Genomic DNA, 53,382 nt, shown 5'->3' with positions numbered 1-53,382 from the left:
TGGTGTGTTGGGCGCTGACAGCGGTGGCAGTTTGGAACAAGATCACCAACGAGACGGTGAAATCACGCTGGTCGACGGCATCCTACCTGGGGTTGGGCGCGCTGGGGCTGCTGGCCTTGCCCGACCTGCGGGGCGTACCAGTGGCAACGTTGTGGTGCATTCTGGCCGGGTCCGGCTGCTATGTGATCGGAACCGCGTTCTACGCCCGCAAGACGCTGCCCTACCGCTATGCGATCTGGCATATCTGGGTGAACCTGGGCGGGATCGCCATGTTCGCGGGCGTCTGGCTGGCGCTGTCGCCTTTGTGGTAAGGCAGCCCTAGTCCAGCCCTTCCTCGTTCAACAGATGCCGGCCTTGCCGGTCTTCGACCTCGATCACCCAGAGATCGGGGTCAAAGCTGCGCTGACGGGCGATGGCCTCGTCCACCTCGGCTTCGGGACCTGTGGCGAGCTCGATCCATTTGCGTGCGCCGCTGAGCAGGTCGAAGCTGCGCTGAAAGGCGGTGGCATTGCCGTCGAGCGTGTTGAGCTTGACCAGAACCGCGCCGGCAGTGTCGTCGCCATGGGATACGACAAAGGCGGGGATCTCGTGCAGGCGCAGCCGGGCTAGGTAGGCGTGGACCCAGAACTCGGCAGTCAGGCGGGTCATGCGTTGCCGTCTTTGAAGTCCAGCCCCATTTCCGAGTAGCGCTCGGCCTCTTCCAGCCAGTTGGGCCGGACCTTCACCTGCAGGAAAAGGTGGACCTTGCGATCAAGGAATTCCTCCAACTCGGCCCGAGCGGCCTGGCTGACGGCCTTGATTGTCTCACCGCGCTTGCCCAGCACGATGCCCTTGTGGCCGTCGCGCATGACATAGATGACCTGGTCGATCTTGGCCGAACCATCCTTGCGCTCCTCCCAGTTCTCGGTCTCGACCGTCAACTGATAGGGCAGTTCCTGATGCAGGCGCAGGGTCAGCTTTTCGCGCGTGATCTCGGCCGCGATCATGCGCAGCGGCAGATCGGCGATCTGGTCTTCGGGATAAAGCCAGGGGCCTTCGGGTAGATGCTGTGCCAGCCAGGCACGCAAGTCCTCGACGCCGTGGCCCTTTTCGGCCGAGATCATGAAGGTTTCGGCAAAGGGGAAGCGGTCATTCAGGTCGCGGGTCAGAGACAGCAGCGCGGGGGCTTCGACCCGGTCGATCTTGTTGATCGCCAGCGCCACCTTGCGGCCCTGCGCGATCTCGGACAGGCCATCAAGGATGCGCTCGACGCCTTCGGTGATACCACGATGCGCTTCAACCATCAGCACGATGATGTCGGCATCGGCCGCGCCGCCCCAGGCCGCCGCGACCATCGCGCGGTCAAGCCGGCGGCGGGGTTTGAACAGGCCCGGCGTATCGACGAAGACCAGTTGCGCATCACCCTCCATGGCGACGCCGCGGATCCGGGCACGCGTTGTCTGCACCTTGTGCGTCACGATCGAGACCTTGGCCCCGACCATGCGGTTCAGAAGGGTGGATTTGCCTGCGTTGGGCTCTCCGATCAGGGCGATGAATCCGGCGCGTGTCGTCATTGTGTGGTGATCCTGTTTTCAGGTGCGCATCCCTATCGCAGAAAGGCACAGCGGGCCAGAGGCATTTGTCGCATTGCAGGACCGGTACGGGAATGGCAGGACAGGCGCACAGGCCAAGCCGATCCCAGCCAGGCCGCGACCCGCATCTTGAGGATCAGGCATGAAACGACGGGAGTTTCTTTTATCGGGCGGCGCCGCAATGGGGGCCGCGGGCTTGGGTGGACTTGCATTCGCGTCCAATAGCTCCGATCAGGCACTGGTGGTTCAAAGCGCCAGCTACATGTTTCGGGACCAGCCTACGCAAGGAATGGTCAGCCTGAGCCCCGACGCTCCTCCGCCCGTCCTTTTTGGACGTCAGGGTGAAGCGATGAGACTGACGGTCAAAAACACTTTGTCCGACTATACCTCGATGCACTGGCACGGGATGCGCATCCGCAATGATATGGATGGCGTGCCTTATCTGACCCAGATGCCGCTGGGACAGAACGGAAGCTTCACCTACGAGTTCACACCCCCAGACGCCGGAACCTACTGGTATCACCCGCATTGCATGACGATGGAGCAGATGGCGCACGGCCTGACCGGAGTGATGGTCATCGCCGAGCCTGAAGACGTCGGGTTCGACAGCGAGCAAGTGATCAACCTGCGGGACTTTCGCCTGGACGAGACGGGGGCATTTCTGCCCGCCTACACCCAGCGGGGCGCGGCCAGAGCCGGAACTTTCGGCAATGTGCAGACCGCGAACTGGCACCAGCACCCAATCTATGACCACTCCGCCGGCAGCCTCGTGCGACTGCGACTGCTCAATTCGGACACGACCCGGATCTACAAATTGCACCTGACAGGCGGAAACGCGCAGATCATCGCGTGGGACGGTCACCCGGTCCCCGCCGAACTGCCGATGCCGAGTGCAAGTGATCCCTTGCTGGTAGGCCCCGGTCAGCGTGTGGATTTTGCCGTTGCGATGCCAGACGGCGAAGGGGCACAGGTCGACCTTGTGGCCAAACTGCCCGGTCAGCCCTTGAGGACGATGGCCAGCCTGCGATCGGTCGGGCAATCCGCGCACCGGGACCTGAGAGAACTGAAGCCTTTGCCGAAGAACCCGGTCGCCCTGCCCGATCTCGGCAAAGCTCAGGTGCACGAATTCGTCTTCGGCTGGACGCCAGAAGGTGAACTGCCGGACAATGGGTTCTGCGGGTCTCTTGGATACAATTTCTGGTCGATCAACCGGGTTCCCTGGCCCGGAGATGCTGCTGCGGACGTCGGGCCACTGGCGACGCTGGAACTGGGCAAAAGCTATCTCTTGAGGCTGCGCAATGAATCTCCGAACCTGCATCCGATCCATCTACACGGGCTGGTCTTTGTGCCGTTGCGATCAAACCTGCGAGAATTGCCGCCGCTGGTGACGGACACCATGCTGCTGTTGAAAGACGAGGTCGTCGAAATCGGGCTGGTCGCAGACAATCCGGGCGACTGGGCCTTTCACTGCCATGTGATCGAACACCAGAAGACCGGGCTGACCGGGTTCTTGCGGGTCGTTTGAGCGGCAAGGTCTAGCCGTTGCAGACGTGGCTCGTGATAGGTGGACAGCCCTCGCGGACATTCCCGGACAGATCAAGAGCAGGTAACACCGCGATCGAAGAGATCAGCTTGTCACACGATCCAGCAGAGCCTGCGCGGCCGCCTGTTCCGCCTGACGTTTGGAGCCGGCGGTTGCCTGGGCCTCGGATCCGTCCTGCAGGCGGGCCGCGATGGTGAAAACAGGGGCGTGATCCGGGCCGCTGCGCGAAATCTCGACATAGGCGGGCGGTTTCTGCCCGCGCGCCTGCGCCCATTCCTGAAGCGATGTCTTGGCATCGCGCGCATCCGCTTCGACCGTGTGAATCCGGTCACCCCACAGCGACAGGATCACTTTCTGCGCCGCCTCAAAACCGGCATCGCGATAGACCGCGGCGATAACTGCCTCCATCGCGTCGCCCAAGAGCGCCTGCTTGCGGCGCCCGCCCGACAGCATCTCTGACCGGCCCAGCTTCAGAACCGCGCCGATATCGATTTGGCGGGCAACGTCGGCACAGGTTTCCTTGCGCACCAGCGCGTTGAATCGGGGGGCCAGTTGGCCTTCGGTGGCCTTCTGATCGGCCTCGAGCAATGCGGTGGCCATCACAAGCCCCAGCACACGGTCACCCAGAAACTCGAGCCGCTGGTTGTCCGGGCGTGTCGAAGACGAAACCGACCCGTGCGTCAGCGCCCGAACCAGTAGTTCGGGATTGGCGAACCTGTGTCCAAGGCGTTTTTCGAACGCCTTCATGTCGGTCGAAAGCTTCAATTGACCGCCTTGAAGAACCGGTCACCGCGCCAGGTCCAGAAAAACAGCATCGAACGCCCGGCGGACGAGAACATGATGCGGTCGGCTCGACCGATCAGGTTTTCATAAGGAACGTAGCCGACGCCGCCTGCGACCTGCGGCACGCGGCTGTCACTGGAATTGTCACGGTTGTCGCCCATGAAGAAGTAGTGCCCTTCCGGCACGGTGTAGACACCCGTGTTGTCAGTGCTCTGATTGCCGATATTCAGGATTTCATGCGACACGCCGCCCGGCAGCGTTTCGATCATCCGGGTCTTTTCGCAGGTGCCGCCGACACCGACCGGGCCATTTTCACAGCGCGGCCGAAGACGTTGAGGCCCTTGCGGCTCGGCGATTTCGGTAAAAGTGCCATCCGGGGTCTGCTTGGCTTCGGTACCATTGATGTAGACCACGCCATCCTTGATCTGGATCTTGTCTCCGGGCAGGCCGATCAGTCGCTTGATGTAGTCGCGCCCCGAAACCGGATGGCGGAACACGATGACGTCGCCCCGCTCGGGCTCGCCGCCCAGAAGTCGGGTATTGTCGCCCCCCATCCAGCCGCAGATGTCCTCGGCATCGACATCGAGGCCGACGCTGGGGATGATCAGACTGGGGCAGGACGCGTAGGAATAGCCATAGGCCATCTTGTTGACGAACAGGAAATCACCGATCAGCAGCGTGGGTTTCATCGACCCCGACGGAATCCAGAACGGCTGAAAGAACAGAGTGCGGAAAACGCCCGCGATCAGCAGGGCATAGACGATGGTCTTGATCGTCTCCCAGATGGCGTTTCCGGATTTGGCTTGCTCGGCCATACTGCTCTCCAGTCCTTGCTCGGCTCGGGGGGTTACATGCGGCGCGGTCGCGGGGGTGTCAAGGCCGCTGCGTCGGGATCACCAAGCGGGCGCGCCTCGATCACCACGAAGGCCTGCGCCCATGGATGATCGTCGGTCAAGGTGACGTGGATGATCGCCTCGTGCCCTTCGGGCGTCATTTCCTTCAGCCGTTCGGCGGCCCAGCCGGTCACATGCATCACGGGCTGACCTGTGCGCAGATTGGTAACTGCCATGTCCTTCCAGGCGATGCCCATACGCAGCCCCGTGCCCAGTGCCTTGGAGCACGCCTCTTTTGCGGCCCAGCGCTTGGCGTAGGTTCCGGCCGTATCCCGCCGGCGCTCGGCCTTGCGCTGCTCGGTCTCGGTGAAGACACGGTTGCGGAACCGGTCACCGAACCGATCGAGCGTGCCCTGAATGCGCTCGATATTCGCAAGATCCGTACCAATGCCGAGTATCATGAGTGCGTCTCTTTCTTTGCCCTTTCAAGAGCCTTGAACGCAGACCGGGCGCCCACCCACAGGAATAGTCGCGAAATGAGAAACGCCACGACAAAGGTGATCGTGAAACCGATCACCAAAAAGTTCACCGGGACACCGGCCAATCCCTCGGACATGCCTGGAACGACAAGAAAGAACAGCCCAGCCATGACCAGGTTAGCCAACATGCCGACGATGCCCATCCATAGTGCGGCGCTCCACATGTCGCCGCTGCCCGGCATGGTCTGGTGCGTCTGAACCTGTCGGTGTCCTTCGAAAGTCGCGGCGGCCAAAAAGGGGATGAACGGCAGGAAACTGCTGGACAAGTCAATTCCGAACACCGCCGAAACGCCAAACAAAACAGCCGGGACCGCGATCGATGTGATCACGAAGACGACAAGAAACCTGGGAGTGTTCAAGCGCATCGGAAGATCCAGAAGAAGGAGGCTTCAAGGCAGTGGCTCATTGGCGTGCCTCATCCATCAGGCGGCGCATTTCCTGAATGGCTGGGGTGAGGCCCCGGAAGATGGACTCGCCGATCAGGAAATGACCAATGTTCAACTCGCGCACTTCGGGAAAGGCGGCAACGGGCTGGACCGTGTCATAGGACAGGCCATGGCCGGCATGCACTTCAAGGCCCAGCGAATGGGCAAAGGTGGACATCTTGCGCAGAGCCTCCAGTTCGCGTTGCGCGTCGTCCACCCGACCCTCGGCATGGGCGTCGCAATAGGCACCAGTGTGCAGCTCGATCACTTCGGCGCCGATGCGGTGGGCGGCCTCGATCTGCTTGGGGTCTGCGGCGATGAAGATCGACACCCGGCAACCGACGTCACGAAGCGGCGCGATGAAATGCGCCAGACGGTTTTCCTCGCGCGCGACTTCCAGGCCACCTTCGGTGGTACGTTCCTCGCGCTTCTCGGGGACGATGCAGACGGCGTGCGGCTTGTGGCGCAGAGCGATCTTCTGCATCTCATCCGTAGCCGCCATTTCAAAGTTCAGCGGAACAGACAGAACCTCCATCAGCCCGTCGATATCGGCATCCGAGATATGCCGCCGGTCTTCGCGCAGGTGCGCGGTGATGCCGTCGGCCCCGGCCTCTTCGGCAAGCTTTGCGGCGCGAAGCGGGTCGGGATAGGCGCCGCCACGGGCGTTGCGCACGGTGGCAACATGGTCGATATTCACGCCCAGGCGCAGAGGGGTATCAGACATCCTTCGAATCCTTTTTGTTCGCGTCGCCCGAGCCTATCGGGTTTGGTCGGGGAACGGCAGAGCTTGCTTCGGCCAAGCGTTTGATTTCTTCGAACTTCGCCTTGATCTTTGCGCGGCGGCGCATCTGATAGGTTCGGATCACCGGCAGGCTGATATAGGTGCAGATCACGCCGGCCACGATGCCGGGAATGATGCCGCCAATCATGTAGGGAAAGAACACTTCGTCATAAAATTGCGACAGCCCGTGCCAGTCAGCGACCCGATCGGAGAACATCGCCAGGAAGTTATCCTTGAGGTCCCCCATCGCGCTGGCAAATTTGCCCATCAGCCCCTTGGTGTCGCCCTCTTCGTATTCGGTGCCCAGCAGGAAATGCCCAGTTTGCAGGCAGACCACGCCGATCGGAACGTAGGTCAGCGGGTTGCCGAAAAACGTGCCGCTCAACGCGGCAAGGATGTTGCCGTTCAGCATCCGGGCCAAGACCGCGGCAACCAGAAAATGAAGGCCGTAGAATGGGGTGAAGGACGCGAATACCCCGGCCCCTACCCCACGGGCAATGCGTTCGGGCGAGTCCGGAAGACGACGGACGCGGTGTTTGACATAGTGGAAGGCGCGGGTCCAACCGCCGCGAGGATAGACCAACTCGGACAGGACCTGGAGTACCGAGCGGCGATCACGGCGCTTGAAAACCACTCCTGATCACCCCTTCTCAGCCAGCTGCGACCGCAGCGCTTGTCATGTCCCGATACCGTTCGACCGCAGCCACGTCACTTTCCGCCTCGAGCATCAGCATCAGCGAATGCAGCTGTTCAAGATCCCGCACTTCGATACTGATAAGCAGACGATAGAAATCTGGCTTCCGGTCCACGAATTCCAGGTTCGAGATATTGGCCTTTTTCTCGCCGATCAATGTGCAAATACGTCCCAGCACGCCGGCGTCGTTGCCGATGGTCAGCTCCAACGTGGCGCCATAAGCGGCCGGGTGCGTGCCGGTATGCCAGTGAAGGTTCACCCACCGTTGCGGCTGATCCTCGAATTCGGCAAGGCGATCGCAATCGATGGAATGCACCACCACGCCCTTGCCCCGAGACGTGATGCCCACGATGCGTTCGCCCGGCAAAGGCTGGCAGCACGGCGCGCGTTCAAACCCCTGCCCCGGCTCAAGCCCGATCACGGCGCGACGCAAGGGGATTGCTTCGCCCTCGTCGCGGGTCAGGTCGGGATAGACCGCGGCCACTACATCATGGGCGGTCAGTTCGGCACTGCCGACGCGGGCCAGCAACTCATCGCTGTTCTTGATGCGCAGGTGTTTGGCGGCGGTTTCCAATGCCTTGTCGGTCGCCTTGCGGCCAACATGTTCGAACCCCGCGCGGACCAGTTCGCGTCCCAGTTTGATGAACCGTTCACGGTCAACCTCGCGCAGGGCGCGGCGGATGGCGGTGCGGGCCTTGCCGGTCACTGCAATCTCAAGCCAGGTCACCTGCGGGGTCTGGCCGTCGGCGGTGATGATGTCGACCGATTGGCCATTCTTGAGCCGCGTCCACAGCGGCACACGGATACCGTCCACCTTGGCTCCGACACAGGCATGGCCGATACGCGTATGGATCGCGTAGGCGAAATCGATCGGGGTCGCCCCGCGCGGCAGTTTCACCACGTCGCCCTTGGGGGTGAAGCAGAAGACCTGGTCCGAATACATCTCGAGCTTCACCGCCTCGAGGAAATCTTCGTGGTCTTCCTCGGTATCGAACTGCTCGGTCAGGTTGGCGATCCACTTGGCCGGATCGACCGCAAAGGGGTTTTCCGTCCGCACACCGTCACGATAGGACCAGTGCGCGGCCACACCTGTCTCGGCGACATCATGCATCTGACGGGTACGGATCTGCACCTCGACCCGCTTGCCGTCACGGCCCGAGACCGTCGTATGGATCGAGCGGTAACCGTTCGATTTCGGCTGGCTGATATAGTCCTTGAACCGCCCCGGCACCGCGCGCCAGCGCTGGTGTATGGCCCCAAGGGTGCGATAGCAGTCTTCTTCGGTCTGGGTAATGATGCGGAAGCCATAGATGTCGGACAGGCGCGAAAAGCCCTGATCCTTTTCCTGCATCTTGCGCCAGATCGAGTAGGGTTTCTTGGCGCGACCAAAGACTTCGGCCTCGATCCCCGCTTTCTCAAGCTCGTGCCGCATGTCGCCGGTGATCCGGTGAATCACGTCGCCGGTTTCGCGCTGCAGCGTGATGAAGCGGCGGATGATCGACTGGCGGCCTTCGGGATTGAGGACGCGGAACGCGAGGTCCTCAAGCTCTTCGCGCATCCACTGCATGCCCATCCGGCCGGCCAGCGGCGCGTAGATGTCCATCGTTTCGCGCGCTTTCTGCACCTGCTTTTCAGGGCGCATTGCCTTGATCGTGCGCATATTGTGCAGGCGGTCGGCCAGCTTGACCAGGATCACCCGCAGGTCCTTGGACATGGCCATGAACAGTTTGCGGAAGTTCTCGGCCTGCTTGGTTTCGCGACTGGAAAGCTGCAGGTTGGTCAGCTTGGTGACGCCGTCGACCAGCATCGCCACCTCGTCACCGAACAGTTCGGCGATCTTGGAATAGCTTGCCTTGGTGTCCTCGATCGTGTCGTGCAGCAGCGCGGTGATGATCGTGGCATCGTCCAGGCGCTGCTCGGTCAGAATGGCGGCAACTGCGACGGGATGCGAAAAATAGGGCTCGCCCGAGTGCCGGAACTGCCCTTCATGCATCTGCATTCCGAACTCATAGGCCCGGGCGATGCGATCGGCATTTGTCTTGGGGTTGTAGTTGCGGACCAGCGCAATCAGGTCTTCAACAGAAATCATCCGGTCCGCACCTTCGCTTGCAGGGCTTACCCCTGCCCCTGGGCCTCCATCAGGGCACGCAGGAGTTTCTCTTCGGACATGTCGTCATCTGCCGGCTTGTCCGACTCTGCACCCATCAACAGCGCCATCTGATCTTCTTCGGGCTCGTCGACCTCGATCTGTGTCTGGTTGGCCTCGATCAGACGTTCACGCAGCTCGTCCGCCGTCTGGGTTTCTTCGGCAATCTCGCGCAGAGCCACGACGGGGTTCTTGTCGTTGTCGCGGTCAACGGTGATCGATCCGCCAGTGGAAATCTCGCGCGCACGATGGGCGGCAAGCATCACCAGTTCGAACCGGTTCGGTACCTTGTCTACGCAGTCTTCGACCGTCACGCGGGCCATGAGGCGCTCTCCACAAATGAATCCGTGTCAGGAAGGGGTTTATCTAAGCGCGATTCTCTGCCTTGACAAGCGGGAAATGCCCAGCATTGGCGGCTCAGAGGGGGGTTACGGCGGCAACCTCGTCCGCAGGCAGCTGTCCGATCATTTCCCGGACGGTCAAATCCAGCACCGGATGGCGCCAATCGGGCGCGACGTCAGCCATTGGAACCAGCACGAATGCCCGGTCCTGCAGCCGCGGGTGCGGCACTATCAGTTGTTCGGGCGCGGATCGCACCTGCTGGTCCATCGGCAAATCCAACCAGCGGCGGTATCCGTCCAGGTCCGGCAGAACGCGGTCGTCCCAGCAGACAAGATCAAGATCAAGTGTGCGCATACCCCAACGCTGAACCCTGGCGCGGCCGAACTCGGCCTCGACCTCGTGCAGCAGGTCCAGAACACCGCGCGGATCCAGTTCCGTCTCGATCACAGCGGCTGCGTTCACGTAGTCCGGGCCGGCGCCCGCAGGGAAGCAGGTGGTCGAAAACAGCCGGCTTTTGGCCCGAATCACCAGCCCCTTGGCCTCCATGACCTCGAGAGCCTGCGCGAGTGTCACCTTGGGCCCGTTTCCTCTCAAGGTGAGATTTGCCCCCAACGCCACGACCACTTTTGACATGGATTTGACCACTTTTATCCCCGTATTCCGTTCAGAGAATACTTGCGATACAGGTCAAATAGCCTATTTTAAAGGCATCAATGCGCGAATTTATTTTTTTCACTCACAGACACCTCCGCGCGTTGAGCGATACCGGAAGGACAAATTAATGTTTTACAAGGACGAACGGCTTGCGCTGTTCATCGACGGCTCGAATCTGTACGCCGCCGCAAAAGCACTGGGGTTTGACATCGATTACAAGTTGCTTCGCCAGGAATTCATGCGTCGAGGCAAGCTTCTCAGAGCCTTCTACTACACAGCGCTGCTAGAAAACGACGAATACTCACCGATCCGTCCACTTGTCGATTGGCTGCATTACAATGGCTTCACCATGGTGACCAAGCCGGCCAAGGAATACACCGACAGCATGGGGCGCCGTAAGGTCAAGGGGAATATGGACATCGAACTGACCGTCGATGCCATGGAGCTTGCGCCGCGCGTGGATCATATCGTGCTGTTTTCGGGTGATGGGGATTTCCGCCCGCTGATTGCCAGCCTGCAACGTCAGGGCGTGCGCGTGTCGGTCGTCTCGACCATCCGCAGCCAGCCGCCGATGATTTCGGACGAGCTGCGTCGTCAGGCCGACAATTTCATCGAGCTTGACGACCTGCGCGACGTGATCGGACGCCCTCCGCGGGACGTGTCCGATGAACCGCGTACGGTAGCCGTCGCAGGAAAATAAGAACTCCGCCATCCACCACTCACACATGTGGAGCAATCGCGCGGTCAGGACTTCGTGTCCTGGCCGCGCTTCTTTAATCAAGAACCCGTGCTCAAACGGGTATTGGCTAACAGGACTTCATGTCAGCATGGTGACAAGGCTGTCCTGACTGGACCAACAGGTGGAAAAGCCTTACCTGTCCCTTTCAAGGAGACAGACGCATGACCAAGCCCCCCCTGACCCTGTATCTGGCCGCCCCGCGCGGGTTCTGCGCTGGCGTGGACCGCGCGATCAAGATCGTGGAAATGGCCCTGCAGAAATGGGGCGCCCCGGTCTATGTCCGGCATGAGATCGTGCACAACAAGTTCGTCGTGGACGGGCTGCGCGCCAAGGGTGCCGTCTTTGTAGAAGAACTGGACGAATGCCCCGATGACCGGCCGGTGATCTTTTCCGCCCACGGCGTGCCCAAATCGGTGCCCGCAGCCGCAGCCGCGCGCGAGATGATCTATGTCGACGCCACCTGCCCGCTGGTGTCCAAGGTCCATATCGAGGCCCAGCGCCACGCTGAGGCCGGGTTGCAGATGATCATGATCGGGCACAAGGGCCACCCCGAAACCGTCGGCACCATGGGCCAGCTGCCCGAGGGCGAAGTTCTGCTGGTGGAAACGGTTGACGACGTGGCCGGGGTACAGGTCCGCGACCCCGATAAACTGGCCTTCGTCACCCAGACCACCTTGTCGGTGGACGATACGCGCGACATCGTGGCCGCGCTGCAGGACCGGTTCCCGGCCATCGTCGGCCCACACAAGGAAGACATCTGCTATGCCACCACCAACCGCCAGGAAGCGGTGAAGACCGTCGCACCCAGGTCGGATGCGCTGCTGGTGGTGGGTGCGCCCAACTCCTCGAATTCGCGCCGCCTGGTCGAGGTGGCGTCCAAGGCGGGCTGCACCTATGCCCAGCTGGTGCAGCGCGCCACCGACATCGACTGGCGGGCGCTCGAGGGGATTTCCAGCATCGCCATCACCGCCGGTGCCTCGGCCCCCGAAGTTCTGGTGAACGAGGTGATCGACGCCTTCCGCGACCGCTTTGACGTGACCGTCGAAACCGTCGAAACCGCCGCCGAGAATGTCGAGTTCAAGGTGCCCCGCATTCTGCGCGTGCCCGCATGAGCGGCATCCCCCGCGCACCATTGGTTCTGGGCCTGGCCGGTCTGATCCCCTTCGTCTGGGGCGCGCTGACCTACCTAAGCGGAGACCTGAACGACTGGGGCAGCCGCGCGCTGGGTCCCCGGTTCGTGGGGCCCTATGTGCAGCTGTTTTATGGCGCTGTGATCCTCAGCTTCATGTCCGGCGTTCTTTGGGGTTTTGCCACGAAGACCTCGGGCAGCCGGGCGGCGCTGTGCTATGGGTTGTCGGTACTGCCGGCGCTGTGGGCGTTCTTCACCACCGGCGGCGGGCCGGTCGACGCGGGCACCAACCTGATGATCGGCTTTGCCGGGCTGCTGGTGCTGGACGCGCTGTTCTGGTCCTGGGGCCTGACCCCGCGCTGGTGGATGAAACTGCGGCTGCTGCTGAGCGCCGTCGTGCTGACTTGCCTGGCCGTCGGAGTAGTCCTGTGAGCGACAAACGAACCATCGACGCCTACACAACCCGTGTGGACGACTATCTGAAAGTGCCGCTGCCGCCCGAACAGATCGAGGCGCGCGCAGCATTTGCGCAGGCGGTCGGCGACGGGCTGGTGCTGGATCTGGGGTCGGGTCCGGGTTCGGACAGCGGTTTCTTTCTGCGCCAGGGGCTGCGGGTTCGGGCGCTGGACGCCACACCTGCCTTTGTCGAACACGCCCGCGCAAATGGCGTGGACGCGCATTTGGGCACGTTCGACGACGTGACCGAAACGGCCGAATACGATGGGGTCTATGCCAGCTTTTCCCTGCTGCACGCCCCGCGCGCCGAATTCCCGCGACACCTGGCCGCCATCCACCGGGCCCTGAAGCCGGGCGGCGTGTTCTTTCTGGGCCTCAAACTGGGCACCGGAGAGCATCGCGACGAACTGGACCGCTACTACACCTATTTCACGCGCCCCGAGATCGAGACCGCGTTGGTCGAGGCCGGGTTCGTCATTGACCGTGTCACCACCGGTATGGGAAAGGGGCTGGCCGGTTCTTATGACGGTTTCATTCTGGTGCTGGCCCATGCCTGATCTGTTTGCCTATACCGATGGTGCCTGTTCCGGCAATCCCGGCCCGGGGGGCTGGGGCGTGCTGCTGCGGGCGATGGATGGAGAAACCGTCCTGAAAGAGCGCGAGTTGAGCGGCGGCGAGGCCGAGACCACCAACAACCGGATGGAGCTTCTGGCCGCGATCAGCGCGCTCGAAACATTGGAGCGGCCCTCGAAGATCACAATCGTGACCGACAGCGCCTATGTGAAAAACGGGGTGACGGGCTGGATCCACGGGTGGAAGCGCAACGGCTGGAAGACCGCAAGCAAGAAGCCCGTCAAGAACGTGGACCTGTGGCAGCGGCTGGACGAAGCCCAACAGCTCCATGACGTGACCTGGGAATGGGTCAAGGGCCATGCCGGCCACCCCGAAAACGAACGCGCAGATGAGTTGGCACGCGCAGGCATGGCCCCTTTCAAGCCGAAAAAGGCCCGCACATGAGCGGTCTGGCCCTGCTGGACTATGCCTCGGTTCTGGTCTTTGCGCTGACCGGGGCGCTGGTGGCCAGCCGGGCGCAGCTGGATCTTGTGGGATTTGCCTTCATCGCCTGTCTGACGGCGGTGGGCGGTGGCACGGTGCGTGATCTGCTGCTGGATCGGCACCCGGTCTTCTGGGTGGGCCAACCTGACTATATCCTGATCGCGGTGGCGGCGGCGGTGGTCGTGTTTTTCACCGCGCATCTGGTCGAAAGCCGCTACAACTGGTTGGTCTGGCTGGACAGTTTCGCGCTGTCGATCGCCGCGGCCGCGGGAACTGGCGCGGCGCTGGCGCTGGGTCAGTCGGGCGTGATCGTGGTGTTGATGGGTGTGACCACCGGTTGCCTGGGCGGGCTGATGCGCGACGTGGTCTGCAACGAGGTGCCGCTGGTGCTGAAACAGGGCGAGCTCTATGTCTCATGCGCCTTCACCGGGGCGCTTGTGGCCGTGTTGGCCACCCGTCTGGGGCTGGAGACGCTGCTGGCGCTGGGCCTGTGCGCACTCTCCTGCTGGGCATTGCGGGCCGGATCGCTGCTGTTCGGCTGGCAGTTGCCGGTCTACAAGGCACGCCCGCCGCGGAGCTAGAGGCCGCGCCAGACCTCTTCCTCGGTCAGGTTCAGAGATGTGAAATCTTCGGCCCGCAACGATCTGTCAGCCTCCCACTCCATGAAGAACTCATCCAATTGCGGCGGAGCGATCATCGTGTCCGAAAGCATCGAATGCACTTGCCCCCGATGGTGAATCTGGTGCTGCAGCAAGTGCAGGATCGTGCGGTCGTACCGCTCGACTTGCACCAATTCCCCACGTGGAATCCTGACGCGTGCAGTTTCATCCAAAACCTTCTCATCGCGGCAAACATCCACGAAACGTCGGTCGATGGCGCGTTGGTGCGCCGAAAGCTCGGGCAAGTCGGGATAGGGAGTTTCCGGGTCGAAGGCGTCCAATCCCATTGGCCGGCCTTCCAGAGCGGTGACGTAGAAAAGATCAACCGTATAAATGTGATTGAGAGTCTCGATGATGGACGGGAAGAAACCAGTACGGTGCTTCGCCAGTTCTTCGGGGGGCAATTGCGCGCAAGCCTCCAGAATTCGGTGGTTGGCCCATGCGTTGTTATAAGCTTGTGGGAAAAAATAGTTTTTCATTGCCGATGCCTAGTTGATTGCCAAAGCACTGTCTAGCGTGGCCTGCGGCCTGCCGCATCAACGCCGGAAATAGGTCTTCCAGATCCAGATCAGCAGCAGCGCGCCCAGCACCGCGCCGACGAATCCGGGCATCCAGCCCATGACCGTCAGCAAGGCGCGCATGATCAGCCCGCCCACCACGGCCCCGGCGATACCGATCAGCAGGGTGGTGGGGATGTCCGCCTCGATCCGCATCAGGCGGGTGGCCAGAAATCCGGCCGCGGCGCCGATGACGATCAAGGCAAGGACGGGCATCTCATTTCCTCCAGTGCGTGGGCACGATGATCAAGGCCCCCACCGACGAGATCACCGCATCCAGCCCAGGCGGTCCAAAGCTGATGCCGAACATGATGCGGATGAAATAGAACAGGAACGCCCCGCCCACGCAGATGATGATGGATTGCAGATACCCGTTGTGGGTAAAGCCCGTCACCTCGGACAGATAGCCGACGATGCCGGCAATCACGACGGTACCCATCATCACCATGAACATCAGGACGTCTCCGAGCCGAGGCGGGTTCCGGCCGGGATCGGCCAGCCCCGCAGGAAGGTTTCCCTATCCTGCGCCGCCTTGCCCGCCCGTTGCAAGCGCAGCAGTTCGACTGCGCCGGTGCCGCAGGCCACGCGCAGCGCGTCGTCCAGCACCTCGCCCGGCATGCCCTGCCCGTCCGACAGGCGCGAGGCGAGCAGCTTGACGCGCTCGCCCTCAATCTGAGTCCAGGCGCCGGGAAAGGGCGACAGGCCGCGGATCTGGCGATCGACTTCGACAGCTGGGCGCGACCAGTCCACGCGGGCCTCGGCCTTGTCGATTTTTGCGGCATAGGTCACGCCGACCTCGGGCTGCGGTTCGGGAGTCAGCTCGGGCAGGCGGTCCAGAGCCTGCACGATCAGATCGGCGCCCATCGCCGACAGGCGGTCATGCAGCTGGGCGGTGGTTTCCTCGGGTCCGATCGGGGTGGCCTGACGCAGCAGGACGGGGCCGGTGTCCAGGCCGGCCTCCATCTGCATGATACAGACGCCGGTCTCGGCATCGCCCGCAATGATCGCCCGGTGGATCGGCGCGGCCCCGCGCCAGCGCGGTAGCAGGCTGGCGTGGATGTTCAGGCAGCCATGCCGGGGTGCGTCCAGAATCGGCTGCGGCAGGATCAGCCCATAGGCCACGACCACGGCCACATCGGCCTTCAGCGCAGCAAAGGCGGCCTGTTCCCCGGGCGATTTCAGCGAGGTGGGATGGCGCACCGGCAGGCCCAGCGCCTCGGCGCGGGCATGCACCGGCGTGGGCCGGTCCTTCTTGCCGCGACCGGCCGGGCGCGGGGGCTGGCAATAGACGGCGGCGATCTCGTGCCCGGCCTGCACCAGCGCATCCAGCACCGGCACCGAAAACTCGGGCGTTCCCATGAAGATGACGCGCATGCCGCCCTACCCCGCCTTTTTCGCCTTGCGCAGCAGCATGTCGCGTTTGACCTTGCTGAGACGGTCAAAATACATCCGGCCGTTCAGATGGTCGATCTGGTGCTGCACGCTGGTGGCTTCGATGCCGACGAAATCGCGCCGGTCGATCTCGCCTTTTTCATTGAGGAACCGGACCGTCACCGCACGCGGACGTTTGATCTTGGCCGACACGCCCGGCAGGTTCGGGCTGGCCTCGTCATGCTCGCGCAGTTCGATCGAGCTGTGCAGGATTTCGGGGTTGGCCAGGCGCACTGCGCGGCCACGCTCGGCCGAGCCGTCCACGACCGCCAGCCGCAGCATCACGCCGATCTGGGGCGCCGCCAGGCCGACGCCGGGCATCGCCTCCATCGTGTCGATCATGTCGTCCCAGATGGCGCGGATCTCGTCGGTAATTTCAGTCACTGGTTCGGCCTTGGTGCGCAGGCGCTTGTCGGGCCACGGCAGGCAGGGGCGGACGGTCATGCGCGGGCCAGCTCACGCTTGAGCTTGACCATCTTGCGCGTGATCATCTGCCGTTTCAGCGGCTTGAGATAGTCGATGAACAGCTTGCCGTTCAGGTGGTCGATCTCGTGCTGCACGCAGGTGGCCCAGAGCCCGTCGAAGGTTTCGCGCTGCGCCTTGCCGTTCTTGTCCATCCAGGCAACCTCGACCTCGGCCGGGCGGGTGACCTCGGCGAACTGATCGGGGATCGACAGGCAGCCTTCCTCGTAGACGCTGGTTTCGTCCGAGGCCGAGATGATCTCGGGGTTGAACATCACCAGCGGGCGGGGGGTGGCGCCTTCCTCTTTGACGCAATCCAGAACGATCAGCCGTTCCAGCACGCCGATCTGGGGCGCGGCCAGCCCGATGCCCGGCGCATCATACATGGTTTCCAGCATGTCGTCGGCCAGCGCGCGCAGCTCGTCCGACAGGTCGTCCACGGGCGCACAGACCTTTTTCAGGCGGGGATCGGGATGGATCAGGATGTTGCGTTTCATGGGGCTGATTTAGGTCATCGCGCGCGTGGCCGCAACGCCCCCCTTGCGCCGGGCGAATTTCCCGATAGCTTTCAGGCCAACGAATGGAGCAGACATGACTTTCAACGACCTCATCGACCGCCGGGGCACCTTCAGCTCGAAATGGGACAAGATGGAGCAGCTGTTCGGCGTCTCGCCCGAGGACGGGCTGGCCATGTGGACCGCCGATTCCGACTATGCCACCGCGCCCTGCGTGATCGAGGCGGTGCGCCGCGCGGCCGATCACGGGGTGTTCGGCTATTCCTGGCAGCACCCGGCCTATCTGCAGGCGGTGCGGTGGTGGATGCAGAACCGTCACGACTGGGCGATCGACACCGATTGGATCCTGACCTCGCAAGGTCTGGGCAACGCCATCGCGCTGAGCCTCGATGTCTGGACCGAGCCGGGGGACGGGGTGGTGATCTTCACGCCCGTCTATCACGAGTTTGCGCACAAGGTGAACAAGACCGGCCGCCGGGTGGTGGAATGCCCGCTGGTGCGGGCCGGCGACACCTATGAGATCGACCTGGACGACGCACAGTCGCGGCTGGACGGGTCGGAACGGATGTTGATCTGGTGTTCGCCACAGAACCCGTCGGGGCGGGTCTGGACACCGGACGAGCTGCGCGCGGTGGCGGCCTTTGCCGAACGCAACGGGCTGATCCTGATCTCGGACGAGATCCATCACGATCTGGTCTATCCCGGGCACAAATTCGTGCCGATGGACGTGGCCGCGCCGGATGCACGGCCCTGGACGGTGACGCTGACAGCGGCATCCAAGACCTTCAATATCGCAGGCCAGCGCACCGGGAACATGATCATTCCCGACGACACGCTGCGGGCGCAGATGCGTCACCGGCTGAACACGTTGGACTATGACCCCAGCGCACTTGGCGTGGCGATGATCACCGCGGCCTACACGCCCGAAGGTGCGCAATGGGTGGATGCCCAGATCGACCACCTGAGGGGCAACCGCGCGATATTCGATGCAGCGATCTCCGAAATCCCCGGTCTGTGGTCGATGCCCTTGCAGGCAACCTACCTGGCCTGGGTCGACTTCTCGGGCACCGGCATGGATCACGCCGAATTCGTGCGCCGTCTGCGCGATGATGCGCGGATCGCAACGTCATCCGGCCCAGGTTTTGGAACGGGAGGCGAGACCTTCGAACGGTTCAATCTCGCTACTCAGCGGGCGCGGGTCGAGGACGCGTGCGCCCGTTTGAAACTTGCTTTTTCCGACCTTCAATAAGGCCGCGTGAACGATCTGCCCTAGTCGTCTTTGCCGAGAAGGGCGATTGGGGCATCCGGCGCGCGATAGAAATCCAGTGGCGCCTTGTCCGCCGCGACGGTGCTGCGCTTGAACTCATATCGCATCTGGCCGCCGTCTTCCTCGTCAGCGACGATCAGGCATTGATACAGGTGGTTGGCGCCATCAAAAATATCGACCAGTCCACGCAGACGCGGTGTTGTCTCGGCCTCGACGGCGAAACCATCCTTCCACAATTTGAGGATTCTGTAGGTATTGTCGCCCATTTCCACCCGCAGGCGGCTGGACTTCTTGAGCGATGCGATTCGGGCCGCATCCAATTCGGCGCTAATTTCCTTGGAAACATAAGTACTCATCAAAATTCCCCCCAAGCTATGCTATCTATTGTGGGGGTATCTTCGTAAAAATCCAGTGAAGCCCGACCGTTGCCGTGGACCTGTGGGCGATTTGTTGCACAGACATCCCTGGCGGCACTGTGCGACTGCGCAGAGATGCTGCGCGCCGTCGGCGATGTGAACTGCGGCTCTGTCGCACTAAGCTTTGTCCGGACACGGAAACGGAGGATCCAAGATGGGCCTGTTGGTCGACGGCACCTGGCACGACACCTGGTACGACACAAAATCCACCGGCGGAGCGTTCAAACGTTCGGCTGCCCAGTTTCGAAACTGGATAACGACCGATGGCAGTGCAGGTCCCTCGGGCAAGGACGGTTTCAAGGCTGAAGCCGGGCGATATCACCTGTATGTCAGCCTGGCCTGCCCATGGGCGCATCGGACGTTGATCTTCCGCCAGCTCAAGGAACTTCAGGACCTGATCACCGTATCGGTGGTTCATCCGGACATGCTGGACCGCGGATGGACTTTTCAGACCGACGATCACGGCGCCACCGGCGATGCTTTGTATGGGCTGGACTATGCCTATCAGGTCTACACACGCGCCGACCCGAACTACTCGGGCCGGGTGACGGTGCCGATCCTGTGGGACAAGGTGCAAGAGACCATCGTGTCGAATGAAAGCTCGGAAATCATCCGCATGTTCAATTCGGCCTTCGACCAAATCACCGGCAACACCGACGACTACTGGCCTTCCGAGATGCGCGACGAGATCGAAGAGGTCAATGCGCGGGTCTATTCAAACGTGAACAACGGCGTCTACAAATCCGGCTTTGCCACCACGCAGGAGGCCTATGACGCGGCCGTGCACCCCCTGTTCGACACGCTGGATTGGCTGGAAGATCGGCTGTCCACCAACCGTTACCTGATGGGGGATCGCCTGACCGAGGCCGACTGGCGCCTGTTCACGACCCTGATCCGGTTCGACCCGGTCTATCACCTGCATTTCAAGTGCAACCGCAGGCGGCTGATCGACTATCCCAACCTGTGGGCCTACACGCGCGAACTGTATCAATGGCCGGGCGTGGCGGGCACGGTAAACATGCACCATATCGTGCGGCACTATCACTACAGTCACGACAGCATCAATCCGCACCGGATCATCCCGATCAACCCCACCCTGGACTATTGGGAGCCGCACGGACGCGATCAACGCCCCGCGGCGTAGTGTTCGACCATCGCCGCCAGATCTTCGGGCGGCGTTCCGCTCTGGACATAGGCGCAGGCGTTGGGGCTGTGCGCAAAGATCGATCCGTCGGAAAAGAACGTTGTGTTGGTGACGAAGATCACCCGGGCATCCGGGCGGCGATAGCTGGCGAAATCCGCGACCGCCAACGCGCTGCCTGAATCCAGAACCAGGTCCAAGATTATGATGTCGAAGGGCGTGCCGTAAAGTGCAAGGATCGCTGCCTCCTGGCTTTCGACCAGAGAAACCTCAGCCCCCTGCCGTTCCAGGTGCCGCTGCCAGACCCGACCCAGGTCGGGGTTACTCTCAACAATCAGAACTTTCATTTGCAACAACCTCGGCACTTGATAAGGTGAGTGGTGCCGACCCCCATAAGCTGTGATCACGTTATTTCGTTAACAAAGGGTTAACGGTCGCCCCAGCGCTCTTCAAGGAACCGGATTTGCTTGTAAAAACGGCGTAAATCCGCTTGAAGCGGGGTAATTTCGGCGTTTTGGACGATTCCGGCATGACTGACCGCACTGACGACTTGAACCCGCGCGGCAAGCGTGACCACGGCGGTGGGTTGGACGACGCCATTGCCCGCCACCGCGGCGCGCGAGCGGAATGGATCGACCTGTCGACCGGGATCAACCCGCACCCCTACCCGGTGGCGGACCTCACGTCCGAAGACTGGACCGCCCTGCCCGACCACGGGGCCTTTGCCCGGCTGAGCGATGCGGCCCGCCGGTTCTGGGGTGTGCCGGACGGCGCGGCGATTCTTCCCGCGCCGGGCGCTTCGGCCCTGATCGCGCGGATCCCGGCGCTGGCCCCCGTTGGTGCGGTCCAGATCACCACGCCCACCTACAACGAACATGCCGCCGCCTTTGCCGCGCAGGGCTGGACGGTGCAGCCCGGCGGCCCGACGCAGGCGCGGGTGATCGTGCATCCCAACAATCCCGACGGCCGGATCTGGCAGGCCGAGGACGCCGATGCGCCGCTGACCGTGATCGACGAAAGCTTTTGCGACGTGACGCCCCAAGCATCATTGATCCGCCTGTCCGAGCGCTCCGGCGTGATCGTTCTGAAAAGCTTTGGCAAGTTCTGGGGACTTGCAGGTCTGCGGCTGGGCTTTGCCATCGGGCATCCCGACCTGATCGCGCGACTGAACGATCTGACCGGCCCCTGGGCGGTGTCCGGGCCGGCCCTGCGCATCGGCGCGCAGGCCCTGAATGACACGGCCTGGGCCGAGGCCACACGCGCCCGACTGGCCCGTGATACGGAACGGCTGGATACGCTGATGACCGGCAAGGGCGCGCATTTGGTCGGCGGAACCACGCTGTTCCGCCTGTATAACGTGGACGATGCCGCCGCGTGGCAGGACCGGCTGGCACAGGCCCATATCTGGAGCCGCATCTTCCCCTATTCCGATCGGTTCCTGCGGCTGGGCCTGCCGCCCGAGCATGGCTGGTCGCGGCTCGAGGCGGCGCTGTGAGCACCGCGCTGACGCTGGCCCTGGCGATGCTGCTGGACGCCGCATTGGGCGAGCCCGATTGGCTGTGGTCGCGCCTGCGGCACCCGGCGGTGCTGATGGGCAACGCCATCGGCTGGCTGGACCGCCATCTGAACCACGGCACACATCGACGGGCCAAGGGCGTGTTCGTCGCCCTTCTACTGGTCTTGGGCGGCTGGGTGGTCGGTGCGGCGCTGGCGTGGCTTGGCTGGGCGGTCGAGGTCGTGGTCTGCGCGATCCTGTTGGCACAGAACTCTTTGGTGGCGCATGTCCGCGCCGTGGGCGTCGCGCTGCGGCAGTCCCTGCCCGAGGGACGCGCGGCGGTGGCGATGATCGTGTCGCGCGACACCTCGCAGATGACCGAGGCCCAGGTGGCGCGCTCGGCCATCGAGAGCGCCGCCGAGAACCTCAGCGACGGGGTGATCGCCCCGGCTTTCTGGTTCCTGCTGGGCGGCCTGCCGGGGCTGCTGGTCTACAAGGCGGTGAACACCGCCGACAGCATGATCGGGTACCTCAATGACACGTACCGAGACTTCGGCTGGGCCGCCGCCCGGCTGGACGATCTGCTGAACCTGATCCCGGCGCGGCTGACTTGCCTGATGATCGTGGCCCTGTCGGGACAGTGGCGCCAATTGCGGGCCATCTTCGCGGACGCGCAGCGCCACATTTCGCCCAATGCCGGCTGGCCCGAGGCCGCCATGGCCCGCGCGCTGGACGTGGCACTGGCCGGGCCGCGCAGCTATGACGGGCAGATGCGCGATCTGGCTTGGGTCAACGGCGAGGCCCGGCGCACGATCGGCGCAACGGAGGTTTTCCGCGCATGCGGGATCCTTTGGCAGGTTTGGGGGCTTGCGTTGGCCGGACTGACGGTGTGGGTTGTTCTGAACACGGTTTTCTGAGGATGGTTTTCGTCATGCGCTTTGTCTCGGGCCTTATGGCCGCTTGCCTGTTCGCCGCCCCGGCCCTTGCCCAATGCGGCGGCGGCTTCAACGCCTTCGTTCGCGGACTGAAGGCCGAAGCGGCACAGCAGGGGTTCGACACGGCCACGGTCGATGCGTTCTTCAACGGTGTGCAGCAGGACCCCAAGGTGCTGAAGGCCGACCGGGCGCAGGGCGTGTTCCAGAAACCGTTCATCGAGTTCTCGCGCCGCCTGATCTCGCAGGATCGGATCAGGCGCGGCCAGGCGATGGCACAGAAATACGACGCCGTGTTCGACCGGATCGAGGCCGAATACGGCGTGTCGCGCGGGGTCCTGTTGGCCTTCTGGGCGTTCGAGACGGATTACGGCGCGTTCCAGGGCGATTTCAACACCCGCAATGCGTTAGTGACGCTGGCCCATGATTGCCGCCGCCCCGAGCTGTTCCGGCCGCAGATCTTCGCCGCGATCGAGCTGTTCCGGAACGGCGATTTCGACCCGAACCGCACCACGGGCGCATGGGCGGGCGAGATCGGCATGGTGCAGATGCTGCCCCGCGACATTCTGGAAAACGGCGTGGACGGTGATGGCGACGGGCATGTGCGGCTGAAAACCTCGGCCCCCGATGCGCTGATGTCGGGTGGCAAGATGCTGTCTCATCTGGGCTGGCAGCCCGGTCAGCCCTGGCTGCAGGAGGTCACCGTGCCCGCACAGATGGACTGGTCGCTGAGCGGGCCGGGCAAACCGCGCCCGGTGTCAGACTGGCAGGCGATGGGCGTGCAGGCGCGCAGCGGGACATTGGCCAACATGCCGGCTTCGCTGATCCTGCCGCAGGGGCGCAAGGGGCCAGCCTTTCTGGCCTATCCGAATTTCGATGTCTATTTCGAGTGGAACCAAAGCTTTGTCTATGTCCTGACCGCTGCCTATTTCGGAACGCGTCTCGAAGGCGCACAAGTCTATTCTGCGGGCAACCCCGATCCAGGCCTGACCGGTGCCCAGATGAAACAGCTGCAGGCGAAACTGCAGGCGCGCGGCCACGACGTGGGCAAGATCGACGGCATCTTGGGGTCCGGAACGCGGGCCGCAGTGCAGGCTGAGCAAGCCCGGCTGGGCCTGCCCGCAGATGCCTGGCCGACGGTTGATTTGCTGAACCGGCTATGAAATCTCCATCAGACCAAAATCGACATCTGTCGTTTGCTCCCGATGCGGGCAATGGATACTGTTGGACAATTGGACCATCCGGTTGAGGCGAAACGTGACACTCAATCTCCGCAGACAGTTGATAGCCGACGTATTGCGCCCCTACGACACTGGCCACGAACTGATCAGGGTAGGCGCATTCGGCGATGGCGGTTACCTGGTTCCCAATGACTTCAATGGGATCCGCGCCTGCTTTTCCCCTGGCGTCTCCATTCAATCAACATTCGAATACGATCTGGCAAAAAGGTCGATCCCATCGTTCATGGCCGACGCTTCGGTTGACGCTCCGGCGGAACCGGTCCCTGGCGCGATCTTCCGCAAGAAATTTGTCGGCCCCGAGACGAAGGGTGATTTTATTTCTCTGCGCGATTGGATGGACGAGTTTGCCCCGCGGTCTGGTGACTTGATCCTGCAGATGGACATCGAGGGGGCAGAATATGCCGCGATTGCCGCTTTGCCTTCCGAATACTTGAAAAGGTTCCGGATCATCGTCATTGAACTGCACCGGATCCCCTCGATCCTTATGAAACCGAATTTTTTCGCCAGGGCAGAGCCATTTCTTCGCGCCATGGCCGCAGAATTTACCAACGCCCATCTACATACGAACAACGCCGCAGGTACCGTCTGTATCGATGACGTTGAATTTCCCAGAGTCGTCGAGGCAACTTTCATCCGCAATGATCGTGTGCGTTCGAAAAAGCCGATCACCACTCTTCCGCACGAATTGGATGTGCTGCATCAAAAGAATCGACCGGACATCGGTGTTCCGCACGAATGGCTGGGCGATCCGGACAGTTGAGCGCTTTCCAAGCCATCCGTTTCAATTCTTCATCTTAGTCGGGTCGCACCGGGTAACGTTCACCTTTTTCCGTGATCAGGATCAGCCGATCTCTGTTGCGCACGTACAGATCGCAGCGGTCGAACCCGTTGCGGTACTGCACACAGATGCTGCCATCAGCGGCGATTCTGTAGGTTCCGAAGGCCGTTCCGCCGCCATTGACCGCCGAATAGGTATAGGAATAGGCCCCACCGACCGAGTATTTCGACTGCCCGTCGTCATAGAAAGTCAGCGTTCGCCCGGCCAGCGCGTTCAGTTCAGCGGGGCTCAGGGGGATATCACCGGGGCGTACAGCCCATTCGGCAGCCCAGAGCGGCGAGGCGGCGCAGGCCGCGGCGATCAGCAACACGTGTTTCATGCAGCCAGCCTAGCCCGGCCCGGCCCGATCGCGGAATAACGTTGCAGTGAGCGGTCAGGCGACCATCTGCTCGGCCTTCTTCAGATCGACCGAGACCAGTTGGCTGACGCCCTGTTCCTGCATGGTCACGCCGAACAGACGGTCCATCCGCGCCATAGTCACCGCGTGGTGGGTGATGATCAGGAACCGCGTGTCGGTCTGGCGGCACATCTCGTCCAGCAGATCGCAGAACCGGGTCACGTTGGCATCGTCCAGCGGCGCATCAACCTCGTCCAGCACGCAGATCGGCGCGGGGTTGGCCAGGAACACGCCGAAGATCAGCGCGGTGGCAGTCAGGGTTTGTTCCCCGCCCGACAACAGGCTGAGGGTCGACAGCTTCTTGCCCGGCGGCTGGCACATGATCTCGAGCCCCGCATCCAGCGGGTCGTCGCTCTCGACCATCACCAGGTTGGCCTCGCCGCCACCGAACAGATGCTTGAACAGCATGGCGAAGTTCGCGTTGACCTGTTCGAATGCAGTCAGCAGGCGCTCGCGGCCCTCACGGTTGAGGCTGGCGATGCCGCTGCGCAGCGCCTTGATCGCCTCTTCCAGATCGGATTTCTCACTGTTGAGCGTGTCGAATTCCTCCTGAACCTCCTTGGCGTCCTCCTCGGCACGCAGGTTCACCGCACCCATCGCGTCGCGCTGGCGCTTGTGGCGGTTCACCTCAGCCTCAAGGGCATCGGCGGTGGGCATGTCATCGGGGTTCACGTCCAGCTGGTTCAACAACTGGTTCGGGGTCAGTTGCTGATCCTCGGCGATGCGCTCGGCGGCGGCGGCGACACTTTCCTTGGCCGCCTCGAACCGCGCCTCGGCCGCGGCGCGGGCTTCGCGCGCCTCCGAGGCCTTGCGCTCGGCCTCGCGCTCGGCCAGCACGGCCTCGCGTTGCAGCGCTTCGGCCTGGGCCAGCTTGTCGGCGGCCTCGGCGCGGCGGGCCTCGGCAGCCTCGATCATCTCGTTCAGCTCTTCGCGCGCCTCGGCGATCTCGGCGGGCGCGGCCATCGCCTCGGTCAGTTCTTCCTCGGAACTGGCTTTGCGCTCGGCCAGCTCGGCGATGCGCTTCTCGGCGGTTTCCAAACGGTGTTTCCAGCCGCTCAAGTCCTTGGCCACCTCCTGCGCGCGGCGGGTGCGGGCCTCGCCCTCGCGGCGCAACTCATCATGGGTCGAGCGGTGCGTCAGCATGGTGATCCGCGCGGCCTCGACCGTCTGCTTGATGTCCTCGACCCGGGCGCGGGCGGTGTCCAGATCGCCCAACTCGGCCAGCGCGGCCTCAGCCTCGCGCAGCTGGGCGCGGGCCGCCATCGCATCCTGCTTGTGGCGGTCGACCGCAAGCGTCAGGTTCTCCAGCTTGCCCTGCGCCAGGTTGCGGTCGGCCTCGGCCCGGCTGAGCGCGCGGGCGGCCTCGGCCATGCGTTGGTCGGCGGCGCGGCGGGCCTCGCGGGCGCGGCGGTCAGCCTCGGTCACCTCGGTCAATTGCCGCGACAGAGCCTCATGCGCGGCGCGGGCGCCGTCGGCCTGCGCCTCGACCTGCGCCAGCTGCTGTTTCAGCGCCTCAAGCTTGTTGAGCTGCTCGAGCCGCAGCGCCGCGGCGCTGGGTGCATCCTCTGCCCAGGCGCGGAACCCGTCCCAGCGCCACAGATCGCCGGAGCGCGACACCAGCCGCTGGCCGGGTTTCAGCAAGGGTTGCAGCCGCGCGCCCTGATCTGCGTCGATCAGGCCGATCTGCGCGATGCGACGGCTGAGGCGGTCCGGCCCCGAGACGTGCAGCGCCAGCGGCTCGGCCCCGTCCGGCAACGGCTGATCGGCATCATAGCCCGGCACCTGCACCCAGCCCGACGGGCCATCGCCTTCGACCAGCGGGGCCCGGAGGTCATCCGCCAGCGCGGCCCCCAGCGCCTTTTCAAAGCCCGGCTCGACCCGCAACAGGTCCAGCACCTGCCCGCCCTCGGCGGTGTCGCGCTCGACCAGCTTGGCCAGCGCGGTGGTCTCGGCCCGGATCGCGCCCAACTCGCCCTCAGCCTCGGAGCGTTGGGCGCGGGCCTCGGCCTCGCGCGCCTGCGTTTCACCGCGCAGCTCGTCGGCGGCGGCCAGCGCTTCTTCGGCGGCTTCGGCGGCCTCGCGCGCTTCGTCCTCGGCGGCTTGCGCGGCCTCGAACGCTTCGTCGGCGCGGGTCAGCGCGGCGCGGGCCTCTGCGACGGCCGCACGGGCCTTTTCCTCCTCGGCCTCGGACCTTGCGAGCGTCTTGCGGCTGTCCTCGACCAGGCGCTGCGCCGATTGATGACGCGCGACCAGACGGGCGGTGTCCTCGGTCTCCTGCGCCAGCAGATCCTCGCGCTCCTGCAGAACCGCGGCGGCTTCGCGGGCGATTTCGGCAGCTTCGGCCAGCTTGTCGTCATGGCCCTCGGCGGCCTTGGCCAGTTCGCGGGCTTCCCATTCCAGCCGCTCGATCATCTCACCAGCGTCGCGGTTCAAACCGGTTTCCCGCTCGATGTCGCGGCCCAGCTGCTGGATGCGGGCGGTCAGGGTTTCGATGGTCTGGCGCGCGCGGGTTTCCTGATCGGACAGCTGATCGCGCTGCACCTGCTGGCGCTGCAGCACGGCGGCGGCAATGGCCTCCTCCTCGCGCAGCGGCGGCAGGGTCTCTTCGATCTCGGCGCGTTTCGCGCTGGCGGCGCGGGCCTCGGCCTCGGCGCGCGCGGCTTCGGTGGTGCGGTCGCGCAGACGCTCTTCGGCCTGCCGGCGGGCCATGTCGGCCTCTTTCCAGCGGCGATACAGCAACATGCCTTCGGCCTGGCGCAATTGCTCGCCGATCTCACGATACCGCGCGGCCTGACGGGCTTGCCGCGCCAGCTGCGCCAACTGGGTGCCCAACTGTTCCAGCACGTCATCCACACGGGTCAGGTTGGCCTCGGTGCCCTTGAGCTTCAGTTCGGCCTCATGCCGCCGCTGGTACAGACCCGAGATGCCGGCGGCCTCTTCCAGAATGCGGCGGCGGGCGCGCGGTTTGGCGTTGATCAGCTCGGCGATCCGGTTCTGCCCCACCAGCGCGGGTGAATGCGCGCCGGTCGAGGCATCGGCGAACAGCATCTGCACGTCGCGGGCGCGCACGTCCTTGCCGTTGGCCTTGTAGGCGCTGCCCACGTCGCGGGTGATGCGGCGCACGATCTCGATCTGATCGCTGTCATTGAACCCGGCCGGGGCCAGACGTTCCGAGTTGTCCATGGTCAGGACGACCTCGGCGAAGTTGCGCGCCGGACGGGTGGCGGCACCGGCAAAGATCACGTCCTCCATCGCACCGCCGCGCATCGATTTGGGGCGGTTTTCACCCATCACCCAACGCAGCGCCTCGAGCAGGTTGGACTTGCCGCAGCCGTTGGGCCCCACCACACCGGTCAACCCGTCCGCGATGATCAGATCGGTCGGATCGACGAAGCTTTTGAAGCCGGTGAGTTTGAGTTTGGTAAAGCGCAAAGGCCGATTTCCATGATTCCCGTTCCCTGAAAGTCTGGACAAGGGAATGCCCGCGAGTCAACGAAGTTGCGCAGGATATGGGATATTGGGCCGAGTTATCCACAATATCTTGCTGATTTGGGCGGAATTGCGCGGAGTCAATAAGGCGAACACTCGAACACCTGATACCCGGTGTCCGACCCGCTGTCATAGGTTCCGAAGTCAATGCATTCATAGTTGGTCGGCGTGACCGCAGCCAGCAACAGCCGGTCCGACGCCCTGCGGTCGCAGGCGAGGATGCCCACGGTCACCGCCGCATCGCCCAACACGTCGGCGACCGGACAGCCCGAGACCTGCGCCATGGCCAATGCGGCCCGATCCCGGATCGGCCCCAGCCGCGGGGCATATTGGCTGTTGACGCGGACCGCCTCGGCCAGGTCACCGCGCAGGCGCACGTCGAAGACGCTGCCATTCACGGCCACGCGGGTTGCGGGCAGGTCGCGGAAATGGGGCGTGCCGGCCGAGCAGCCGGCCAGCAACAGCAAGGCGAGGAACCGGATCATGCCGCAGCTTTGCGGCACAATGGTTAACGAAAGCTTTCCCGCGCTCAGCCGCCCAGGACCGCGCCCAACCGGGCAATACCCTCGGCAATCGTAGCCTCGTCCGAGTTGGAGAAACTCAGCCGGATCGTGTTGGCGCCGCTGCCATCGGGGTGAAAGGCCTGACCGGGCACAAAGGCGACCTTGACCGTCTCAAGCGCGCGGGCCAGCAGTTGCGCGCCATCCGAGCCGGACGGCAGGGTCAGCCAGATGAACATGCCCCCCTCGGGCCGGGTCCAGTGCACACCTTCGGGCATGTGCCGGTCCAACGCCGCCAGCATCGCGTCGCGGCGCGCACGGTAGGCTGCGCGCACCTTCGGGATGTGGCTGTCGAAACAGGTTTGGGCCACTTGGTGCACGGCCATCTGGTTGATGGTGGCCGAATGCAGGTCGGCGGCCTGTTTCATCAGCACAAGCTGCGCGATGACGGGCCGCGCCGCCACGACCCACCCCACCCGCAGCCCGGGCGACAGGGTCTTGGAAAAACTGCCGCAATAGATCGTCCGGCAGGCTTGCAGATCGCCCTTCCGCGCCAGTTCCAGCGCGAGGATCGGCGGTATCGCCTGCCCGTCATAGCGCAGGGCCTGATAGGCGCCATCCTCGATCAGGGCGCAGTCCAACTCTTCGGCCAGATCCAGAAGGGCCTCGCGCCCTTGCCGATCGACGGTCTCGCCGGTCGGGTTGGCAAAGTCGGGGGACAGATAGGCGTATTTGACCGCCCCCGGCCCCGCGGCGGCCCGGTATTGCGCCGCGCCCGCATTGCCGCCTGCGCGCAACTGGTCAAAGCGTGGTTCATAGGCGTTGAAGGCCGCCAAAGCCCCCAGATAGGTCGGCCATCCGACCAGCGCCGTGTCGCCCGGTGACAGAAACAGCTTGCCCAGATAGTCCAGCGCCTGCTGCGAGCCCGAGGTGATCAGAACGTCGTCGGGGCCGCAGTCGATGCCGATCTGGCGCATGTGGCCTGCGATCCATTCCCGCAGCGGCATGTACCCTTCGGACACGGAATACTGCAGCGCCTGCGCCCGGCTGTCGGCGCCAAGCGCCTGTTGGAATGCCTGAGAAAACGCCTCGGCCGGAAAAAGCGCCGGGTCGGGGATACCGCCGGCAAAGGAAATGATGCCGGGTTGATCCAGCAGTTTCAGCAGCTCTCGGATTTCGGATGCCTTCATTCGCGCGGCGCGCGTTGCAAATAACTGGTGCATGGGCCGAGCCTCCTCCGCTGGGTCGGACTGACGCTATGACCTCCGCGCTTAAAGTCAATAATGCTGACCTAGTGTTTCAGCCAATGTGATCGCGGCCCGTTCTTGCGCGGGCCGGGCATGTGTGGTCATATGATTTGACCAATTTTCAGCGATGATCCGATGCCCTTTCAGAAAGTCCAGACCGAGAAACTGTCCCTGGCCGTCGTCAAACAGATCGAGTTGCTGATCCTGCGCGGGATCCTGCGCCCCGGTGAGCGCCTACCGTCCGAGCGCGAGTTGGCCGATCGGCTGGGCGTGTCGCGCCCGTCGCTGCGCGAGGCGATCTCGCAACTGCAGGAGCAGGGCCTGTTGACCGCCAAGGCCGGGTCAGGCATCTATGTGGCCGAGGTTCTGGGCTCGGCCTTTTCGCCAGCGCTGATCCGTCTGTTCAGCAGCCATGACGAGGCCGTGTTCGATTACCTGTCGTTCCGGCGCGACATGGAAGGTCTGGCGGCCGAACGCGCCGCGCGGCTGGGCTCGGACAGCGACCTGAAGGTGATCCAGGCGATCTTCGACAAGATGGAGGCCGCCCATGCCCGCAACGCGGCCGATGACGAGGCCCATCTGGACGCGCAGTTCCACATGGCGATCATCGAGGCCAGCCACAACGTGGTGATGCTGCACATGATGCGGTCGATGTTCGACCTGCTGCGGCAGGGCGTGTTCTACAACCGTCAGATCATGTTCCAACAACGCGCGACCCGCGAAGCCATTCTGGATCAGCACCGTGCGATCAACATGGCATTGCAGGCGCGTGCCCCCATAGAGTCCCGACACGCAATCCAGCAGCACCTAGACTTTGTGGAGAAATCCTTCTCAGAACGCATCACATACGAAAAACATGAGTCAATTGCGCGACTGCGTCTCGGGCACGTTGTGGAACAGTAGCGATCAAAGCGCCGCAGGTGCCGATAGAATCTCTTTATCTTCAGCGGTCAAACGTCTTCTCAAAATTGCACGATAGTGCGCTCGGAACTGACGACATGTTCTTGACCAAGTCAATTGGCGGACTCGCTCACGTCCTTTGGCGATCAGTTCGTTTCTAAGTTCACTATCAGACCAAACTGTAAGTAAAGCATCACTCATCTGCTCTGTGTTGAGAGGGTCAAACAGAACAGCGGCAGAGCCTACCTGTTCCGGCAAAGACGTAACGGACGAACATACCACAGGCGCGCCTGCAGAAAATGCTTCCCAAATCGGGAAACTAGCAGCTTCGTGCAATGACGGCACCGCGACGCATCTGGCGAGCCGATAAAGACTTTGCAATTCGATAGGAGTGACAAAACCGACAAATCGGACGTTCTTTTCCATGCCAAGTTCATCGACCTTGGCAGCTATAGCTGGATAGTAGTTGTTTTTCTGACCGCTGAAAACGAGATTCATGTCAGGCGCTCCACTATGTTTGGCACGTGCAGCGGCCTCAATCAAACGGATGTGGTTTTTGTGGCGCCAAGTTTGAGCAGGATAAAATGCAAAACTCGATGGCAGATCAAACTTCTCCACCGCCCGCGCGAGATCCGACGAAGAAGGCTCGTGGTAGCCAAGATTTGGTGGCGCGAAAGGAACAACCGCGACCTTTTCCCCAGGAAGCCCATAAGCTTCAACTACATCCTTCTTCACCCATGATGAAACGGTCGAAACCAGTTGTGCTTTCTCGCAGAAATATCTGTACACAGTGTCCCGCCAAGCGATCTCTTCCGACTTAAAGAACTCTGGAAAGTGTCGGTGCTGCAGATCATGCGGATGATAAATGAACGGAATTTCAGTGGCGAAGGCTTCCTGCAATGTGAAGTGCACGATGTCGATGTTCGCCGCTTCAATACGCCCGTTGCTGCCCGAAACTCCGTCTGGCGCCTGCATCTGACTAGCAAGGGTTTTAGCCACTCGCTTGTCGTGAGTTTTCTGCAGGAAGTACCGAACCCGCCCTGCGCTACGTTGAAACACATTCCTTTGTTTACTCGGTTTCATCGGGTGGGACGGAAGCAAATGGCAATTCCTTCCCAGATAAGGTTCTAGCCAATCAGCCGAGTTGGGATTCGTGAAGAAAAAGTACTGTTCATCTCCATCAGTTAACTGTGAAAATCCCTGAGCAAGCCCTATGATCAGCATCTCCACGCCACCGGCCCAACCGCCGCCGGCTCTCGCATCTATGCACACGCGCACTACAGAGACCTCCAGGCAATGGTGTCAGGTGAATTCGGAAACTTCTTGGGGAACTGGTATCCATGACGCCGGTACAATGCTATGGCGGCTTTGTTGCGAACATCCACTTTGAGTTCCACCCGTGAAGCACCCGCGTCACGCGCCGCCTGATGTAGGTAGTCCATCAATCCGTCTGACCATCCGTGGCCACGTGCTGAAGGACCTGTAGCAATTCCTAACCGGGGCACCTCAAACCCGTCATTCCATCCTCGCAACATCCCGTAGGCCTTTATGTCGGAATACTGGAAGCCAGCCGCAAAAATATCCTTTCCCGGATTGCGGCAGATGCCTTGGGCTGTTTTTGCATCGAAGAGATGTGGGTGAAAAAAACAACGATCCTGTTCGGTCAGCGAGCGAAAGAACGAAAGCAATGCCTCTACGTCATCTGATGCCAGATTTCTGAACACGCGCGACTCAGTTCTCATTTGGCAATGTTCAGTATGTGACGGCAAACAGTTTCGACGTGATCGTCACTCATTGTTGTATAGGTTGGGAGGTTCAAACCTGTCTCGGCCAAACGTTCGGTCACGACTAGCGGTTCTTTACCAGCATGCCCCTCACGGTAAGGTGGAAGTTTGTGAAGCGGATAGAAAAACGGTCGCGTGTCCACGCCGTTTTCAAGCAGCATCTCAGCAAGTTCATCTCTTGAGCAGCCAAATTCCAACGGATCGATCGTAATGCTGAAAAGCCACGGCGTCCGCTTTGCCCAGTCCGCAACCGGCTGAAAACCGACGCCGCGACACCCGGAGAGAGTCTCTTCGTACAAGTCAAAAATTTCCTGACGGCGTTTCAAAATATCCTGATATCGCTCGATCTGTGCGCACAGCATTGCAGCCGCGACATTTGTCAGTCGGAAATTGTAACCCACAATCGGGAAGTAATACCGGCGGTCCGGGTCAACACCCTGACCTCGCAAGGTGCGCGCGCGCAGGACAAGATTGTCATCGTTGAGAGTAATTGCGCCACCTTCGCCGCAAGTGAAAACCTTATTGCCAAAGAAGGAAAAGGTGGCAATCGACGACATCGAACCAACACGGCGCCCTTTGTATTCGGCCATGTGCGCCTCGGCGGCGTCTTCCACAACCCATAGCCCATGAACTCCGGCTATGTGATTGATCTGATCCATATCGGCTGGATGTCCATAGAGATGGACAGCTATAATCCCTTTGGTTCTTGCCGTGATAGCGTCTTCCAGGCGGGACGGATCAAGACACCATGTATCCGGATCGACGTCCACAAATACCGGCACCGCCCCCATATACCTGACTGCGTTGGCAGTCGCTATGTAGGTCAAAGACGGAACCAGTACTTCGTCTCCCGGGCGCACATCCAACGCCAACAGCGCAAGGTGCAACGCAACGGTTCCATTGCAGACCGCCAAACTATGTTTGACTTGGCAAAGAGACGCAAACTCACTTTCGAAGCGATCCAGAAAAGCGCCGCTGGACGAGATCCACGTGCTATCCAAGGCCTCTTGGACATATTCCTTTTCCAGTCCGCTCAGGTCTGGAATGGCTACAGGTATCACTGTTGTACAATCCTATCTTGAAAAAACTCGGCGCAAGAGGCCGAGCTTAGGCTTTCTCTGACCCAAAACCCCAAATTCGTCCTGAAACCGTCTGACATGCGCTTGGTAGACCTCGGGCATCTCTTCCAGTTTGAGATCTAGATCGTCAATAGCCATCGCCCGCACAAATTCCGTTTTCCAGAACTCAGAGTTCCCACAATGGGTACCGCTACCATCATGACCGATGTTTTGCACAAGACTTCTTCCAGGAAGCAAGTGCAATTTTTGGTTCAGGAAGCACCAAACATAAAATCTAATTGCCCAAGAGTTGTTCTTGCTGGCAACCTGATCTTCAAGCATCTTGTGAAATCCTGAATTCGCTTCAAACTCAAGGTCTTTGAGACGGCCCGACGCCTCGAGCTCGCTCAACAACGCCTGCCCGTCCCATTGCACGCAGTTCCATACTCGTCGCCAAGTTGCCCAACCCCAACTACTCCCCTTTCTCAAGAAATAGGCCTCAGGCATGTTTGATATTGGTTCAGAGTACCCACTGATACTGGCGACCTGATCACTGCATTTTAACGTAGCAAGGGATCGGTTCATAAATTCGAGGAAAGGCGGCGAGACAACTATATCATCTTCTAGGACAATCACCTGTTCATGTTCATCTAGCATCATAGTAACGCCATCAATAACTGATTTGGCGAGGCCTTGGTTTGTGCTCTGCTTGATCAACTTGACCGAGCGAAAACCTTTCGCTTCGGCCACAATATCCACAACTTCGCCCGTCAAACGCGCCTCTTCCGGAACCCTCGGACCATCAACAAACACGGTCAAATCACTGCTTTCAGCCAGCGGAGAATCTCGAAGTGCCGCAAGCGTTTGTCGGGTGTGGTCCGGCCTATTGAACGCAAACAAACAGATTGGGGCCAGTTTATCCGGCGCAATTTCAAGAAGCTTCATTGAAGGGTACCATCGGAAAAATTGAAAGTTGCGCCAACTCTATCGGCGACCCTACTTGTAAACAACTCCCACTATTACCCACAAATTAGAAAACGGCCCGCGCGATTTGGCGGGCCGTCTGGATTGACATTTTCAAGACGTGGCAGCGACAAAATCAGTGCAGTTTTAAGCCTACGTCAGCAATGGCGTCGTCAATCAGCTTGTTGGCTTGCGCCGCAGTCATCTGCTTGGCAAGCACGGACTTGGCCGCCGCAACGGCCGCAGTAACAGCCTGGTCGCGCACTTCCTTCACCGCCGATGCCTCGGCCGATGCGATTTGATCCTGTGCGGCAGCCAGACGACGCGCGATGGATTTCTCCAGATCCGCCTTTGCCTGTTCGGCAGCCAGAACCGAATCTTCCTTCGCCGCGGCCACGATGGCTTCGGCCTGAGTCTGCACTTCGCGCTGCTTGCGCTCGTATGAGGCCAGCAGGCTGCGCGCTTCTTCATGCAGGGCACGGGCTTCGTCCAGCTCAGCCTTGATGCCTTCGGCGCGGTTGTCCAACGCCCCGCCGATCATCGACGGAACCTTGAAATAGAACAGGACCGCGATAAAGACGATGAAGCCCAGCGTCACAACGAAGTCGGTGTTCGCCAGCGAGAAGAACGGCCCGCTTGCGGCCAGCGCCGGGCTGGCGAAGCTTGCGGTCAGGATAAGAGCAAGTGTATTCCGCATTTCACTTATCCTTTCATCTGGGCGCTAACGGCACTGCTGATGGTTTTGACATCCGCCTCGCCGCCCAGCGCAGTCACCAGTTCGGCCGCCGTATCGTTGGCAACCTGTTGAATGCTTTCCAGCGCTCCGGCACGGATTTCGGCAATTGCCTTCTCCGATTCTGCCGCCTTGGCCGCGATTTCCGCATCTGCCTTGGCAATCGCGTCATCCAGATCCGCCTGGATTTCGGCGCGCGCTTCGGCTGCGATCCGCTGAGCCTCGGCACGGGCATCGGCCAGCGCCTTGTTGTAGGCCTCTTCGGCCTCGACCGCCTTGGCCTTCAGGTCTTCGGCCGCAGCCAGGTCATTTGTAATGGTCCCCTGACGCTCGGCCAGGATCGCCGCGATGCGCGGCAGGGCCACGCGGGACAGGACCAGAAAGATGACGACCAGCGTAATGACCAGCCAGAAGATCTGGTTGGGGAACCAATCGAAGCAGAGCTGCGGCATCCCGATGGCCGAGCCATGGGAATCGACGCATTTGCCGACTGCTTCTGCAGCTATGGGTTCTGTCGCCATGATGTCCTCCGTCGGAACGTTGTCTTTACAACAGGTGGGCCGCTATGGCTTGGGCCCACCTGCGCGTAAGGATCAGGTTCCGCAGATTATACGGCGAACATCAGCAGCAGCGAGACCAGGAATGCGAAGATCCCCAGGGCTTCTGCGAATGCGATACCGATGAACAGGGTTGCGGTCTGCGAAGCAGCCGCCGAAGGGTTGCGCAGAGCGCCGGCCAGGAAGTTGCCGGCCACGTTGCCCACCCCGATTGCGGCCGCGCCGGAACCGATTGCTGCCAGGCCTGCGCCGATGTGTGCGAGATCGCCTTCCATGATGTTTCTCCTTACGAATTGGAAGTTTCGATTTTGGGTTATCGTTCCTGTGCTCAGGGTCGTCCCTGATCAGTGATGCGGATGCAGAGCGTCCTTCAGATAAACACAGGTCAGAATGGTGAATACGTAGGCCTGAATGAAGGCCACCAGGACCTCGAGGCCGTACATTGCGGTGATCGCCAGAACGGACACGGGCGAGATCACGGCGACCGCGGCGAAGCCGGCGAAAACCTTGATCACGGCGTGGCCGGCCATGACGTTACCTGCAAGACGAATGGAGTGGCTGACCGGGCGCACGAAGTACGAGATCAGCTCGATGATCGCCAGGATCGGGCGCAGCGCCAGCGGCGCGCTGGACACCCAGAACAGGCTGAGGAACCCGGCGCCGTTCTTGACAAAGCCCAGAACGGTCACGGTCAGGAACACGGCCAGCGCCAGCGGAATGGTGACCGCGAAATGCGATGTCGTAGTGAACGAGGTCGGGATCAGGCCGAGGAAGTTCGCTGTGACGATGAACATGAACAGGGTCATGACATACGGGAAGTATTTGACGCCTTCCTTGCCACAGATGTCTTCCAGCATCTTGTAGATGAATCCGTATGCCAGCTCGGCGATCGACTGCATACGGGTCGGAACGATGGCGCGCTTCGAGGTGCTGAGCACCAGCAGGCCGATGATGGCCAGAACCGCGAAGAACAGCCACAGGGTCACGTTGGTGGGCGTGTACCAAGCCACCTCACCGCCGAAAAGCGGCTTGACGATGAACTGGTCCATCGGATGGAAAACCAGGCTGCTGCCTTCTGCTGCGGTGGTCTCGGTCGCCACGTTCAGTCCCTCTCGTCCTTCTCGGCCTGTGTCGAGGCCGCTTGTTTCTCTTGAGCTTCTTGCGCGCTGCGGAGCATGACCTTCACGCCCGCGACAAGGCCCAGCAATGTGAACAGCACCAGGAAGATCGGGATCGTCCCGAACAGGCTGTCCAGCCCGTACCCGATGCCAAATCCGATCCCCAGACCGGAAACCATCTCGATGACCATCCGCCAGGCCAGCTCGCCCCCGGATATGTCAGCGTCCGCACGAGGTTTCGGCGCTTTGGCCTTTTTTGCCGCGTCGATCTTGGCCTCAAGCTGCGTCAGGCGCTGCTTTGGGTCGTCATCGGTCACGGGCGTTTCCCTCGCACAGTCTTGGCGCAGTTGCTATGCGGCCTCGCGCGCAGAGTCAACGCTGTTGATGGCTCCAATTGGCGCAGCTTAAACCTTTGTTTTCTAATGTATATTAAGGGAGCACGTTGTCTGCCGATCGGGTCGCTGGCAATCCATTCCGCTAGAAGCACCGGATTCCGCATATTCAACCAAATGGTTGACCAAACTTTCCGGCTGTGGTTCAGCGGGATCATGTCCGATGACCTCGATACCGTCTTTGCGGCCCTGGCCGACCCCACGCGGCGCGCCATTCTGGCGATGCTGCTCGAGGATGACATGGCCGTCACCGACGTGGCCGAGCCGTTCGAGATGTCACTGGCGGCGATCTCAAAACACTTGACGATCCTGACCCGGGCCGGGCTGATCAGCCAGGAAAAGCGCGGCCGGGTGAAATGGTGCAAGCTGGAACCCGACGCGTTGCGCGCGGCCTCGGTCTGGATGCAAGGGTTCGGGCAGTTCGAACCCGTGAATCTGGACGCGTTCGAGCGGTTCCTGGAAAACCAGCTTTCCGCGGGGGACGAGGTCTAGCGCACTACGAAGACCGACATGCTGGCATGTTTGGCCAGATATCCGGCATGACTGGACAGTATAAAGTCGGTAATCCGCGGCGCATGGGTGCCCACCACGATCAGGTCGGCACCGATCTCTTCAGCGGTGCGGGCCAGGTCACCATCCACTTCGACCGCCACATCCACCGAATGAATGTTGCGGAAATCAACTTGCGCTCCACTGGCTTGGGACAACTCGTCCGCCAGATCGGACAGATGGTCCTTGATCGCGGATTCGGTTTGCGTGGGGTCGCCGGGCTGATTGCTTGTCACGCTGACGATGGTTATCCGCGCCCCCTGCCACCGGGCGACTTGTGCCGCAACCTCGGCCGCCTTGCGCACTTCGGGTGGCAGATGCAGATCGACGGGAAACATTATGTGTTTGAACATCAGTCCCTCCTTTCACGCCGACAGCTTAGCGGGTTTGACACAACCGGCCCTTGATGTGGCTCAACCCAAGAGGATCAGCCTTGCTGGCTGTACTCGACCCCTGTGACCACGCCGCTGGGATCCGCGCGGCACAGCCAGGGTGCCTGAGCGCCGGCCACTGCGACCTGCGTGACGGTTCCCGCCGGTTCGGCAGTTGTAGACAGAGCCTGGACATCCGCGGGGCTCCGGTTTGCCTCAGCAGCCACCAATGCCTCGCAGCTGGCTTGAAGGGTTGAATTGTCGGCGGTGTCCTGCGTACATCCAAAAACCAACATTAGCGTGGCCGAGGCAATCAATCTGTGCATGTTCCGGTCCTTTCGGAGTTTGCCTCACCCTGCCACGAACGGGCGCTTTGGCAAAGGTCAGTCCGGCGCGGTTTGTTGCCGAGCCATCCCTAGGTCATCCCCTTTCAGCAGCAGCACGAGGGCAAGGATCGTCAGCCCTATTCCCACCAGGACCAACGGGCCCGGCGCCGGCTGGCCCAGCGCGATCTGCCAGATGATCACCCAGCTGGGCGTCAGGTAGGTATAGGCCATGACCTTGGCCGATGGCAGCAGCAGCGTGGCGTACTGCAACAGAACGAAGGTCGCCGCGCTAGCGCAGATGGCGACGTAGAACAGGCCGATCCAGACGATCGCCGGCAGGTTGGCCCAGTCGGTCGCGCGGATGTCGGACCAGCCGAACACCGTCAGCACAGCGCACCCGGCCACCAGCGTGCCGAAGGTGAACACGACCGGCGGCTCGCCCCGGTTCAGCTTTCGCACCATGGGCGTATAGATCGCATGGGCCACACAGCCCCAGAAATAGATGATCTCGCCCCGCCCGATCTCAAAGGCGCGAAAGGCCAGCCAATCGGCGCGGAACACCACCCACAGCGCGCCAACCGCGCCCACGCTCAGCGCGAGGGCCATGTGCGGGGTGGTGATCTGGCGCAGCAACACCCACCCCGCCACCGCCGACAGGATCGGCGTCAAGGTGAACACCGCCGCCGCGCTGACTGGCGGCGCGGTTTTCAGCCCGTAGAACATCAGCACGAAATAGGCCGAGAACAGCCCGCCCAGCGCCAGATAGCGCCACGGCGCGCGCGCCGCGCTGCGCGGCAAACCGGTCGTCATCAGCGCCGCGATGCCGATCACCACGCCGGCAATCGCAAACCGCGCGGCGTTCAACGCCGCCGGCGCGATCTCGTTGGCAATCATCGAACCCAGCGAGAAACTGCCCGCCACCAGCGCCGAGAACACCAGCATGGCCAAGTGGCCACGCGCCTGCGGGTTCATGGCAGCCAGTCCTTGGCCTGCTCCTTGAGGAATTTGAGAAAGGTCTGCACCTTGTTGGTGCGGTGCAGATCCACATGGGTTACCAGCCACAGATTGCCGGCCCATTCCGGCAGCGGCTCCATCACTTCCTGCAGCTGCGGATGGCGGGCGGCCTCCCACCGGGCCATGAAGCCGATCCCCGCCCCGGCCAGTACCGCCTCGGCCACGGTGAAGTTGTTGGAACAACGGAAGGTGATCGCCTCGGCCGGAACATTGGCGCGCAGCCAGCGTGAAAAGGGCGCGCGGCTGTTTTCATCATCCGCCCCGACGAAGGCGTGGTTGGGGAAATCCTCGACGCCCGCGGGCAGGCCGCGCCGCGCGATGTAGTCCTGACTGGCATAAAGCCCCACCTCTTGCGTCATGAAGGGCTGCACCACGTTGTCCGGCTGGTCGGGGGCCGCACCGGCGCGGATCGCCACATGCGCCTCGCCATATTCCAGGCGGAACAGGCGGTCGCCGGTCAGATAGCGCACGATCAGGTCGGGATGGTCCTGCTGGAACGCGGTCAGGGTGGGTACCACCAGCGGCGCCAGCGAGGCCAGCGAGGTCACCACCAACTCGCCCGAGACATCGTCTCCACGCCCCTTCAGCCGCCCGACCAGCTGGTTGAACTGATCCTCGGTGGCCTGGGCCACGCGCAGCAGATCCTCGCCCGCCTCGGTCGGGGTGTAGCCGCGCGCGTGGCGCTGGAACAGCTTGACCTTCAGCCGGGCCTCGATCGCGTCGATATGGCGGATCACCGTGGCGTGGTGCACCCCCAGAACCTCGGCCGCGCCGCTGACCGTACCCATTCGCGCAACCTGATAGGCGGTGCGGACCTCGTCCCAATTGTCCATGACAAAACCAATTCTGTGCAATTTCCAACAATGCCTGTTGATTTATCCTAGTTTCGTTCGCTCACGCAATACTCATATTGGGCTCAGACGCAAAATCCGAACCCTGAGAAGGATCCACGCCATGACAAAGACCATCCTGCATATCGACGCCTCGGCCCGCCGCACCGGCTCGGCCACCCGCGACCTGTCGGCCCGCATCGTCCAACACCTGGGCGCCAGCCGCATCATCCGCCGCGACCTGGCCACACCCCTGCCCCTGCTGACCGAGGACTGGATCACCGCCAACTTCACCCCCGCCGATCAACGCGACGCCACCCAGCGCGACCTGCTGGCCCTGTCGGACGAGTTGGTCAAGGAACTGCAGCAGGCCGACACGGTGGTGATTGGGTTGCCGATCTACAATTTCTCGGTCCCGGCCGCCTTCAAGGCCTGGATCGACCTGGTCGCTCGTGCAGGCCTGACGTTCTCTTATACCGAGAATGGCCCCAAGGGCCTGCTGGAGGGCAAGCGCGCCATCCTCGCCATCGCTTCGGGCGGTACCGCGGTGGGGTCCGAGATCGACTTTGCAACCGGATACGCCCGCCATGTTCTGGGCTTCATCGGCATCCATGACGTGGATGTGGTGGCCGCTGACCGCATGGCGCTGGACCCGGAAGCAACTCTGAGCAACGCCCAGAAAGCCGTCGCCGAACTGGCCGCCTGATCCGGCCACTGGCCATCCCCGGTCAAACCGTCCAATCTGTCCCCGAGCGGGATCGGCAGATTGGACGGTTGTCATGAAGAAGATCGGAATTCTGGGCGGGGTCGGCTGGGCGTCGACAATAGACTACTACCGCGCCATCGCCGAGGGCGCCGGGCGCCATTTTGCAGACCGTGGGCACGGATCACCGCTGCCTGTTCCTCCGATGACCATCGAGTCCGTCACCCAGGCCAAAACCCGCGCGCTGCGCGGAACCGCCGGCGACGAAGCAAGCTGGTCCGCGTTCGATGCCGTTTTCCGCGATGCACTGCTGACGCTTGAGCAGGCGGGATGTGATTTCGGCATCATTGCCTCGAACACACCTCACGCCCGTTTGCATGCGATCCGGCAGGGCGTGACCATGCCGATCCTGAGTATCTTTGATGCAACTGCCGTGGCCACCAAAACGACTGGTGCCAAAAGCGCGCTGGTGCTGGGAACCTCGGTCACGATGCAAGCGCGCCACTATGCGGAACGGCTGGCGGCTGAAGACATCACAGCCAATGACCGACTTCCCGAGGACCAGATCGCGGAAATGCAGGCCATGATCGACACCGAGTTCTACGGCGGTGCCTCGGCCAATGCCCGCGGCCGTCTGCTGGCATTCTGCAATCGGCACGCCGCCCCCGGAACCGCGATCCTGCTGGCCTGCACGGAATTGCCGCTGGCCTTTCCCCAGCATCTTGATGACCCGGTTTTCGAGGCCGACGGGCACCTGTTCGTCAATCCCTCGGCCGCCCATGTCGCCGCCGCGTTGAAAGAGGCGCTGAGCGAATGATCACGGCAGCCAGGTGACCTCGCACCCGATCCGGTCGAAGAAGGCCATCAGGTCGTCGCGCGCCATCGCCACCGTCCGGTCGTTGACCAATGGATGCATATAGATCACGTCCGCGCGCTGCGCCGCGTCGTCCATGAAGAACCGTACACCGTTGCCAACGCCGTTGATCATCGCCAGCGGGCTGACCGCGCCGGGACGGATGCCGAGGTTCTGCATCAGCCGATCCGCCGACCCGAAGGACAGGTTGCCCACCCCCAGTTCGGCGCCCAGCGCCTTGAGGTCGATCTCGCGGTTCTGTTCCAGCGTCACCAGGTAGTTCCGCTTTTTCTTGTCGCGCAGATACAGGTTCTTGAGCCGCAACGCGTTTTCGCCCGGCACCATGAACTGATCCTCAACCGCCTTCGACTCTTCGACCGTCCGCAGCGGGACGTGGCTGTGCAGGCGATAGGGCAGCCCCCAATCGTCCAGCTGCGCCAGCAGTGCATCGGAACTAAGCGGCAATGTGTCCTGAAAGGCGGATGAGGCGTCCATGGTCTTCTCCCGAATATCGCGGCAGTCATGGCCGACGGGGCAAGACGATGCAACCCGGCAAGCGCGGATGGTTGACTCGGGTGGCCAATGGGCCTAAACGCCAACGCAACATCCGGAAGCGCCTGTTCTTCCGGTCCCTTGAGTCGTTCAGGGATCGCCCCCCACCAGCGAGTTTCGCCCGTGGGGGCGTTTGTGCATTGACCCGTCTGCCCCTATCTATGGGGCGCCAACCGAGAACCGGCGAAGGAGGCCGAAGGCATGTTTGAAAATCTATCCGAACGCCTCTCTGGCGTCTTCGACCGGCTGACCAAACAGGGCGCCCTGTCCGAGGAAGACGTCAAAACCGCCCTGCGCGAGGTTCGCGTGGCGTTGCTAGAGGCTGACGTATCGCTGCCGGTGGCGCGTGCGTTCGTCAAGAAGGTGCAGGAACAGGCGACCGGCCAGGCGGTGACCAAGTCGATCACGCCGGGCCAGCAGGTCGTCAAGATCGTGCATGACGCGCTGGTCGATACCCTGCGCGGCGAGGAAGACCCCGGCAAGCTCAAGATCGACAATCCGCCCGCGCCGATCCTGATGGTCGGCCTGCAGGGCTCAGGCAAGACCACAACCACCGGCAAGTTGGCGAAACGCCTGAAAGAAAAAGAGGGCAAGAAGGTCCTGATGGCCTCGCTGGACATCTACCGCCCGGCGGCAATGGACCAGCTGGCGGTGCTGGGCACCCAGATCGGAGTCGACACTCTGCCGATCGTACCGGGGCAGAAACCGGTGGACATCGCCAAGCGCGCCAAACAGCAGGCCACGCTGGGCGGCTATGACGTCTACATGCTGGATACCGCCGGCCGTCTGCATATCGACGAAGTGCTGATGGACGAGGTCGAGCAGGTCCGCAACGTGGTCGACCCGCGCGAAACCCTACTGGTGGTTGACGGCCTGACCGGCCAGGTCGCCGTCGAGGTGGCCGAGGAGTTCGACGCCAAGGTCGGCATCTCGGGCGTAGTCTTGACCCGGATGGACGGTGACGGCCGCGGCGGCGCGGCGCTGTCGATGCGCGCAGTGACCGGCAAGCCGATCCGTTTCGTCGGTCTGGGCGAAAAGATGGATGCGCTGGAAACCTTCGAGCCCGACCGCATCGCGGGCCGGATTCTGGGCATGGGCGACATTGTGGCCCTGGTCGAAAAGGCCCAGGAGACCATGGAGCTCGAGCAGACCGAGCGCATGATGAAGCGCATGATGAAGGGTCAGTTCAACATGAACGACCTGAAGATGCAGCTGGAACAGATGATCCAGATGGGCGGCATGCAGGGCATGATGGGCATGATGCCGGGCATGGGCAAGATGGCCAAGCAGATGGATCAGGCCGGGCTGGACGACCGGATCCTGCGCCAGCAGATCGCCATGATCCAGTCGATGACCAAGAAAGAACGCGCCAACCCCGCGTTGCTGCAGGCCAGCCGCAAGAAACGCATCGCGGCCGGGTCGGGCATGGAAGTCAGCGACATCAACAAGCTGCTCAAGATGCACCGGCAGATGTCGGACATGATGAAGAAGATGGGCAAGATGGGCAAAGGCAAGATGCTGAAACAGGCCATGAAAGGCATGTTCGGCAAAGGCGGCCCCTCGCCCGAAGAAATGGCCGCGGGCATGGACCCCAAGGCGCTGGAAGCCGCGGCCAAGGCGATGGGCGGCAAGATGCCCGGCGGCATGACCGGCATGGGCGGCGGCATGGCCCTGCCCCCCGGCCTGAGCGGATTCGGAAAGAAGAAGTAAGTGACCGCGCCCGTCGCATATCCCTGGGAGGCTCCGGCCACCGGCCCCGCTGCCGCGCTGTCGGCGCGGCTGGCTGCGGACTTGCCGCGGCTGGAGACCGCGCGGCTGGTGCTGCGCGCGCCGCGGATCGGGGATTTCGACACCTATGCCGACATCCTGATGTCGGACCGTGCCAAACACATGGACGGCCCGTTTAACCGGCAGGCGGCCTGGCTGGATTTCTCGCAATACGTCGCGGGCTGGCTGCTGCGCGGCGCGGGAATGTGGGCCATCGAGGACCGCACGGGCGGTCAGGTTCTGGGTTTCGTGTCGATTGGCATGGAATTCGGCGACCGCGAACACGAGCTGGGCTATCTGCTGACCGAAGCCGCCGAAAGGCGTGGCATTGCAACCGAGGCGGCCGAAGCCGCCCGCGACTTTGCGCTGGGGTCGCAGGCTCTGCCGTCACTGGTCAGCTATGTGGACCCCGACAACGCAGCCTCGGCCCGCGTGGCCGAGCGCCTGGGCGCCCAGCGCGACCTGCAGGCCGAGGCCGGGTTCGACGAGTCGGTTCTGGTCTATCGTCATCTGCCCGGCGACGGCGATGGCGGGATGGAGGCCTACGCATGACGACCTTCACCATCCCGACCCTTGAGGCTGAGCGCCTGATCCTTCGGGCACCGCATCCGGACGACCTGCCGGCCATGACGGCCTTCTACGCGACCGAGCGCAGCCACATGGTGGGCGGCCCCAGGGATGCGGCGGGCTGCTGGAACGGACTGGCCAACCGTCTGGGCCATTGGGCGCTGCGCGGCTATGGCCTGTGGCACCTGACCGAAAAGGCCAGCGGTACTTTCGTGGGCTGGACCGGCATGATCTATGTGCCGGGCTGGGACGAACCCGAGCTGGGCTGGACCCTCATGGAGCAGGTCGAGGGCAAGGGCCTGGGCTTCGAGGCCGCGCAGGCCGCCCGCGACCATGCGGCGCGCCATCAGGGGCTGAACGGCGTCATCAGCTATATCGCCCACGCCAATGACCGCTCGCGCGCTCTGGCACAGCGTCTCGGCGCGACCTACGAGCGCGAGGGCGAAGTGCTGGGCAAGTCCGCGCAGATCTGGCGGCACCCGAAACTCGACACGTCAACGACCGATCTGACCACCGAAAGGACCGGCCAATGAACAATCCCGTGACGCGGGCCGCGGCCTTGCTGAAAGACCACCGCGAAAGCATCGACCGGCTGGACGCGATTCTGGTCTATACGCTGGCCGAGCGGTTCAAGCACACGCAGGCCGTTGGCAAGCTCAAGGCCGAACACGAACTTCCCCCGTCCGATCCCTCGCGCGAGGCCGCGCAGATCGCACGGCTTGAAGACCTGGCGAAAGAGGCGGATCTGGACCCCGATTTTGCCAAGGCTTTCCTGAATTTCATCATTCAGGAAGTCATCCGACACCACAAGAAACACCAGAAGTGAACCCGAGGTTCGACAAACACCAGAAATAGCCGGAGCAATCCGGCCAACGCCATCCAAAGGAGATACCACAATGGCAATGAAAATTCGTCTGGCCCGTGGCGGCTCGAAAAAGCGCCCCTTCTACCGCATCGTTGCAGCGGACAGCCGCATGCCGCGTGACGGCCGCTTCATCGAGAAGCTGGGCACCTACAACCCGCTGCTGCCGAAAGACAGCGAAGAGCGCGTGAAGATGAACATGGAGCGCATCCAGTACTGGCTGGACCAGGGCGCGCAGCCGACCGACCGGATTGCCCGCATGCTGGAAGCCGCCGGCGCCAAAGAGAAAGCCGAGCGCAACAACCCTCAGAAGGGCACCCCGGGCAAGAAAGCCCAGGAGCGCGCCGAAGAGAAAGCCGCCAAGGCTGCTGAAGCCGCAGAGGCTGCTGCCGCTCCGGCCGAAGAAGAAGCTGCTGCTGCAGAAGAGTAAACAGGCGGGCGCGTGCAGGATCAGGCTTTCACCGAAGATTTCCGTACGCAGTTCGATCTGTTGATGCGGCTCCGGCGCGATGTACGCCGGTTCCGCACCGACGCGGTGGACGAGGCAGTGCTGACGCACTGCCTCGACGCGTTTCAGCTGGCCCCTTCGGTGGGGCTGAGCGAACCGTGGCGCGTGATCCGCGTCGAAAGCCCTGAGGCCCGGACCGCGGCGCTGGAGAACTTCAAGGCGGCCAATGACGCGGCGCTGGCGGGTTACTCCGGTGACCGAGCGCAGTTGTACAGCCAGCTGAAACTGTCGGGCATGCAAGAGGCGCCGGTTCAGCTGGCGGTGTTCTGCGATGACGCCACCGACAAGGGCCAGGGGCTGGGCGCAGGCACCATGCCCGAGATGCGCCGTTATTCGGTGGTCTCGGCCGTCACTTTGTTCTGGCTGGCGCTGCGCGCGCATGGCCTGGGGCTGGGCTGGGTCTCGATCCTCGATCCCGACCGGCTGGCCCGCGACCTGTCGGTGCCCGAGGGCTGGCGGCTGATCGGCTATTTCTGCGTGGGCTGGCCCGAGGAAAGCTCGGACACGCCAGAACTGGAAACCCATGGCTGGGAGTGCCGCTGCGGCAGCCTGCCGTTGGAAACGCGGTAGGGTGGCATGTTTGGATTGATACGCCTTCCCATCCTGCTGCTGATCGCCTTTATTGTGGGCGTGTTCTTTGAACGCAGCAATCAACGCGAAGCCTGTGGCGAAATCGGTGTCTGGGAAAGTGGAATATGCGTGACAACGGAAATGCCCAATGACTGATCTGATCTGTGTCGGCAGCATCGCCGGGTCCTTCGGCGTACGCGGCGAGGTCCGCCTGAAAAGCTATTGCGCGGTACCAGAGGATATCGAGACCTACTCCCCCCTGACCGACGAGAGTGGCGCCCAGCGCTATCCGCTGATCATCACACGCGCGATCAAGAACGGATTTGCCGCGCGTCTGGGCGGGGTCGAAACCAAGGAACAGGCGGACGCCCTGAAGGGGCTGCGCCTTTATGCCCGGCGCGAGCAGTTGCCATCGCTGCCGGATGACGAATTCTATCACGCCGACCTTTTGGGGCTTGAGGTCTATGACACCGGGGGAACCCTGCTGGGGCGGGTCAAATCGGTGCAGAACCACGGCGCCGACGACCTGCTCGAACTGCACGGGCCCGGGCTGAAATCCACTGTATTTCTGCCATTCACCAAAGCGGCCGTACCCACGATTGACCTTGAGGCCGGGCGTATCGTCGCCGACCCTCCCGAGGGCCTGCTGTGACGCGGCGCATCCTGCTGCATCTGGGCCTTCACAAAACCGGCACGACCGCCGCGCAATCCTTTCTGTTCGAGAACCGAGCGCTGATCTGGCCGCGCCACGCATTGGTTCTGCCCTATGTTACCCGCAAATCCGGGTTATCGGAAGCCGCCACGCGCCATTCGCTGTATGGGACATTCGGTACGCTGTCCGAATTCGGCAATCGCTGGCGCGAACTTCTGGCGACGCTGGATTTCGGGGAAAGGCGCGGGCTGATCCTGAGCGAGGAGAACTTCTCGGGGCTTCGCCCCAGCCGCAATCTGGTTATGGGATACGCCGAAGCCCCTGATCTGGCCGCCTGCCTGGTCGATACGCTGCGCAACCGGCTGGTCGGGTCGGAACTGGACATCACCGTATATCTCTCGCTGCGCCAGCGCGGCAGTTGGATCCGCAGTCTCTGGGCCCATGATCTTCAGCGCACGCGGCTGGTGCAGGATTTCGACACGTTCCGCGAAAGGCTCGAAGAGCTCCCTTCGCTGCAGCAGACTGCGGACGCCGTTCGTGATCGGCTACCCTCGGTTCGAGTGCGGACCGAATGGCTGGAAGACCTGCGTGAGCATAGCTTTGGCCCCGGCACACCTTTTGCCGAATTCCTGGACCTGCCGCCCGAGAAGGCCACCCTGCTGGTCAAGCCCACTCGGTCAAACCCGGCATTGCCGCAAGAAGCGCTGTCCGAAATGCTCGAGTTGAACCGATCGGGGCTGGACGAGGCGGCGCTGGTCCGACAGAAAGCCCGCATCGTCGAACGCGCTCAAATCAGTCTGACCACGAACACATGACGGACAAACCTGCAAAGTCATATGGCCGCAAGGCTATTCGCCCCACGCTGAAACCGCGTGAGCTGCTGACGCCCACGCCGGACCTGCATGGCGTGTGGAAGGCCAAGGTGATCACGCTGTTCCCATCTGCCTTTCCCGGCGTCTTGGGCGAAAGCCTGATCGGCAAGGCGCTGCAGGAGGGGCTGTGGCAACTGGAAACGGTCGATCTGCGGCAGTTCGGTGTCGGCAAGCATCGCAATGTCGACGACACGCCCGCAGGCGGCGGTGCCGGCATGGTGTTGCGGCCGGATGTACTGGGGGCCGCCATTGATCACACTATGGATGGGGTACAGGGCAACTGGCCGCTGATTTACCTCAGCCCGCGCGGGCGCCGGATGGATCAGCGCATGATGCAGAACTTGGCCCGTTGCGATGGCATGACCCTGTTGTGTGGCCGCTTTGAAGGCGTTGATGAACGGGTTTTGGAGCACTACGGCATCCAGGAAGTCTCGCTGGGCGATTTCGTCATGACCGGAGGCGAGATTGCCGCGCAGGCGCTGATCGACGCCACTGTGCGACTGCTGCCCGGGGTTCTGGGAAATCAGGCCTCGACCGAGGAAGAGAGCTTTTCGTCCGGCTTGCTGGAACACCCGCAATACACTCGGCCGGCCGAGTGGAACGGGCGCGAGATCCCTCCGATCCTGATGTCCGGACATCATGGGCGCATCGCCGAATGGCGTCACCAGATGGCGGAAGAGATTACCCGCACGCGCCGCCCGGACCTGTGGGATGCCTACCTGAAGGCGCGCGGGGAAACCGACGACTAGGGTGCGCCCGCCTTCCATCGCGCCCAGATATCAGGCGAGCCGTTGAAGGCGTTGATGTCCACCCGCCCCTGCACGCCGGGAACCAACCCGGTGCCCGTGTACTGCCAGAACCGCCAGACTGCCTTGGGATAGACATTGCGCGGATGCCCTGCGACCGAGCGCAGCCAGAACTCGGTCTTTGGCAGACGTCCGATACCTGTGTCCTCGTAGAAATCGACCGTGGTGTAGACGATCGGCCGACGGCCGTAATGTCGCTCCAATATGTCGAGGAACCTTTCCGCCTCGGCCCGCACCGTTTTGCCATCGGGGCGCAGGGTGCAGGTCTTGGAATGGGGGGTCCATTCCATGTCCAGCACATGCGGCAGGTCGGCCCCTCGGGGAACGTTGCGAATGAACCAACGGGCCTGTTCGGCCGCGGGGCGGCAGAAGTAGTAATAGTGATATGCACCCCACGGAACCCCCGCGGCCCGGGCGCCCTGACTGTGATCCTGGAACATCGGATCGGCCACGTCGCCCCCTTCGGTCGCCTTTATGAACACGAAACTTACCCCCGAGGCCTTGGCCTGACGCCAGTCGATCGGTCCCTGCCAACGCGAGACGTCGAGCCCATGCACGGGATAGTGCTCGGGCCGCCGCCGCTCCCAGTCATGCGGGTCGGCATCCGCAAAGGCTGGGTACAGAACCGAAGGTCCGGAAAGTCCCGCGACCACCGGTTGGTCTAAGATTTGGGGCGCCGGCGCACGACGCCCGCAAGACATCAGTGCCAGCGCAAGAACCACGCAGAAAATCGCTTTGCTCATCGTGTTGCTCTGCCTCTAAACCTGCCCTCAAATTATGACCCAGAATGCCCGATCCCCGGCACAAGGCAACGCCGCGGTACGTGTGACGGCGGATTCCCACCAAATCCACCGCGATTTGGCCTGAAAACCGGCGATTTGGGCTTGATATGCTCGTCCGACTTCCCTAAACGGGCGCAATCCGGTGCCGCCTTTGGGGCGACTCCGGTGTTTTGGGTTGATCGCAGGAACGCACCTGCCCTTCTTCGGATCAGGGAAGCTGTGGAATAACCCGGACCAAAAGGAACATTCGACCTGACCTCTGGCGGGCTGCAGATCGCGGGACCCGGAGAAGACCAAGAGCTCTCAGATCGTGCCCAACTTCGTGGACCAACCACGAGCAGATAGGAGTAACTGCGATGGACCTGATCGCACAGCTTGAGGCGGAACAGATTGCCGCCCTCGGGAAAGACATCCCCGACTTCAAAGCCGGTGACACCATCCGTGTCGGCTACAAGGTGACCGAAGGCTCGCGCACCCGTGTGCAGAACTACGAAGGTGTCTGCATCGCGCGTAAAAACGGCGACGGCATCGCCGGATCGTTCACCGTTCGCAAGATTTCGTTTGGCGAAGGCGTGGAGCGTGTGTTCCCGCTGTATTCGACCAACATCGAGAGCATCACCGTTGTCCGTCGTGGCCGCGTCCGTCGCGCCAAACTGTACTATCTGCGTACCCGTCGCGGTAAATCCGCCCGTATCGCAGAAGTCACCAACTACAAGCCCAAGGCTGGCGCCGAGGCGTAAGGAGCGGAAAGATGAAAAAAGACATCCATCCCGACTACCACATGATCGACGTCAAACTGACCGACGGCACCGTGATCCAGATGAAATCGACCTGGGGCGCCGAAGGCGATCAGCTGGCCCTGGAAATCGACCCCTCCTCGCATCCTGCGTGGACCGGTGGCTCGTCGCGCCTGATGGACGCCGGCGGTCGCGTGTCGAAGTTCAAGAAGAAGTACGAAGGCCTGGGTTTCTGAACCAGCGCCTTTGCGGAAATTCCAAGGCCGTCCCCGAGGGGGCGGCCTTTTTCGTTGGCCGCTTCTATTGCGCGTCCGGCACGTCTAGGTCAAAGACGATGATCCCGTCGGCACCATTCTGACACAGATCACACAGCTGACCGCCCAACCGGCGGTGTGTCGGGTGTTCGGCGTAAGCCTTCACGGTGGGTCGATCCGCAAAGCGGATCACGAACCCATCGCGATAATCCTGCGACTTTCCTTCGAAATCGAGATTGGGGCCGCTTTCAAAGGCCAAGGCCCCGTCCAGATCAGCGCATAGCTCGGCCAAGCCGGTCAGAACGGCGCGGCGCGCGTCCTGCGGTGCATCTGATCGGAAAGTGAAGAACACGCAGTGCAATATCATGATGTCGGTTCCTGGTTGGGCAAAGTCAGATCCAGTAGGCCAAGGCGAGCGGCAGCACCAGGATCGTCGTCAGGGTTGAGACCATGATGTACCCGGCCACTTCCGGGCCATATTCCGGAACATGCTGGTCGATGAACAGGTATGTCGCAACCGAGGACGGCATCAGGCAGCACAGGATCAACGCTCCGCGTTCGACCCCGGTAAAGCCGAACAGCCAGACAAGCGTGGTGGCGATCCCGGCTGCCAGAACGAGATGCAGACCTGTCAGAACGACTGCCCGGCCAAGGCTGCCCGTCCGAAGCGTGGCCAGCGTGTGACCAAGTGTCAGCAACATCAGCGGGATCGACAGCCCGCCCAGGATGTCAAAGGATTTGGCGATCGGTTGCGGCAGGGCAGAACCCGTAGCCATCAGCGTCAACGCGATGGCAACCGCATAGATGATCGGAGATGTTGCAAGCTTGCGGGCCGAGAACTCTCCGGCCGGGATCCACATGCCTACCGTGAAAATGCTCACCAACACCACGACGACAAAAGCCATCGTATAGGCCATGCCCGCATCGCCCAGTGCCAGCAAAGTGACCGGCAATCCGATATTGCCCACATTGCCATGCATCAGCGGTGTCAGAAACGCCCGCACCGGCCAACGCAACAGCCGCAACGCCAAAAATCCGAGCACGCCGAATGCCGCAATGGCGAGGGCAGCAGCCGCCATCATGTCCAGAAACGTGGCAATCTGGATCTTGGTGGCGGACAGATGAGAGATGATCAGTGTCGGATATCCCACCTTCGAGACAATCCCGCCAATCACCTTGTTGTCGAACGGTGCGCGCGCGACCGCCAGCCCGTACCCCACACCGGCACAGATCAGCACCGGCAGAACGATGTTCAATACATTCAGGAATACGTGCTCCAAGCTAGGTCCTTGCGTCCAAGTCAGTTTGCAGACTGTGGCGGCGGACGCCCCGTTTGGCAACAACCAAGCGTCAAGCTGCGGGTATCGCGAAAAAAACCAATATAGACACTGATATTGTCCCGCAGACCCCACAGGACCGCTTTTCTTCGCGGATCACACAACATATAGTGGGTTCAAACAACGTGTAGGCAAACACGGCGCGACTTGGGAATACAGGTATGGCACATATCATCGTTGTGGGGAACGAAAAGGGCGGCGCAGGCAAGTCGACGGTTTCCATGCATGTTGCAACCGCGCTTGCGCGTTTGGGCAACAAGGTCAGCACCCTGGATCTGGACCTGCGGCAGCGCAGCCTGGGCCGCTATTTCGAGAACCGCCGCAATTTCCTTTCCACAGAAAAGCTGGAACTGCCCAGCCCGCGTCACCATGACCTGCCCGAGATCGACGCAAGCAAGCTCAAACCCGGCGAGAACATCTATGACCACCGTCTGTCCGCCGCCGTGGCCGAGTTGGAGAGCGACAGCGATTTCATCCTGATCGACTGCCCCGGCTCGCACACAAGGCTAAGCCAGGTGGCTCATTCGCTGGCCGACACGCTGATCACGCCGCTGAACGACAGTTTCATCGATTTCGACCTGCTGGCCCGGATCGACTCGAAGGGCGAAAAGATTCTCGGCCCCTCGGTCTATTCCGAGATGGTCTGGAACGCGCGGCAATTGCGGGCGCAGGCCGGGCTGAAACCGA

Annotated in this window: 71 protein-coding genes (2 of these 71 cut by a window edge); 31 read left to right on the top strand and 40 right to left on the bottom strand. The window is 62.2% G+C overall.

Annotated features, from left to right (window positions below; all coding sequences use genetic code 11):
• Positions 1–311: the end of a PAQR family membrane homeostasis protein TrhA gene (gene trhA, locus GOW72_RS18145; protein WP_170367962.1), read on the top strand. It extends 337 nt beyond the left edge of the window; the window shows 311 of its 648 coding nt (coding positions 338–648); the start codon falls outside the window, past its left edge; the stop codon is at positions 309–311.
• A 7-nt stretch (positions 312–318) separates the two neighbouring features.
• Here trhA and GOW72_RS18140 read toward each other — a convergent pair whose 3' ends face one another.
• Together GOW72_RS18140 and era are read right to left on the bottom strand one after the other, a co-directional pair.
• Positions 319–648: a DUF1491 family protein gene (locus tag GOW72_RS18140; protein WP_170367960.1), complete on the bottom strand. Its 330-nt coding sequence runs from the start codon at positions 646–648 to the stop codon at positions 319–321.
• A complete protein-coding gene (gene era, locus GOW72_RS18135) occupies positions 645–1,553 on the bottom strand; it encodes a GTPase Era (RefSeq protein WP_170342652.1) in 909 nt (302 codons plus the stop codon). Before era ends, GOW72_RS18140 begins: the two co-directional genes overlap by 4 nt.
• Positions 1,554–1,713: 160 nt before the next feature.
• Between era and GOW72_RS18130 the strand changes: the two genes are divergently transcribed.
• Positions 1,714–3,096 (top strand): multicopper oxidase family protein, encoded by a 1,383-nt coding sequence (locus tag GOW72_RS18130; RefSeq protein ID WP_170367958.1) that lies wholly within the window; start codon positions 1,714–1,716, stop codon positions 3,094–3,096.
• A gap of 102 nt (positions 3,097–3,198) precedes the next feature.
• On the opposite strand, the gene rnc is transcribed toward GOW72_RS18130, so the two are convergent.
• From rnc to folK, 9 genes are all read right to left on the bottom strand, one after another.
• Complete coding sequence (gene rnc / locus GOW72_RS18125) at positions 3,199–3,879, bottom strand: ribonuclease III (RefSeq protein WP_170343425.1); 681 nt, start codon at positions 3,877–3,879, stop codon at positions 3,199–3,201.
• Positions 3,876–4,712, bottom strand: coding sequence for a signal peptidase I (gene lepB / locus GOW72_RS18120; RefSeq protein WP_170342658.1), 837 nt, complete (start codon positions 4,710–4,712; stop codon positions 3,876–3,878). The genes rnc and lepB overlap by 4 nt, the downstream gene beginning before the upstream one ends.
• Positions 4,713–4,744: 32 nt before the next feature.
• A complete protein-coding gene (gene acpS / locus GOW72_RS18115; protein ID WP_093965271.1) occupies positions 4,745–5,191 on the bottom strand; it encodes a holo-ACP synthase in 447 nt (148 codons plus the stop codon).
• Positions 5,188–5,634, bottom strand: coding sequence for an ABZJ_00895 family protein (locus GOW72_RS18110; protein WP_170367956.1), 447 nt, complete (start codon positions 5,632–5,634; stop codon positions 5,188–5,190). The genes acpS and GOW72_RS18110 overlap by 4 nt, the downstream gene beginning before the upstream one ends.
• Before the next feature lie 37 nt (positions 5,635–5,671).
• The gene (locus GOW72_RS18105; protein WP_170367954.1) at positions 5,672–6,418 is read right to left on the bottom strand and encodes a pyridoxine 5'-phosphate synthase; all 747 of its coding nucleotides are present in this window, start codon (positions 6,416–6,418) and stop codon (positions 5,672–5,674) included.
• The gene (locus GOW72_RS18100) at positions 6,411–7,109 is read right to left on the bottom strand and encodes a DUF2062 domain-containing protein (protein WP_170367952.1); all 699 of its coding nucleotides are present in this window, start codon (positions 7,107–7,109) and stop codon (positions 6,411–6,413) included. Before GOW72_RS18100 ends, GOW72_RS18105 begins: the two co-directional genes overlap by 8 nt.
• Before the next feature lie 16 nt (positions 7,110–7,125).
• On the bottom strand, positions 7,126–9,258 hold the full coding sequence (locus GOW72_RS18095; RefSeq protein ID WP_170343420.1) for a RelA/SpoT family protein: 2,133 nt from the start codon (positions 9,256–9,258) through the stop codon (positions 7,126–7,128).
• Positions 9,259–9,284: 26 nt separating this feature from the next.
• Positions 9,285–9,638 (bottom strand): DNA-directed RNA polymerase subunit omega, encoded by a 354-nt coding sequence (gene rpoZ / locus GOW72_RS18090; RefSeq protein WP_170343419.1) that lies wholly within the window; start codon positions 9,636–9,638, stop codon positions 9,285–9,287.
• Between the two features lie 94 nt (positions 9,639–9,732).
• Positions 9,733–10,302 (bottom strand): 2-amino-4-hydroxy-6-hydroxymethyldihydropteridine diphosphokinase, encoded by a 570-nt coding sequence (gene folK / locus GOW72_RS18085; protein ID WP_425328554.1) that lies wholly within the window; start codon positions 10,300–10,302, stop codon positions 9,733–9,735.
• Between the two features lie 136 nt (positions 10,303–10,438).
• Between folK and GOW72_RS18080 the strand changes: the two genes are divergently transcribed.
• The 6 genes from GOW72_RS18080 (at position 10,439) to GOW72_RS18055 (ending at position 14,272) form a co-directional block, all read left to right on the top strand.
• Positions 10,439–11,011 (top strand): LabA-like NYN domain-containing protein, encoded by a 573-nt coding sequence (locus tag GOW72_RS18080; RefSeq protein ID WP_093965260.1) that lies wholly within the window; start codon positions 10,439–10,441, stop codon positions 11,009–11,011.
• Positions 11,012–11,211: 200 nt separating this feature from the next.
• Positions 11,212–12,162 carry a 4-hydroxy-3-methylbut-2-enyl diphosphate reductase gene (gene ispH / locus GOW72_RS18075; RefSeq protein WP_170367949.1) on the top strand — a complete coding sequence of 317 codons (951 nt, stop codon included), beginning with the start codon at positions 11,212–11,214 and terminating at the stop codon, positions 12,160–12,162.
• The gene (locus GOW72_RS18070; RefSeq protein ID WP_170361528.1) at positions 12,159–12,611 is read left to right on the top strand and encodes a DUF3429 domain-containing protein; all 453 of its coding nucleotides are present in this window, start codon (positions 12,159–12,161) and stop codon (positions 12,609–12,611) included. Before ispH ends, GOW72_RS18070 begins: the two co-directional genes overlap by 4 nt.
• Positions 12,608–13,192, top strand: coding sequence for a methyltransferase domain-containing protein (locus GOW72_RS18065; RefSeq protein ID WP_170367947.1), 585 nt, complete (start codon positions 12,608–12,610; stop codon positions 13,190–13,192). Before GOW72_RS18070 ends, GOW72_RS18065 begins: the two co-directional genes overlap by 4 nt.
• Positions 13,185–13,652, top strand: a complete 468-nt coding sequence (gene rnhA, locus GOW72_RS18060; RefSeq protein WP_170367945.1) for a ribonuclease HI — start codon at positions 13,185–13,187, stop codon at positions 13,650–13,652. Before GOW72_RS18065 ends, rnhA begins: the two co-directional genes overlap by 8 nt.
• Positions 13,649–14,272, top strand: a complete 624-nt coding sequence (locus GOW72_RS18055; RefSeq protein ID WP_170343413.1) for a trimeric intracellular cation channel family protein — start codon at positions 13,649–13,651, stop codon at positions 14,270–14,272. The genes rnhA and GOW72_RS18055 overlap by 4 nt, the downstream gene beginning before the upstream one ends.
• Here the strand turns inward: GOW72_RS18055 and GOW72_RS18050 are convergent.
• From GOW72_RS18050 to def (GOW72_RS18025), 6 genes are read right to left on the bottom strand one after another with little or no spacing between them, the layout of a single operon-like run.
• On the bottom strand, positions 14,269–14,829 hold the full coding sequence (locus GOW72_RS18050) for a DinB family protein (RefSeq protein ID WP_170361520.1): 561 nt from the start codon (positions 14,827–14,829) through the stop codon (positions 14,269–14,271). The two genes, GOW72_RS18055 and GOW72_RS18050, sit on opposite strands and share 4 nt — an antisense overlap.
• Before the next feature lie 57 nt (positions 14,830–14,886).
• On the bottom strand, positions 14,887–15,123 hold the full coding sequence (locus GOW72_RS18045) for a GlsB/YeaQ/YmgE family stress response membrane protein (RefSeq protein ID WP_149776373.1): 237 nt from the start codon (positions 15,121–15,123) through the stop codon (positions 14,887–14,889).
• 1 nt (position 15,124) lies between these two features.
• Positions 15,125–15,361 carry a hypothetical protein gene (locus tag GOW72_RS18040; protein WP_005981317.1) on the bottom strand — a complete coding sequence of 79 codons (237 nt, stop codon included), beginning with the start codon at positions 15,359–15,361 and terminating at the stop codon, positions 15,125–15,127.
• Positions 15,361–16,281, bottom strand: a complete 921-nt coding sequence (gene fmt, locus GOW72_RS18035) for a methionyl-tRNA formyltransferase (protein WP_170367943.1) — start codon at positions 16,279–16,281, stop codon at positions 15,361–15,363. The genes GOW72_RS18040 and fmt overlap by 1 nt, the downstream gene beginning before the upstream one ends.
• Before the next feature lie 6 nt (positions 16,282–16,287).
• Positions 16,288–16,782 (bottom strand): peptide deformylase, encoded by a 495-nt coding sequence (gene def / locus GOW72_RS18030; protein ID WP_005981313.1) that lies wholly within the window; start codon positions 16,780–16,782, stop codon positions 16,288–16,290.
• Positions 16,779–17,297: a peptide deformylase gene (def, locus tag GOW72_RS18025; RefSeq protein ID WP_170361514.1), complete on the bottom strand. Its 519-nt coding sequence runs from the start codon at positions 17,295–17,297 to the stop codon at positions 16,779–16,781. The genes def (GOW72_RS18030) and def (GOW72_RS18025) overlap by 4 nt, the downstream gene beginning before the upstream one ends.
• 94 nt (positions 17,298–17,391) lie before the next feature.
• Here def (GOW72_RS18025) and GOW72_RS18020 point away from each other — a divergent pair, with 94 nt between their 5' ends.
• Positions 17,392–18,564 carry a MalY/PatB family protein gene (locus GOW72_RS18020; RefSeq protein WP_170367941.1) on the top strand — a complete coding sequence of 391 codons (1,173 nt, stop codon included), beginning with the start codon at positions 17,392–17,394 and terminating at the stop codon, positions 18,562–18,564.
• Positions 18,565–18,584: 20 nt separating this feature from the next.
• Here the strand turns inward: GOW72_RS18020 and GOW72_RS18015 are convergent, their stop codons facing one another.
• Positions 18,585–18,938, bottom strand: a complete 354-nt coding sequence (locus GOW72_RS18015) for a hypothetical protein (protein WP_093965240.1) — start codon at positions 18,936–18,938, stop codon at positions 18,585–18,587.
• A 214-nt stretch (positions 18,939–19,152) separates the two neighbouring features.
• Here GOW72_RS18015 and GOW72_RS18010 point away from each other — a divergent pair, with 214 nt between their 5' ends.
• Positions 19,153–20,142: a glutathione S-transferase family protein gene (locus tag GOW72_RS18010; protein ID WP_170367939.1), complete on the top strand. Its 990-nt coding sequence runs from the start codon at positions 19,153–19,155 to the stop codon at positions 20,140–20,142.
• Here the strand turns inward: GOW72_RS18010 and GOW72_RS18005 are convergent.
• Positions 20,124–20,486 carry a response regulator transcription factor gene (locus GOW72_RS18005; protein WP_170342693.1) on the bottom strand — a complete coding sequence of 121 codons (363 nt, stop codon included), beginning with the start codon at positions 20,484–20,486 and terminating at the stop codon, positions 20,124–20,126. The two genes, GOW72_RS18010 and GOW72_RS18005, sit on opposite strands and share 19 nt — an antisense overlap.
• Before the next feature lie 182 nt (positions 20,487–20,668).
• Between GOW72_RS18005 and cobD the strand changes: the two genes are divergently transcribed.
• From cobD to GOW72_RS17985, 4 genes are all read left to right on the top strand, one after another.
• Positions 20,669–21,634 carry a threonine-phosphate decarboxylase CobD gene (gene cobD, locus GOW72_RS18000; RefSeq protein WP_170367937.1) on the top strand — a complete coding sequence of 322 codons (966 nt, stop codon included), beginning with the start codon at positions 20,669–20,671 and terminating at the stop codon, positions 21,632–21,634.
• Positions 21,631–22,551, top strand: coding sequence for an adenosylcobinamide-phosphate synthase CbiB (gene cbiB, locus GOW72_RS17995; protein ID WP_170367935.1), 921 nt, complete (start codon positions 21,631–21,633; stop codon positions 22,549–22,551). The genes cobD and cbiB overlap by 4 nt, the downstream gene beginning before the upstream one ends.
• A gap of 14 nt (positions 22,552–22,565) precedes the next feature.
• Positions 22,566–23,729, top strand: coding sequence for a lytic murein transglycosylase (locus GOW72_RS17990; protein WP_170367933.1), 1,164 nt, complete (start codon positions 22,566–22,568; stop codon positions 23,727–23,729).
• Positions 23,730–23,823: 94 nt separating this feature from the next.
• Positions 23,824–24,567, top strand: a complete 744-nt coding sequence (locus tag GOW72_RS17985) for an FkbM family methyltransferase (protein ID WP_170367931.1) — start codon at positions 23,824–23,826, stop codon at positions 24,565–24,567.
• A 34-nt stretch (positions 24,568–24,601) separates the two neighbouring features.
• Here the strand turns inward: GOW72_RS17985 and GOW72_RS17980 are convergent, their stop codons facing one another.
• The 4 genes from GOW72_RS17980 to GOW72_RS17965 all read right to left on the bottom strand — a co-directional run bounded on the left by GOW72_RS17980 (position 24,602) and on the right by GOW72_RS17965 (position 30,254).
• Entirely contained in the window at positions 24,602–24,964 is a 363-nt protein-coding gene (locus tag GOW72_RS17980) for a hypothetical protein (RefSeq protein ID WP_170367930.1), read from the bottom strand.
• 54 nt (positions 24,965–25,018) lie between these two features.
• The gene (locus GOW72_RS17975; RefSeq protein WP_170367928.1) at positions 25,019–28,474 is read right to left on the bottom strand and encodes a chromosome segregation SMC family protein; all 3,456 of its coding nucleotides are present in this window, start codon (positions 28,472–28,474) and stop codon (positions 25,019–25,021) included.
• 137 nt (positions 28,475–28,611) lie between these two features.
• Positions 28,612–29,016, bottom strand: a complete 405-nt coding sequence (locus GOW72_RS17970) for a hypothetical protein (RefSeq protein ID WP_170361496.1) — start codon at positions 29,014–29,016, stop codon at positions 28,612–28,614.
• Between the two features lie 44 nt (positions 29,017–29,060).
• Positions 29,061–30,254: an aminotransferase-like domain-containing protein gene (locus GOW72_RS17965; protein WP_170367926.1), complete on the bottom strand. Its 1,194-nt coding sequence runs from the start codon at positions 30,252–30,254 to the stop codon at positions 29,061–29,063.
• A gap of 159 nt (positions 30,255–30,413) precedes the next feature.
• Between GOW72_RS17965 and GOW72_RS17960 the strand changes: the two genes are divergently transcribed.
• Entirely contained in the window at positions 30,414–31,181 is a 768-nt protein-coding gene (locus GOW72_RS17960) for an FCD domain-containing protein (RefSeq protein ID WP_170367924.1), read from the top strand.
• A 3-nt stretch (positions 31,182–31,184) separates the two neighbouring features.
• Here the strand turns inward: GOW72_RS17960 and GOW72_RS17955 are convergent, their stop codons facing one another.
• From GOW72_RS17955 to GOW72_RS17915, 9 genes are all read right to left on the bottom strand, one after another.
• Positions 31,185–32,402, bottom strand: coding sequence for a glycosyltransferase family 4 protein (locus GOW72_RS17955; RefSeq protein WP_244952484.1), 1,218 nt, complete (start codon positions 32,400–32,402; stop codon positions 31,185–31,187).
• Between the two features lie 53 nt (positions 32,403–32,455).
• Positions 32,456–32,902, bottom strand: coding sequence for a GNAT family N-acetyltransferase (locus GOW72_RS19105; RefSeq protein ID WP_170367920.1), 447 nt, complete (start codon positions 32,900–32,902; stop codon positions 32,456–32,458).
• A 14-nt stretch (positions 32,903–32,916) separates the two neighbouring features.
• On the bottom strand, positions 32,917–34,023 hold the full coding sequence (locus GOW72_RS17945) for an aminotransferase class I/II-fold pyridoxal phosphate-dependent enzyme (RefSeq protein ID WP_170367918.1): 1,107 nt from the start codon (positions 34,021–34,023) through the stop codon (positions 32,917–32,919).
• A gap of 12 nt (positions 34,024–34,035) precedes the next feature.
• On the bottom strand, positions 34,036–34,965 hold the full coding sequence (locus tag GOW72_RS17940) for a glycosyltransferase family protein (RefSeq protein ID WP_170367916.1): 930 nt from the start codon (positions 34,963–34,965) through the stop codon (positions 34,036–34,038).
• 154 nt (positions 34,966–35,119) lie between these two features.
• Positions 35,120–35,680 carry a F0F1 ATP synthase subunit B gene (locus tag GOW72_RS17935; protein WP_170367914.1) on the bottom strand — a complete coding sequence of 187 codons (561 nt, stop codon included), beginning with the start codon at positions 35,678–35,680 and terminating at the stop codon, positions 35,120–35,122.
• Positions 35,681–35,685: 5 nt separating this feature from the next.
• On the bottom strand, positions 35,686–36,237 hold the full coding sequence (locus GOW72_RS17930) for a F0F1 ATP synthase subunit B' (RefSeq protein WP_170367912.1): 552 nt from the start codon (positions 36,235–36,237) through the stop codon (positions 35,686–35,688).
• 86 nt (positions 36,238–36,323) lie between these two features.
• Positions 36,324–36,548: a F0F1 ATP synthase subunit C gene (locus GOW72_RS17925; RefSeq protein WP_005981269.1), complete on the bottom strand. Its 225-nt coding sequence runs from the start codon at positions 36,546–36,548 to the stop codon at positions 36,324–36,326.
• Between the two features lie 69 nt (positions 36,549–36,617).
• Positions 36,618–37,373 carry a F0F1 ATP synthase subunit A gene (locus GOW72_RS17920; protein WP_170367910.1) on the bottom strand — a complete coding sequence of 252 codons (756 nt, stop codon included), beginning with the start codon at positions 37,371–37,373 and terminating at the stop codon, positions 36,618–36,620.
• 2 nt (positions 37,374–37,375) lie between these two features.
• Positions 37,376–37,708, bottom strand: coding sequence for an AtpZ/AtpI family protein (locus tag GOW72_RS17915; protein WP_093965213.1), 333 nt, complete (start codon positions 37,706–37,708; stop codon positions 37,376–37,378).
• Between the two features lie 231 nt (positions 37,709–37,939).
• On the opposite strand from GOW72_RS17915, the gene GOW72_RS17910 reads away from it, so the two are divergent.
• A complete protein-coding gene (locus GOW72_RS17910; RefSeq protein WP_170361571.1) occupies positions 37,940–38,275 on the top strand; it encodes an ArsR/SmtB family transcription factor in 336 nt (111 codons plus the stop codon).
• On the opposite strand, the gene GOW72_RS17905 is transcribed toward GOW72_RS17910, so the two are convergent.
• The 4 genes from GOW72_RS17905 to GOW72_RS17890 form a co-directional block, all read right to left on the bottom strand.
• Positions 38,272–38,685, bottom strand: coding sequence for a universal stress protein (locus GOW72_RS17905; protein WP_170361483.1), 414 nt, complete (start codon positions 38,683–38,685; stop codon positions 38,272–38,274). The genes GOW72_RS17910 and GOW72_RS17905 overlap by 4 nt on opposite strands.
• Before the next feature lie 74 nt (positions 38,686–38,759).
• Positions 38,760–39,029, bottom strand: coding sequence for a hypothetical protein (locus GOW72_RS17900; protein WP_141138530.1), 270 nt, complete (start codon positions 39,027–39,029; stop codon positions 38,760–38,762).
• 57 nt (positions 39,030–39,086) lie between these two features.
• Positions 39,087–40,001, bottom strand: coding sequence for a DMT family transporter (locus tag GOW72_RS17895; RefSeq protein ID WP_170367908.1), 915 nt, complete (start codon positions 39,999–40,001; stop codon positions 39,087–39,089).
• Positions 39,998–40,876: a LysR family transcriptional regulator gene (locus tag GOW72_RS17890; RefSeq protein ID WP_170367906.1), complete on the bottom strand. Its 879-nt coding sequence runs from the start codon at positions 40,874–40,876 to the stop codon at positions 39,998–40,000. The genes GOW72_RS17895 and GOW72_RS17890 overlap by 4 nt, the downstream gene beginning before the upstream one ends.
• Before the next feature lie 121 nt (positions 40,877–40,997).
• Between GOW72_RS17890 and GOW72_RS17885 the strand changes: the two genes are divergently transcribed.
• A complete protein-coding gene (locus GOW72_RS17885) occupies positions 40,998–41,579 on the top strand; it encodes an FMN-dependent NADH-azoreductase (protein WP_170366227.1) in 582 nt (193 codons plus the stop codon).
• A 73-nt stretch (positions 41,580–41,652) separates the two neighbouring features.
• Positions 41,653–42,393 carry an aspartate/glutamate racemase family protein gene (locus GOW72_RS17880; RefSeq protein ID WP_170367904.1) on the top strand — a complete coding sequence of 247 codons (741 nt, stop codon included), beginning with the start codon at positions 41,653–41,655 and terminating at the stop codon, positions 42,391–42,393.
• Here GOW72_RS17880 and GOW72_RS17875 read toward each other — a convergent pair whose 3' ends face one another.
• A complete protein-coding gene (locus tag GOW72_RS17875; protein WP_170367902.1) occupies positions 42,394–42,924 on the bottom strand; it encodes a prolyl-tRNA synthetase associated domain-containing protein in 531 nt (176 codons plus the stop codon). It abuts the gene before it with no gap.
• Between the two features lie 258 nt (positions 42,925–43,182).
• Here GOW72_RS17875 and ffh point away from each other — a divergent pair, with 258 nt between their 5' ends.
• The 10 genes from ffh (at position 43,183) to trmD (ending at position 49,528) form a co-directional block, all read left to right on the top strand.
• Positions 43,183–44,691, top strand: a complete 1,509-nt coding sequence (gene ffh, locus GOW72_RS17870; RefSeq protein WP_170367900.1) for a signal recognition particle protein — start codon at positions 43,183–43,185, stop codon at positions 44,689–44,691.
• A complete protein-coding gene (locus tag GOW72_RS17865; RefSeq protein ID WP_170367898.1) occupies positions 44,692–45,300 on the top strand; it encodes a GNAT family N-acetyltransferase in 609 nt (202 codons plus the stop codon).
• Positions 45,297–45,848 carry a GNAT family N-acetyltransferase gene (locus GOW72_RS17860; protein ID WP_170367896.1) on the top strand — a complete coding sequence of 184 codons (552 nt, stop codon included), beginning with the start codon at positions 45,297–45,299 and terminating at the stop codon, positions 45,846–45,848. The genes GOW72_RS17865 and GOW72_RS17860 overlap by 4 nt, the downstream gene beginning before the upstream one ends.
• Complete coding sequence (locus GOW72_RS17855; RefSeq protein ID WP_170342735.1) at positions 45,845–46,141, top strand: chorismate mutase; 297 nt, start codon at positions 45,845–45,847, stop codon at positions 46,139–46,141. The genes GOW72_RS17860 and GOW72_RS17855 overlap by 4 nt, the downstream gene beginning before the upstream one ends.
• A 70-nt stretch (positions 46,142–46,211) precedes the next feature.
• On the top strand, positions 46,212–46,607 hold the full coding sequence (gene rpsP, locus GOW72_RS17850) for a 30S ribosomal protein S16 (RefSeq protein WP_093965193.1): 396 nt from the start codon (positions 46,212–46,214) through the stop codon (positions 46,605–46,607).
• Positions 46,608–46,619: 12 nt separating this feature from the next.
• Positions 46,620–47,255, top strand: coding sequence for a 5,6-dimethylbenzimidazole synthase (gene bluB, locus GOW72_RS17845; RefSeq protein ID WP_170367894.1), 636 nt, complete (start codon positions 46,620–46,622; stop codon positions 47,253–47,255).
• Positions 47,256–47,261: 6 nt separating this feature from the next.
• Positions 47,262–47,411, top strand: a complete 150-nt coding sequence (locus tag GOW72_RS17840; RefSeq protein WP_170367892.1) for a hypothetical protein — start codon at positions 47,262–47,264, stop codon at positions 47,409–47,411.
• Positions 47,404–47,907 carry a ribosome maturation factor RimM gene (rimM, locus tag GOW72_RS17835; RefSeq protein WP_170367890.1) on the top strand — a complete coding sequence of 168 codons (504 nt, stop codon included), beginning with the start codon at positions 47,404–47,406 and terminating at the stop codon, positions 47,905–47,907. Before GOW72_RS17840 ends, rimM begins: the two co-directional genes overlap by 8 nt.
• Positions 47,904–48,722: a hypothetical protein gene (locus GOW72_RS17830; RefSeq protein ID WP_170367888.1), complete on the top strand. Its 819-nt coding sequence runs from the start codon at positions 47,904–47,906 to the stop codon at positions 48,720–48,722. The genes rimM and GOW72_RS17830 overlap by 4 nt, the downstream gene beginning before the upstream one ends.
• On the top strand, positions 48,719–49,528 hold the full coding sequence (trmD, locus tag GOW72_RS17825) for a tRNA (guanosine(37)-N1)-methyltransferase TrmD (protein WP_170367887.1): 810 nt from the start codon (positions 48,719–48,721) through the stop codon (positions 49,526–49,528). Before GOW72_RS17830 ends, trmD begins: the two co-directional genes overlap by 4 nt.
• On the opposite strand, the gene GOW72_RS17820 is transcribed toward trmD, so the two are convergent.
• On the bottom strand, positions 49,525–50,328 hold the full coding sequence (locus GOW72_RS17820; RefSeq protein WP_170367885.1) for a glycoside hydrolase family 25 protein: 804 nt from the start codon (positions 50,326–50,328) through the stop codon (positions 49,525–49,527). The genes trmD and GOW72_RS17820 overlap by 4 nt on opposite strands.
• A 395-nt stretch (positions 50,329–50,723) precedes the next feature.
• Between GOW72_RS17820 and rplS the strand changes: the two genes are divergently transcribed.
• Positions 50,724–51,107 carry a 50S ribosomal protein L19 gene (gene rplS, locus GOW72_RS17815; protein WP_170367883.1) on the top strand — a complete coding sequence of 128 codons (384 nt, stop codon included), beginning with the start codon at positions 50,724–50,726 and terminating at the stop codon, positions 51,105–51,107.
• A gap of 11 nt (positions 51,108–51,118) precedes the next feature.
• Entirely contained in the window at positions 51,119–51,340 is a 222-nt protein-coding gene (rpmE, locus tag GOW72_RS17810; RefSeq protein ID WP_093965180.1) for a 50S ribosomal protein L31, read from the top strand.
• Positions 51,341–51,404: 64 nt separating this feature from the next.
• Here rpmE and GOW72_RS17805 read toward each other — a convergent pair whose 3' ends face one another.
• A complete protein-coding gene (locus GOW72_RS17805) occupies positions 51,405–51,725 on the bottom strand; it encodes a Dabb family protein (protein ID WP_170367881.1) in 321 nt (106 codons plus the stop codon).
• A gap of 25 nt (positions 51,726–51,750) precedes the next feature.
• The gene (locus tag GOW72_RS17800) at positions 51,751–52,638 is read right to left on the bottom strand and encodes an AEC family transporter (RefSeq protein WP_170367879.1); all 888 of its coding nucleotides are present in this window, start codon (positions 52,636–52,638) and stop codon (positions 51,751–51,753) included.
• 218 nt (positions 52,639–52,856) lie between these two features.
• Here GOW72_RS17800 and GOW72_RS17795 point away from each other — a divergent pair, with 218 nt between their 5' ends.
• Positions 52,857–53,382 carry the 5' portion of a division plane positioning ATPase MipZ gene (locus GOW72_RS17795; protein ID WP_093965175.1) on the top strand. Its footprint extends 284 nt past the window's final position, so only the first 526 of its 810 coding nucleotides appear in the window; it begins with the start codon at positions 52,857–52,859; its stop codon lies off the right edge, out of view.

Source organism: Ruegeria arenilitoris (assembly GCF_013032855.1).
GTDB classification, from domain to species: Bacteria; Pseudomonadota; Alphaproteobacteria; order Rhodobacterales; family Rhodobacteraceae; genus Ruegeria; species Ruegeria arenilitoris.
The sequence above is the reverse complement of the archived record's forward strand: the minus strand, read 5'-3'. Positions and strand labels throughout refer to the sequence as shown.

Coding starts and splice junctions, on each gene's coding strand:
- GOW72_RS17860 (WP_170367896.1), top strand. CDS start 45,297: ATGACGACCTTCACCATCCCGACCCTTGAGGCTGAGCGCCTGATCCTT.
- GOW72_RS17885 (WP_170366227.1), top strand. CDS start 40,998: ATGACAAAGACCATCCTGCATATCGACGCCTCGGCCCGCCGCACCGGC.
- rnhA (WP_170367945.1), top strand. CDS start 13,185: ATGCCTGATCTGTTTGCCTATACCGATGGTGCCTGTTCCGGCAATCCC.
- lepB (WP_170342658.1), bottom strand. CDS start 4,712: ATGGCCGAGCAAGCCAAATCCGGAAACGCCATCTGGGAGACGATCAAG.
- GOW72_RS18070 (WP_170361528.1), top strand. CDS start 12,159: ATGAGCGGCATCCCCCGCGCACCATTGGTTCTGGGCCTGGCCGGTCTG.
- GOW72_RS18015 (WP_093965240.1), bottom strand. CDS start 18,938: ATGAGTACTTATGTTTCCAAGGAAATTAGCGCCGAATTGGATGCGGCC.
- GOW72_RS17960 (WP_170367924.1), top strand. CDS start 30,414: ATGCCCTTTCAGAAAGTCCAGACCGAGAAACTGTCCCTGGCCGTCGTC.
- GOW72_RS17910 (WP_170361571.1), top strand. CDS start 37,940: ATGTCCGATGACCTCGATACCGTCTTTGCGGCCCTGGCCGACCCCACG.
- GOW72_RS18140 (WP_170367960.1), bottom strand. CDS start 648: ATGACCCGCCTGACTGCCGAGTTCTGGGTCCACGCCTACCTAGCCCGG.
- GOW72_RS18110 (WP_170367956.1), bottom strand. CDS start 5,634: ATGCGCTTGAACACTCCCAGGTTTCTTGTCGTCTTCGTGATCACATCG.
- def (WP_005981313.1), bottom strand. CDS start 16,782: ATGACCGTCCGCCCCTGCCTGCCGTGGCCCGACAAGCGCCTGCGCACC.
- GOW72_RS17990 (WP_170367933.1), top strand. CDS start 22,566: ATGCGCTTTGTCTCGGGCCTTATGGCCGCTTGCCTGTTCGCCGCCCCG.
- rpsP (WP_093965193.1), top strand. CDS start 46,212: ATGGCAATGAAAATTCGTCTGGCCCGTGGCGGCTCGAAAAAGCGCCCC.
- acpS (WP_093965271.1), bottom strand. CDS start 5,191: ATGATACTCGGCATTGGTACGGATCTTGCGAATATCGAGCGCATTCAG.
- GOW72_RS18005 (WP_170342693.1), bottom strand. CDS start 20,486: ATGAAAGTTCTGATTGTTGAGAGTAACCCCGACCTGGGTCGGGTCTGG.
- fmt (WP_170367943.1), bottom strand. CDS start 16,281: ATGCGCGTCATCTTCATGGGAACGCCCGAGTTTTCGGTGCCGGTGCTG.
- GOW72_RS17855 (WP_170342735.1), top strand. CDS start 45,845: ATGAACAATCCCGTGACGCGGGCCGCGGCCTTGCTGAAAGACCACCGC.
- rpoZ (WP_170343419.1), bottom strand. CDS start 9,638: ATGGCCCGCGTGACGGTCGAAGACTGCGTAGACAAGGTACCGAACCGG.
- GOW72_RS18055 (WP_170343413.1), top strand. CDS start 13,649: ATGAGCGGTCTGGCCCTGCTGGACTATGCCTCGGTTCTGGTCTTTGCG.
- trmD (WP_170367887.1), top strand. CDS start 48,719: ATGACGGACAAACCTGCAAAGTCATATGGCCGCAAGGCTATTCGCCCC.
- GOW72_RS18080 (WP_093965260.1), top strand. CDS start 10,439: ATGTTTTACAAGGACGAACGGCTTGCGCTGTTCATCGACGGCTCGAAT.
- GOW72_RS17805 (WP_170367881.1), bottom strand. CDS start 51,725: ATGATATTGCACTGCGTGTTCTTCACTTTCCGATCAGATGCACCGCAG.
- GOW72_RS17820 (WP_170367885.1), bottom strand. CDS start 50,328: ATGAGCAAAGCGATTTTCTGCGTGGTTCTTGCGCTGGCACTGATGTCT.
- ispH (WP_170367949.1), top strand. CDS start 11,212: ATGACCAAGCCCCCCCTGACCCTGTATCTGGCCGCCCCGCGCGGGTTC.
- GOW72_RS18045 (WP_149776373.1), bottom strand. CDS start 15,123: ATGCCCGTCCTTGCCTTGATCGTCATCGGCGCCGCGGCCGGATTTCTG.
- GOW72_RS17895 (WP_170367908.1), bottom strand. CDS start 40,001: ATGAACCCGCAGGCGCGTGGCCACTTGGCCATGCTGGTGTTCTCGGCG.
- GOW72_RS18050 (WP_170361520.1), bottom strand. CDS start 14,829: ATGAAAAACTATTTTTTCCCACAAGCTTATAACAACGCATGGGCCAAC.
- GOW72_RS18040 (WP_005981317.1), bottom strand. CDS start 15,361: ATGTTCATGGTGATGATGGGTACCGTCGTGATTGCCGGCATCGTCGGC.
- GOW72_RS17980 (WP_170367930.1), bottom strand. CDS start 24,964: ATGAAACACGTGTTGCTGATCGCCGCGGCCTGCGCCGCCTCGCCGCTC.
- GOW72_RS17970 (WP_170361496.1), bottom strand. CDS start 29,016: ATGATCCGGTTCCTCGCCTTGCTGTTGCTGGCCGGCTGCTCGGCCGGC.
- GOW72_RS18130 (WP_170367958.1), top strand. CDS start 1,714: ATGAAACGACGGGAGTTTCTTTTATCGGGCGGCGCCGCAATGGGGGCC.
- GOW72_RS17880 (WP_170367904.1), top strand. CDS start 41,653: ATGAAGAAGATCGGAATTCTGGGCGGGGTCGGCTGGGCGTCGACAATA.
- GOW72_RS18010 (WP_170367939.1), top strand. CDS start 19,153: ATGGGCCTGTTGGTCGACGGCACCTGGCACGACACCTGGTACGACACA.
- GOW72_RS18020 (WP_170367941.1), top strand. CDS start 17,392: ATGACTTTCAACGACCTCATCGACCGCCGGGGCACCTTCAGCTCGAAA.
- rpmE (WP_093965180.1), top strand. CDS start 51,119: ATGAAAAAAGACATCCATCCCGACTACCACATGATCGACGTCAAACTG.
- rimM (WP_170367890.1), top strand. CDS start 47,404: ATGACTGATCTGATCTGTGTCGGCAGCATCGCCGGGTCCTTCGGCGTA.
- GOW72_RS17955 (WP_244952484.1), bottom strand. CDS start 32,402: ATGCTGATCATAGGGCTTGCTCAGGGATTTTCACAGTTAACTGATGGA.
- GOW72_RS18095 (WP_170343420.1), bottom strand. CDS start 9,258: ATGATTTCTGTTGAAGACCTGATTGCGCTGGTCCGCAACTACAACCCC.
- GOW72_RS17875 (WP_170367902.1), bottom strand. CDS start 42,924: ATGGACGCCTCATCCGCCTTTCAGGACACATTGCCGCTTAGTTCCGAT.
- GOW72_RS17890 (WP_170367906.1), bottom strand. CDS start 40,876: ATGGACAATTGGGACGAGGTCCGCACCGCCTATCAGGTTGCGCGAATG.
- GOW72_RS17840 (WP_170367892.1), top strand. CDS start 47,262: ATGTTTGGATTGATACGCCTTCCCATCCTGCTGCTGATCGCCTTTATT.
- def (WP_170361514.1), bottom strand. CDS start 17,297: ATGAAACGCAACATCCTGATCCATCCCGATCCCCGCCTGAAAAAGGTC.
- GOW72_RS17905 (WP_170361483.1), bottom strand. CDS start 38,685: ATGTTCAAACACATAATGTTTCCCGTCGATCTGCATCTGCCACCCGAA.
- GOW72_RS18105 (WP_170367954.1), bottom strand. CDS start 6,418: ATGTCTGATACCCCTCTGCGCCTGGGCGTGAATATCGACCATGTTGCC.
- GOW72_RS17925 (WP_005981269.1), bottom strand. CDS start 36,548: ATGGAAGGCGATCTCGCACACATCGGCGCAGGCCTGGCAGCAATCGGT.
- ffh (WP_170367900.1), top strand. CDS start 43,183: ATGTTTGAAAATCTATCCGAACGCCTCTCTGGCGTCTTCGACCGGCTG.
- GOW72_RS17935 (WP_170367914.1), bottom strand. CDS start 35,680: ATGCGGAATACACTTGCTCTTATCCTGACCGCAAGCTTCGCCAGCCCG.
- cobD (WP_170367937.1), top strand. CDS start 20,669: ATGACTGACCGCACTGACGACTTGAACCCGCGCGGCAAGCGTGACCAC.
- era (WP_170342652.1), bottom strand. CDS start 1,553: ATGACGACACGCGCCGGATTCATCGCCCTGATCGGAGAGCCCAACGCA.
- GOW72_RS17965 (WP_170367926.1), bottom strand. CDS start 30,254: ATGCACCAGTTATTTGCAACGCGCGCCGCGCGAATGAAGGCATCCGAA.
- GOW72_RS17900 (WP_141138530.1), bottom strand. CDS start 39,029: ATGCACAGATTGATTGCCTCGGCCACGCTAATGTTGGTTTTTGGATGT.
- GOW72_RS17940 (WP_170367916.1), bottom strand. CDS start 34,965: ATGAAGCTTCTTGAAATTGCGCCGGATAAACTGGCCCCAATCTGTTTG.
- rplS (WP_170367883.1), top strand. CDS start 50,724: ATGGACCTGATCGCACAGCTTGAGGCGGAACAGATTGCCGCCCTCGGG.
- GOW72_RS17930 (WP_170367912.1), bottom strand. CDS start 36,237: ATGGCGACAGAACCCATAGCTGCAGAAGCAGTCGGCAAATGCGTCGAT.